The organism is Oceanicola sp. 502str15, assembly GCF_024105635.1.
In the GTDB taxonomy this organism is placed as follows: Bacteria; Pseudomonadota; Alphaproteobacteria; order Rhodobacterales; family Rhodobacteraceae; genus Vannielia.
Genome location: NZ_WYDQ01000002.1, coordinates 1 through 54189, shown reverse-complemented (window position 1 = coordinate 54189; position 54189 = coordinate 1). Strand labels below are relative to the sequence as shown.

The 54189-nt window shown below is 62.3% G+C and carries 61 protein-coding genes and 1 pseudogene (1 of these 62 only partly in view); 27 read left to right on the top strand and 35 right to left on the bottom strand.

What is annotated here, in order from left to right; all coding sequences use genetic code 11:
• The 6 genes from GTH22_RS21255 to GTH22_RS21230 all read right to left on the bottom strand — a co-directional run.
• Positions 1–312: the 5' portion of a hypothetical protein gene (locus tag GTH22_RS21255; RefSeq protein WP_089851992.1), read on the bottom strand. The gene continues 48 nt to the left of window position 1, outside the view; the window shows 312 of its 360 coding nt (coding positions 1–312); its start codon is at positions 310–312; the stop codon falls past the left edge of the window.
• Between the two features lie 221 nt (positions 313–533).
• Positions 534–896 (bottom strand): STAS/SEC14 domain-containing protein, encoded by a 363-nt coding sequence (locus tag GTH22_RS21250; protein ID WP_164193038.1) that lies wholly within the window; start codon positions 894–896, stop codon positions 534–536.
• Entirely contained in the window at positions 868–1833 is a 966-nt protein-coding gene (locus GTH22_RS21245; RefSeq protein ID WP_028095360.1) for a cation diffusion facilitator family transporter, read from the bottom strand. Before GTH22_RS21245 ends, GTH22_RS21250 begins: the two co-directional genes overlap by 29 nt.
• Entirely contained in the window at positions 1823–2578 is a 756-nt protein-coding gene (locus GTH22_RS21240) for a transglutaminase family protein (protein ID WP_252947863.1), read from the bottom strand. The genes GTH22_RS21245 and GTH22_RS21240 overlap by 11 nt, the downstream gene beginning before the upstream one ends.
• A 96-nt stretch (positions 2579–2674) precedes the next feature.
• On the bottom strand, positions 2675–3253 hold the full coding sequence (locus tag GTH22_RS21235) for a cation transporter (protein WP_252947736.1): 579 nt from the start codon (positions 3251–3253) through the stop codon (positions 2675–2677).
• 103 nt (positions 3254–3356) lie between these two features.
• Positions 3357–3785, bottom strand: a complete 429-nt coding sequence (locus GTH22_RS21230) for a helix-turn-helix domain-containing protein (protein WP_094037598.1) — start codon at positions 3783–3785, stop codon at positions 3357–3359.
• Between the two features lie 207 nt (positions 3786–3992).
• Here GTH22_RS21230 and GTH22_RS21225 point away from each other — a divergent pair, with 207 nt between their 5' ends.
• From GTH22_RS21225 to GTH22_RS21165, 13 genes are read left to right on the top strand one after another with little or no spacing between them, the layout of a single operon-like run.
• Entirely contained in the window at positions 3993–4559 is a 567-nt protein-coding gene (locus GTH22_RS21225; RefSeq protein ID WP_252947735.1) for an SCO family protein, read from the top strand.
• 5 nt (positions 4560–4564) lie between these two features.
• Positions 4565–4987, top strand: a complete 423-nt coding sequence (locus GTH22_RS21220; RefSeq protein WP_252947734.1) for a disulfide bond formation protein B — start codon at positions 4565–4567, stop codon at positions 4985–4987.
• Positions 4984–5643, top strand: a complete 660-nt coding sequence (locus GTH22_RS21215) for a thioredoxin domain-containing protein (protein ID WP_252947733.1) — start codon at positions 4984–4986, stop codon at positions 5641–5643. Before GTH22_RS21220 ends, GTH22_RS21215 begins: the two co-directional genes overlap by 4 nt.
• Positions 5644–5666: 23 nt before the next feature.
• Complete coding sequence (locus GTH22_RS21210) at positions 5667–6134, top strand: copper chaperone PCu(A)C (protein ID WP_252947732.1); 468 nt, start codon at positions 5667–5669, stop codon at positions 6132–6134.
• Positions 6134–6760: an SCO family protein gene (locus tag GTH22_RS21205; RefSeq protein ID WP_009815486.1), complete on the top strand. Its 627-nt coding sequence runs from the start codon at positions 6134–6136 to the stop codon at positions 6758–6760. Before GTH22_RS21210 ends, GTH22_RS21205 begins: the two co-directional genes overlap by 1 nt.
• Positions 6757–8130, top strand: coding sequence for a M23 family metallopeptidase (locus GTH22_RS21200; RefSeq protein WP_252947731.1), 1374 nt, complete (start codon positions 6757–6759; stop codon positions 8128–8130). Before GTH22_RS21205 ends, GTH22_RS21200 begins: the two co-directional genes overlap by 4 nt.
• A 3-nt stretch (positions 8131–8133) precedes the next feature.
• Complete coding sequence (locus GTH22_RS21195) at positions 8134–8589, top strand: DUF411 domain-containing protein (RefSeq protein ID WP_164193056.1); 456 nt, start codon at positions 8134–8136, stop codon at positions 8587–8589.
• Positions 8590–8601: 12 nt separating this feature from the next.
• The gene (locus tag GTH22_RS21190) at positions 8602–9384 is read left to right on the top strand and encodes a ZIP family metal transporter (protein WP_013959873.1); all 783 of its coding nucleotides are present in this window, start codon (positions 8602–8604) and stop codon (positions 9382–9384) included.
• A 28-nt stretch (positions 9385–9412) separates the two neighbouring features.
• Positions 9413–9871 carry a signal peptidase II gene (gene lspA, locus GTH22_RS21185; RefSeq protein ID WP_164193059.1) on the top strand — a complete coding sequence of 153 codons (459 nt, stop codon included), beginning with the start codon at positions 9413–9415 and terminating at the stop codon, positions 9869–9871.
• Positions 9838–11451, top strand: coding sequence for an apolipoprotein N-acyltransferase (gene lnt, locus GTH22_RS21180; RefSeq protein WP_252947730.1), 1614 nt, complete (start codon positions 9838–9840; stop codon positions 11449–11451). Before lspA ends, lnt begins: the two co-directional genes overlap by 34 nt.
• Positions 11442–11609 carry a hypothetical protein gene (locus GTH22_RS21175; protein WP_009503847.1) on the top strand — a complete coding sequence of 56 codons (168 nt, stop codon included), beginning with the start codon at positions 11442–11444 and terminating at the stop codon, positions 11607–11609. Before lnt ends, GTH22_RS21175 begins: the two co-directional genes overlap by 10 nt.
• A gap of 60 nt (positions 11610–11669) precedes the next feature.
• On the top strand, positions 11670–13571 hold the full coding sequence (locus GTH22_RS21170; protein ID WP_252947729.1) for a penicillin acylase family protein: 1902 nt from the start codon (positions 11670–11672) through the stop codon (positions 13569–13571).
• Complete coding sequence (locus GTH22_RS21165) at positions 13568–14569, top strand: cytochrome c oxidase assembly protein (protein ID WP_066010418.1); 1002 nt, start codon at positions 13568–13570, stop codon at positions 14567–14569. Before GTH22_RS21170 ends, GTH22_RS21165 begins: the two co-directional genes overlap by 4 nt.
• Before the next feature lie 219 nt (positions 14570–14788).
• Here the strand turns inward: GTH22_RS21165 and GTH22_RS21160 are convergent, their stop codons facing one another.
• The 3 genes from GTH22_RS21160 to GTH22_RS21150 form a co-directional block, all read right to left on the bottom strand.
• A complete protein-coding gene (locus tag GTH22_RS21160; RefSeq protein ID WP_035367119.1) occupies positions 14789–15301 on the bottom strand; it encodes a murein L,D-transpeptidase family protein in 513 nt (170 codons plus the stop codon).
• A gap of 182 nt (positions 15302–15483) precedes the next feature.
• Entirely contained in the window at positions 15484–15771 is a 288-nt protein-coding gene (locus tag GTH22_RS21155; protein WP_009503851.1) for a zf-TFIIB domain-containing protein, read from the bottom strand.
• 34 nt (positions 15772–15805) lie between these two features.
• The gene (locus tag GTH22_RS21150; RefSeq protein WP_089851968.1) at positions 15806–18160 is read right to left on the bottom strand and encodes a cation-translocating P-type ATPase; all 2355 of its coding nucleotides are present in this window, start codon (positions 18158–18160) and stop codon (positions 15806–15808) included.
• 182 nt (positions 18161–18342) lie between these two features.
• On the opposite strand from GTH22_RS21150, the gene GTH22_RS21145 reads away from it, so the two are divergent.
• The gene (locus tag GTH22_RS21145; protein ID WP_028095377.1) at positions 18343–18627 is read left to right on the top strand and encodes a hypothetical protein; all 285 of its coding nucleotides are present in this window, start codon (positions 18343–18345) and stop codon (positions 18625–18627) included.
• Between the two features lie 47 nt (positions 18628–18674).
• Here GTH22_RS21145 and GTH22_RS21140 read toward each other — a convergent pair whose 3' ends face one another.
• The 7 genes from GTH22_RS21140 to mntR form a co-directional block, all read right to left on the bottom strand.
• Positions 18675–19337 carry a L,D-transpeptidase gene (locus tag GTH22_RS21140; protein WP_009503854.1) on the bottom strand — a complete coding sequence of 221 codons (663 nt, stop codon included), beginning with the start codon at positions 19335–19337 and terminating at the stop codon, positions 18675–18677.
• A 291-nt stretch (positions 19338–19628) separates the two neighbouring features.
• Entirely contained in the window at positions 19629–20150 is a 522-nt protein-coding gene (locus tag GTH22_RS21135) for a c-type cytochrome (RefSeq protein ID WP_131821879.1), read from the bottom strand.
• Entirely contained in the window at positions 20143–20637 is a 495-nt protein-coding gene (locus GTH22_RS21130; RefSeq protein ID WP_089851965.1) for a DUF411 domain-containing protein, read from the bottom strand. Before GTH22_RS21130 ends, GTH22_RS21135 begins: the two co-directional genes overlap by 8 nt.
• A complete protein-coding gene (locus GTH22_RS21125) occupies positions 20637–21566 on the bottom strand; it encodes an exo-alpha-sialidase (protein ID WP_252947728.1) in 930 nt (309 codons plus the stop codon). Before GTH22_RS21125 ends, GTH22_RS21130 begins: the two co-directional genes overlap by 1 nt.
• A gap of 17 nt (positions 21567–21583) precedes the next feature.
• A complete protein-coding gene (locus GTH22_RS21120; protein WP_252947727.1) occupies positions 21584–22975 on the bottom strand; it encodes a multicopper oxidase family protein in 1392 nt (463 codons plus the stop codon).
• A gap of 190 nt (positions 22976–23165) precedes the next feature.
• Complete coding sequence (locus tag GTH22_RS21115) at positions 23166–23510, bottom strand: hypothetical protein (protein ID WP_164193071.1); 345 nt, start codon at positions 23508–23510, stop codon at positions 23166–23168.
• 106 nt (positions 23511–23616) lie between these two features.
• The gene (gene mntR / locus GTH22_RS21110) at positions 23617–24087 is read right to left on the bottom strand and encodes a manganese-binding transcriptional regulator MntR (RefSeq protein ID WP_164193074.1); all 471 of its coding nucleotides are present in this window, start codon (positions 24085–24087) and stop codon (positions 23617–23619) included.
• A 116-nt stretch (positions 24088–24203) separates the two neighbouring features.
• Here mntR and GTH22_RS21105 point away from each other — a divergent pair, with 116 nt between their 5' ends.
• Both GTH22_RS21105 and GTH22_RS21100 read left to right on the top strand, forming a co-directional pair.
• Positions 24204–25412 (top strand): multicopper oxidase domain-containing protein, encoded by a 1209-nt coding sequence (locus tag GTH22_RS21105; protein WP_252947726.1) that lies wholly within the window; start codon positions 24204–24206, stop codon positions 25410–25412.
• Positions 25409–26590, top strand: a complete 1182-nt coding sequence (locus GTH22_RS21100) for a metal transporter (protein WP_164193077.1) — start codon at positions 25409–25411, stop codon at positions 26588–26590. The genes GTH22_RS21105 and GTH22_RS21100 overlap by 4 nt, the downstream gene beginning before the upstream one ends.
• A gap of 123 nt (positions 26591–26713) precedes the next feature.
• Here the strand turns inward: GTH22_RS21100 and GTH22_RS21095 are convergent, their stop codons facing one another.
• The 3 genes from GTH22_RS21095 to GTH22_RS21085 form a co-directional block, all read right to left on the bottom strand.
• Complete coding sequence (locus GTH22_RS21095) at positions 26714–27424, bottom strand: IS6 family transposase (RefSeq protein WP_252947725.1); 711 nt, start codon at positions 27422–27424, stop codon at positions 26714–26716.
• 272 nt (positions 27425–27696) lie between these two features.
• On the bottom strand, positions 27697–28785 hold the full coding sequence (locus tag GTH22_RS21090) for a ParB N-terminal domain-containing protein (RefSeq protein ID WP_252947724.1): 1089 nt from the start codon (positions 28783–28785) through the stop codon (positions 27697–27699).
• Positions 28782–30125, bottom strand: coding sequence for an AAA family ATPase (locus GTH22_RS21085; RefSeq protein ID WP_252947723.1), 1344 nt, complete (start codon positions 30123–30125; stop codon positions 28782–28784). The genes GTH22_RS21090 and GTH22_RS21085 overlap by 4 nt, the downstream gene beginning before the upstream one ends.
• A 485-nt stretch (positions 30126–30610) precedes the next feature.
• Between GTH22_RS21085 and GTH22_RS22310 the strand changes: the two genes are divergently transcribed.
• Complete coding sequence (locus tag GTH22_RS22310) at positions 30611–31339, top strand: DnaA N-terminal domain-containing protein (RefSeq protein WP_252947722.1); 729 nt, start codon at positions 30611–30613, stop codon at positions 31337–31339.
• Between the two features lie 53 nt (positions 31340–31392).
• Here the strand turns inward: GTH22_RS22310 and GTH22_RS21075 are convergent, their stop codons facing one another.
• Entirely contained in the window at positions 31393–32433 is a 1041-nt protein-coding gene (locus GTH22_RS21075; RefSeq protein WP_252947721.1) for a tyrosine-type recombinase/integrase, read from the bottom strand.
• Between the two features lie 40 nt (positions 32434–32473).
• On the opposite strand from GTH22_RS21075, the gene GTH22_RS21070 reads away from it, so the two are divergent.
• The 4 genes from GTH22_RS21070 to GTH22_RS21055 all read left to right on the top strand — a co-directional run bounded on the left by GTH22_RS21070 (position 32474) and on the right by GTH22_RS21055 (position 34700).
• Complete coding sequence (locus tag GTH22_RS21070; RefSeq protein WP_252947720.1) at positions 32474–32695, top strand: type II toxin-antitoxin system CcdA family antitoxin; 222 nt, start codon at positions 32474–32476, stop codon at positions 32693–32695.
• 12 nt (positions 32696–32707) lie between these two features.
• Entirely contained in the window at positions 32708–33001 is a 294-nt protein-coding gene (locus tag GTH22_RS21065) for a CcdB family protein (RefSeq protein ID WP_252947719.1), read from the top strand.
• Between the two features lie 203 nt (positions 33002–33204).
• Positions 33205–34095 (top strand): DUF1403 family protein, encoded by an 891-nt coding sequence (locus GTH22_RS21060; RefSeq protein WP_252947718.1) that lies wholly within the window; start codon positions 33205–33207, stop codon positions 34093–34095.
• Between the two features lie 2 nt (positions 34096–34097).
• Positions 34098–34700, top strand: coding sequence for an SMC-Scp complex subunit ScpB (locus tag GTH22_RS21055; protein ID WP_252947717.1), 603 nt, complete (start codon positions 34098–34100; stop codon positions 34698–34700).
• Positions 34701–34736: 36 nt separating this feature from the next.
• On the opposite strand, the gene GTH22_RS21050 is transcribed toward GTH22_RS21055, so the two are convergent.
• From GTH22_RS21050 to GTH22_RS21020, 7 genes are all read right to left on the bottom strand, one after another.
• Entirely contained in the window at positions 34737–35603 is an 867-nt protein-coding gene (locus GTH22_RS21050) for a nucleotidyl transferase AbiEii/AbiGii toxin family protein (protein ID WP_252947716.1), read from the bottom strand.
• A complete protein-coding gene (locus GTH22_RS21045; RefSeq protein WP_252947715.1) occupies positions 35596–36213 on the bottom strand; it encodes an AbiEi antitoxin N-terminal domain-containing protein in 618 nt (205 codons plus the stop codon). The genes GTH22_RS21050 and GTH22_RS21045 overlap by 8 nt, the downstream gene beginning before the upstream one ends.
• A 483-nt stretch (positions 36214–36696) precedes the next feature.
• Positions 36697–37299 (bottom strand): helix-turn-helix domain-containing protein, encoded by a 603-nt coding sequence (locus GTH22_RS21040; protein WP_256471813.1) that lies wholly within the window; start codon positions 37297–37299, stop codon positions 36697–36699.
• Between the two features lie 166 nt (positions 37300–37465).
• On the bottom strand, positions 37466–37822 hold the full coding sequence (locus GTH22_RS21035; protein WP_252947713.1) for a DUF6527 family protein: 357 nt from the start codon (positions 37820–37822) through the stop codon (positions 37466–37468).
• 8 nt (positions 37823–37830) lie between these two features.
• On the bottom strand, positions 37831–39240 hold the full coding sequence (locus tag GTH22_RS21030) for a ThiF family adenylyltransferase (RefSeq protein ID WP_252947712.1): 1410 nt from the start codon (positions 39238–39240) through the stop codon (positions 37831–37833).
• A complete protein-coding gene (locus GTH22_RS21025) occupies positions 39237–39617 on the bottom strand; it encodes an E2/UBC family protein (RefSeq protein ID WP_252947711.1) in 381 nt (126 codons plus the stop codon). The genes GTH22_RS21030 and GTH22_RS21025 overlap by 4 nt, the downstream gene beginning before the upstream one ends.
• Positions 39614–40153 carry a multiubiquitin domain-containing protein gene (locus tag GTH22_RS21020; protein WP_252947710.1) on the bottom strand — a complete coding sequence of 180 codons (540 nt, stop codon included), beginning with the start codon at positions 40151–40153 and terminating at the stop codon, positions 39614–39616. Before GTH22_RS21020 ends, GTH22_RS21025 begins: the two co-directional genes overlap by 4 nt.
• A 175-nt stretch (positions 40154–40328) precedes the next feature.
• On the opposite strand from GTH22_RS21020, the gene GTH22_RS21015 reads away from it, so the two are divergent.
• The 3 genes from GTH22_RS21015 to GTH22_RS21005 are packed head-to-tail and all read left to right on the top strand — an operon-like array spanning position 40329 to position 42092.
• Complete coding sequence (locus tag GTH22_RS21015) at positions 40329–40907, top strand: hypothetical protein (protein ID WP_252947709.1); 579 nt, start codon at positions 40329–40331, stop codon at positions 40905–40907.
• The gene (locus GTH22_RS21010; RefSeq protein ID WP_252947708.1) at positions 40894–41307 is read left to right on the top strand and encodes a hypothetical protein; all 414 of its coding nucleotides are present in this window, start codon (positions 40894–40896) and stop codon (positions 41305–41307) included. Before GTH22_RS21015 ends, GTH22_RS21010 begins: the two co-directional genes overlap by 14 nt.
• Positions 41304–42092, top strand: coding sequence for an ImmA/IrrE family metallo-endopeptidase (locus GTH22_RS21005; protein ID WP_252947707.1), 789 nt, complete (start codon positions 41304–41306; stop codon positions 42090–42092). The genes GTH22_RS21010 and GTH22_RS21005 overlap by 4 nt, the downstream gene beginning before the upstream one ends.
• 244 nt (positions 42093–42336) lie before the next feature.
• Here GTH22_RS21005 and GTH22_RS21000 read toward each other — a convergent pair whose 3' ends face one another.
• The 3 genes and pseudogenes from GTH22_RS21000 to GTH22_RS20990 all read right to left on the bottom strand — a co-directional run bounded on the left by GTH22_RS21000 (position 42337) and on the right by GTH22_RS20990 (position 44270).
• Complete coding sequence (locus tag GTH22_RS21000) at positions 42337–43149, bottom strand: phosphoribosyltransferase (protein WP_252947706.1); 813 nt, start codon at positions 43147–43149, stop codon at positions 42337–42339.
• Between the two features lie 261 nt (positions 43150–43410).
• Positions 43411–43635: pseudogene (locus GTH22_RS20995) on the bottom strand (transposase); the annotation flags it as partial.
• Between the two features lie 74 nt (positions 43636–43709).
• Positions 43710–44270 (bottom strand): hypothetical protein, encoded by a 561-nt coding sequence (locus tag GTH22_RS20990; protein ID WP_252947705.1) that lies wholly within the window; start codon positions 44268–44270, stop codon positions 43710–43712.
• 112 nt (positions 44271–44382) lie between these two features.
• On the opposite strand from GTH22_RS20990, the gene GTH22_RS20985 reads away from it, so the two are divergent.
• Positions 44383–45981, top strand: coding sequence for an adenylosuccinate synthetase (locus tag GTH22_RS20985; protein WP_252947704.1), 1599 nt, complete (start codon positions 44383–44385; stop codon positions 45979–45981).
• Complete coding sequence (locus GTH22_RS20980; protein WP_252947703.1) at positions 45978–46673, top strand: hypothetical protein; 696 nt, start codon at positions 45978–45980, stop codon at positions 46671–46673. The genes GTH22_RS20985 and GTH22_RS20980 overlap by 4 nt, the downstream gene beginning before the upstream one ends.
• A gap of 17 nt (positions 46674–46690) precedes the next feature.
• On the opposite strand, the gene GTH22_RS20975 is transcribed toward GTH22_RS20980, so the two are convergent.
• Together GTH22_RS20975 and GTH22_RS20970 are read right to left on the bottom strand one after the other, a co-directional pair.
• Positions 46691–48046 (bottom strand): hypothetical protein, encoded by a 1356-nt coding sequence (locus tag GTH22_RS20975; RefSeq protein ID WP_252947702.1) that lies wholly within the window; start codon positions 48044–48046, stop codon positions 46691–46693.
• Positions 48047–48279: 233 nt separating this feature from the next.
• The gene (locus GTH22_RS20970) at positions 48280–49218 is read right to left on the bottom strand and encodes a tyrosine-type recombinase/integrase (protein ID WP_252947701.1); all 939 of its coding nucleotides are present in this window, start codon (positions 49216–49218) and stop codon (positions 48280–48282) included.
• 292 nt (positions 49219–49510) lie between these two features.
• On the opposite strand from GTH22_RS20970, the gene mobQ reads away from it, so the two are divergent.
• Complete coding sequence (mobQ, locus tag GTH22_RS20965) at positions 49511–50812, top strand: MobQ family relaxase (protein ID WP_252947700.1); 1302 nt, start codon at positions 49511–49513, stop codon at positions 50810–50812.
• A 231-nt stretch (positions 50813–51043) separates the two neighbouring features.
• On the opposite strand, the gene hydA is transcribed toward mobQ, so the two are convergent.
• The 3 genes from hydA to GTH22_RS20950 all read right to left on the bottom strand — a co-directional run.
• On the bottom strand, positions 51044–52480 hold the full coding sequence (gene hydA, locus GTH22_RS20960) for a dihydropyrimidinase (RefSeq protein ID WP_252947699.1): 1437 nt from the start codon (positions 52478–52480) through the stop codon (positions 51044–51046).
• Positions 52481–52490: 10 nt separating this feature from the next.
• Positions 52491–53267: an SDR family NAD(P)-dependent oxidoreductase gene (locus GTH22_RS20955; RefSeq protein WP_252947698.1), complete on the bottom strand. Its 777-nt coding sequence runs from the start codon at positions 53265–53267 to the stop codon at positions 52491–52493.
• Positions 53264–54189, bottom strand: a 926-nt coding sequence (locus GTH22_RS20950) for an NAD(P)-dependent oxidoreductase (protein ID WP_252947697.1), incomplete at its 5' end; no start/stop codon positions are given. The genes GTH22_RS20950 and GTH22_RS20955, both read right to left, overlap by 4 nt.

Genomic DNA, 54189 nt, shown 5'->3' with positions numbered 1-54189 from the left:
CGCGCCGAGTGGGATCAAAGGTTCGGCACCCCGGACGGCAGTACCAAACGGCATCGCGAGCCGCGCTGACGGCATCTTGGCAAGGAGGCCAGCCGTACCGCTGGAGCCGCAGGGAACAGGACACCCACCTTCACAGGCAGTACCGTCAGCAAATCCGGCGGGATAGCAACCATTGCAGAGGCCATCGGCGCTTTCGGCGGTTTCCATCTGCGCCATCGCCGTGTCCGACATATTGGCCGACGACACATCCGGCGCAGTCACGGCACCGAAGGTCAGCATGAGAATCAAAACAAGGCGAAAAACGCGGAACATGAACAATTCTTAGAACCTTCCAGTAAGGGGAGGTCAAGCGATATTCTGTAACTTGGACGTGATGCCCCTGTAGCCTCACGATCTTGAGGCGGATCTCATTTCACTCGAATCGCACATCGGCACACAGTACCCGGTTAACGTCGCTACGTAGTAGGGCCGGATCCGCCAGAAGCATTATTCCATATTCAATTCAGTTAGTCCTTTTCTTGCAGAATCGTTGGCTACCCGTCACGCGCCCACGCAATTGCGGACTCGGTATCGCTGGATTCGAACCACTGCATCTCGGAGCCCGTCAGTAGGTTGACCACCCGTGCGCCCCATTTCATCCATCTGCGTTCTCCGACAACCGCTATGCGACGGAAATCGTTCACGTGGGCGGTGTCGATCTTCAGATCTTCCAGGATCGCCGAAGGCTCTTCGTAGCCCTCGAAACTTGTAAGGTCGAGAACCAGACCCGGATTATCGGTTGTTCCAAGACGTTCATGAAGCAGCGCGTGCATTTTCTTGAAGTCTGCCTCTGTCAACTTGCCTTCGCAGACGAGCCCGATGACATCATCATGCTCGGTCAGCGTTTCCTTGAACATTGGTCTTCTCCTTTTCACTTGCGTTGCCGTGACCGTAGAGATCGGCGTTCTGATGAGCGCGATCCTCATGCTCAAATTCGAGACTGGAATGGCTGATGCCGAACTCTTCCTTCAGCCGCTTCTTGATCGCGCTCTTGATCTCTTCGATCTTCGACCAGCCCTCGGCTGCCACGACGACATGGCAGTCGAGCGCAGCCTCGTGCTCTTGCATTTGCCAGAGATGGACGTAGTGGACGTCGGCGACGCCTTCGACTTTCCGCATCGCTTCGACGACGGCCTCGTTGTCGATGTCCGGCGGGCTCCCGAGCATCAGGGTTCGGATTGGGCCGCCTATTTCAGTGAAAGACAGATACAGGATGTAGATCGCGATGCCGATGGTGATGGCAGGATCGACCCAACGCATGTCGTAAAGGATGATCAGCGACCCACCGACGATAACCGCGACCGAAGCAAGCGCGTCCGACAGGTTATGCAGGAAAAGCGCGCGGATGTTCACGCTGCCCTTCTGCATCGAATAGGTCAGCATTGCGGTCAGCGTGTCGACCACAAGCGCAATTCCACCGAGAATGACGACGGTCCACCCCATGACTTCGGGTGGATCAATCATGCGCATGCCACCTTCGTAGATCAGATAGAAGCCGATCACGATGAGGGTGGTGTAGTTGATCAGGGCCGCCACGATCTCGACCCGGCCATAGCCGAAGGTCATGCGTTCATCGGCCGGGCGGCGCGCGATCTTGCGTGCGGCGAAGGCAATGACAAGCGAGGCCATATCGGAAAAGTTGTGCAGCGCATCGGCGATCAGTGCCAGACTGCCCGAGAATATGCCCCCGACGACTTGCGCAACGGTAAGTAGCCCGTTTGCCCAGATGGCGATGGCAACCCGCCGGTCCCCAGAATTCGGATCGATAGGCGCGTGCCCGTGGTCATGTGGCATTGGCAGGCTCCGCGTGCGCGTGTGTCGCGCGTCGGTCAGTCTTCAGGCGACCGCTGCGAAAACCACGTACGCGCACATTCATCCAGTGGCGGATGATATGACGGTAAAGGGCACCACGCAGCCATCCAAAGGATTGCTCATGGGACAAATAGAAGGCGTCCGGCGTATCAAACACGCCGAAATCTTGCACGATGCCGGATTTCTGAATGTAGGTATCTTCTCCGTTCCAGGTGACGGGAGGCGCGCCAAGGCAATCCGTGCCCGCGCCATAACCGCAGAGACTGTCCGTGTCCGAGAAAGACGTTTGCAGGACTGTCAGGAAAGCGTCATCCAGGATGAAGCCTTCGAGGTTGAACCAAGCACCTTGATATTCGATCTCAACCCATGAGTGGAGAATTTCTTGCGGAGCAAGCGGATACACCAACTCTGGGACAACACCGCGCTGCAAGCCTTTGTGGATCGTAAACCCATGCAACCGGCAACGAATGCCAACACCACGCAGCAACGCCATCAAGAGCGTCCCTTTGGTATTGCACTGCCCGCACCCGTCGGAAAGCACCTCGGAGGCGGGGATGTCGTCAGCTCGATTGTATCCGAACGCGATTTCATTCCGAACGAAATCATAGGCAGCTCCGATCCGATCGTATTCGGATAAGCCGCGCCAGCCGCGGGTCTCAATTAGATGCGCAAGAGGCGCGGCATCAAAATCCAGTAATTTGGTGGGTGCAAGTAGGGGGTCGGTCATCTGCAACGGAGTCGCTCCTCGAATCGTCTTGGAACAAGCCTAATTGCTATAGTCACTATAGCTTCAACCCTTTCTTTCAGAAAGAATCTCCCGCAACTATTTGCCCGTATGAACTGCTTTGTGGTGTTCGCCGTGTGCGTCGCGCAGAATGTCGATACCTCCCCAGGCCGCGATCCCGGCGACAATCACGCCGACGACGAGGTCCGGCCAGTTGGTTCCCAGCCAGGCGACGAGGCCGCCAGCCAAGACGATTCCGAGGTTCGCGGCGAAATCGTTGTAACTGAAGGTGTTGGCCGCGCGGATGTTGACGTCCGGATCTTTGAGCTTAGCGAGCAGCCAGACGCAGACTGCGTTGATCGCCGCCGCAAACAGGGCCATGGCGATCATGATCGTCCCGAGCGGATCTGACCCGCCGATGTAGCGGCGCCATGCATCGTAGAGGATACCAGCGGCGAAAAGGATCAGCAGCCCGCCGGAAACGTTCGCCGCCCCGCGTTTCCATTTGTCGGATCGGGACAAAGCGAAAAGGCTGATCGCGTAGACGAAGCTGTCGGAGAGGTTATCGAGCCCGTTGGCGATCAGGGCACTTGAGTCGCCGAAGGCGCCTGTTGCGAAAAAGGCCACGGCCAAACAGATATTGAGCGCCAGAACGATCCAAAGCGTCCGTCTCTCCATTGAATTTTGTCTAGCAGCCATTTTGTGGTTCCAGCCTGTGTTGTACGACACATTAACTTCTGCGGCTGATCTGCGTTCCAGCCGGAATGTCGGCTGAATTCCTTCAGGCCCCGATTTCCTCGTGCTCGGTCAGGCATTCCGAATGGTCCCGCAACACCTCAAGCACCTTGCAGTCTCCCGTCCGCCCGCCGCTGCATTCGTGAACCATGCGTTTCAGTTCGGTGCGCAGCGCCTTCAGGCGCGCCATGCGCTGCTCCACCTGTTTGAGCTGGCGACGCGCGATGGCATCGGCCTCGTGGCAGGGCCGGTTGGGATGGTCGCTGAGGTCGAGCAGCTCGCGGATCGCATCGAGCGAGAAACCGAGTTGTCGCGAGTGGCGGATGAAGGACAGTCGATCGAGCTGTGCATTGTCGTAGCGCCTCTGTCCGCCTTCGGTTCTGCCAGGTTCGGGCATGAGTCCGATCTGTTCGTAGTACCGGATGGTCTGCACTTTTGTGCCAGTCTTCTTTGACAGAGTACCGATCGTGAGCATTTTAGCCTCCATGAAGAAGATACAGTCTGTGTAGGTTTTGCCGTCGGAATAAACAAGTGTCGGATTCACAGGCGCGTGAGTTCAAGCTATACCATGATTTCGTGCTTGAACCTCTAGCGGCTAGAGGATGTATCCGCACATGCAATAAGAATCAAAAACAGGCGAACAGGATTGTCCCTTACATCGGCACAGAAGTTTCTTTGGGTTTTGGCAGGCGTGGCAGCGCTTGCCTTCGTATGGCTTTTGCTCTGGTCCGACTATCGTGCCGACCGCGCCCGAACCGACGCCGAACCGCCTTTTTTCGCTGAGTTCGAACTAACGGACCACCAGGGTATGGTTCGAACCGAGGAGGACTTTGCGGGGCGCTGGATGTTGGTATTTTTCGGCTTCACCAACTGTCCCGACGTCTGCCCGACGACCCTGTCAGAGGTCGCGGCGGTGATGGACGGTCTGGGCGACGATGCCGCCAAGGTCCAGCCGATTTTCATAACAATCGACCCCGAACGGGACACGCCCGCCGCACTCGCCGAATACGTCCCGCTGTTCGATGCGGGCATCATCGGGCTGACGGGCACGCCGGAACAGATCGCCGCCACATCCGAGACGTTTCCGATCTTCTTTGAACGCGTCGAAGAGGCCGCAGCGCCGGATGGGTACACCATGGGCCACACGTCGCATCTGTTCCTCTTCGATCCCGACGCGGGCTTTGCCGACTCCTGGCCCTACGGCACCCCGGCCGAAGAGATTCTCGCCGATCTGGAAGAGAGGATCTGATCGACATGAACCGCATATCCGGAGAAACAGCCCTCGGGCTGGCGTGGATCATCGCGCTCGTCGCCTCGCTTGCCGTGCTTTTCATCGGCGAGGTGCTGGGGCAGACGCCCTGTGTGCTGTGCTGGTTCCAGCGCGCCTTCATGTTCCCCTTGGCCATTGTCCTCGGGCTCGGCCTTTGGTGGCGGGACGGCCGCGTGGGGCGCTACGGCATCGCATTGGCGCTTGGCGGCGGCGCAATCGCCCTCTGGCACATGGGGCTGTACGTCGGTCTTGTTCCCGAACGCATCCAGCCCTGCTCGGCCACCGGCCCCTCTTGCACCGATGACAACCAACTGGTCTTCGGCATCCCGATCCCGCTGATGGCGCTCGCCGCCTTCGCGCTGATCGGGGCCCTGTCGGCCCTTTCATTGAAGGATACACGAACATGAACCGACGCGGCCTGATCCTGTCCGTTCTCGCCCTCGGCGTCGCCGGTTTCGGCGGAGCCACCTGGTTTGCAACCCGCCCCGGCCCGGTGGCCGAAGCGGAGCCTGTTGCGCCGGAACTCGCGGACGCGATGATCCGCCCCTACTCGCCCATCCTCGGGCCTGCGGAAGCGCCCGTCACGATCGTCGAATTCTTCGATCCGGCCTGCGAGGCCTGTCGCGCCTTTCATCCCATCGTGAAGGACATCATGGCCGAGCATGGGGATGCTGTCCGCGTCGTGATCCGCTACACGCCCTTCCACGGCGCGGCATCCGAGGAAGCGATCCGCGTGCTCGAGGCGGCGCGCATGCAGGACATTTACGAGCCGGTGCTTGAGGCCGTTCTGCGGGAGCAGCCGAGATGGGCGTCGCACGGTGCCCCGGAACCCGGCCTGATCCTTCAGATCGCCGCCACGGCCGGGCTCGATGCAGACGCCGCGCGCACGCAAATGCTGGCACCGGATGTCGTAGCAATTCTGAACCAGGATCGTGCCGACGTCGAGACCGTGGGAATTCGCCAGACGCCCACATTCTTCGTGAACGGCACGCCGCTCGATCCATTCGGAGAGGCAGAATTGCGTCGCCTAGTGGCCGCCGAAGTCGCTGCCGCGCAAAGCTGAATCGAAAGGGCAGGATCAAAACGATGAAAAAGTATATTTTGACCAGCACACTGGCGGCGCTTTTGACCCTTGGAGGGCTCTGGGTGCCCGCGCTGGCCGGACCCGAGGATGTTGTCGTCGAGAACGCGTGGTCCCGCGCCTCCATCGGGATGAACCGTCCCGGGGCCGCCTACATGACGATCCGCAACACTGGCGACGAGCCGGTGACGCTGATCGGTCTTACAACACCGCTTGCGATGATGCCCGAAATTCACGAGACGAAGACAAATGCCGAAGGTGTGAGTTCCATGAGCCCGGCGGGGGAGATCGCGATCGCCCCGGGCGAGAGCGTCGCGCTCGAACCGGGGGGCCTGCATGCAATGCTGATGCGGCTGCAAGAACCGATGACGGAAGGGGACACCTCTCCGCTGACCCTGCTCTTCGATGGCGGAGGCGAAGTGACGGTCGAGGTGCCGATCCTCGGCATCGCCGCGCGCGGGCCGCAGGACTGATGCGGCGACGGGCGATCCTGGGGTATGGTGCGGCTGGTGTCGGGGCGGTCGCCCTGATGCTCTTCGTCGGTTGGTGGCAGGTCGATGGACCCGGTGGACCCGAACCTGTCGGGCAGCGGCCTGTGGCCCTGACCGAGATGGATTTTCGTCTGACGGATCATGAGGGCAACGCGGTCGGGCGGGAAACCCTGATCGGGCGACCGACGATGGCGTTCTTCGGCTTCACCTACTGTCCCGATGTCTGCCCGACCACGCTCTCGGACATTTCGGGATGGCTCGACGATCTGGGAGACGAGGCCGACAAGATGAACGTGGTTTTCATCACGGTCGATCCTGAGCGCGATACCGTCGCGGCGATGGCCGAATATGTCAGCTACTTTCATCCGGCGATCCGCGGCTGGACGGGGCCGGAGGAGCAGATAGCGCGCGTCGCGGACGGCTTCCGCGCCACCTACGAGCAAGTACCGACGGAGAGCGGCGATTACACGATGAACCACACCGCGAGCGTCTTCCTGTTCGCAGCCTCTGGGCGGTTCGTCACCATGATCGACTATCACGAAGCCAGAGAATACGCGGTGCCGAAAATTCGCCGCGCGCTGGCAGAAGAAATGGAGGGGGCGACATGAGGCTCAGAACTTTGGCGGCTTGTGTCGCAATTGCGGGGACGGTTTCGGGAGCGGCTATCGCCATCTCTGATTTCATGTCGAAAGAACCCGTGCCGCCGGAACTTGCCCAGGCAGGTAGCTGGATGCCCCAAGGTCCTGAAGCCCCTAGAAACGTTGACATCCTCGTGACGCTGCCCGCGACGGCATGGGCAGAGGATGCACCCGACCGCGGCCCCCTGCCCCTTCTGCAGGTCGCGTTTTCCGACAGGCCGGTAAGGGCGATCGAGCCACCGCTGTCGACGTGGTCGCGCGACATTGCACTTGGCGAGACGCTCGATTTCTTGCTGTCCGAAGCCGGTCTTGCGGCACCTGAAAGAGCCGAAGTTGCCCTCGCGCTTGGCGCGGAATACGATCTGCGACGGCTGCGGCCGGGGCATTCGGTCACTGTTGTCTCGACCATGGACGGCAGCCCCCGCACCGTCTCGCTCGCCGTCGAGGACGGGGTTCGGATCGAGGTGCTTTTCGGCGAGCAGTTGTCCACCCAGGTCTTAGCTCCAGACCCGGAGATCGTAACCCTTGCCGGCGAAGCCGTGATCGACAGTTCGATCTTCGCGGCACTCGACGAAGCCGGCATACCCGCCCGTTTTTCCGTGGACCTTGCGCAGATGCTGGGTGGGACCGTGGATTTCCGCCGCGAGTTGGCCGGTGGCGAGACACTAAGGCTTCTCTGGCGTGAGGCGCGTGTGGGCGAGGACAGGATCGGACAACCCGATCTTGCCTTTGCCGCATTGGAGATCGGCGGTTCGCTTTACGAGATCGTATGGCCGGACGACGGCAGCGGTCAGGCGACGATCTACGTCGATGGCGAGGTGCTGCGCGTCTTCGCACAGCCGGTCGAGGGTGCGCGCCTCAGCTCGGTGTTCGGACGCCGCACGCATCCGGTCTTTGGCAACGTCCGGATGCACACCGGCGTCGATTTCGCAGCGGCACGTGGGACACAAGTTCAATCGACGGCACCGGGGCGGGTTAGCTTCATCGGCTGGCGCGGTGGCTATGGTCGCGTGGTCGAAATCTCGCACGGCTCCGACACCATGACGCGCTACGCGCATCTGAGCGCCGTGCCGGAAGACCTGGCACAAGGCCAACGCGTTGCGGCGGGAGATGTGATCGGCCGCGTCGGCGCGACCGGCACGGCGACAGGTCCGAACCTGCACTACGAAGTCCTCGTGGATGGGCGCCCGACTGACCCGCTCTCTGACGACCGGCTCGCCGAAGCAGCCGAGAGCGAAGCGGATGATACGGCCGCGCTCTCGCGTCTGGCCGAGGCGCGCGCGCTTCTGAATCAAAACCTCGGCAGCGAGATTGCCGAAACGACAACCGAAAGGCTCTGACCCATGAAACGCATGACCCAAGCTCTTGCCATCACGCTCGCCCTGTTCCCGGCGGCACAGGCCCTCGCAGAGGCAACGGCGATCGACGTGCGCAAGACGAACGGATGCGGCTGCTGCCTCTCGTGGATGAACCATCTCGAAGAGAACGGTTTTGCGCCGACCGGCCAGGACATGAACGGCGGGCTGCTGGTACGTTTCAAGCTCGACAACGGCGTGCCGCAGCGCATGGTCTCCTGCCACACCGCGCTCATTGATGGCTATGTGATCGAAGGCCATGTCCCGGCCGCTGACATCCGCCGCCTTCTCGAGGAGCGCCCGGACGCCGTCGGTCTCGCCGTGCCTGGGATGCCCTATGGCTCGCCCGGTATGGGGCCTGAAGATGACCGCGAGGCCTATGATGTCTTCCTCATCCGCGAGGACGGGTCGACGGAAGTCTTTTCGAGCTACGCCGAAGGATAATCTGGCCCGCCCATGGAAAATCTGTCCCCGATCATGCTCGGCTTTCTCGGAAGCCTCGCCGCCGGATCGCTTACGGCGGTCGGAGCAGCTCCCGTGCTGTTCGGGCGCATCCCGTCGCGGGCCACACGCGATCTGTCGCTCGGCTTCGCTGCCGGTGTCATGCTGTCAGCCTCGTTCTTTTCGCTGATCATCCCGGCATTAGATGCCGCAGAGCCGATGTTCGAGAACGGCGCGATGCCTGCGGCCATCGTATGCGTTTCGATCCTTCTGGGCATGGGGGCTGTCGCCCTGATGAACGAAAAGCTGCCGCACGAGCATTTCAAGACGGGACGCGAAGGGCCCGAAGCGGCGTCATTGCGGCGGGTCTGGCTGTTCATCATCGCGATCACGATCCACAACTTTCCCGAGGGTCTCGCGGTCGGGGTCGGGTTCGGTTCCGGTGGCATGGAAGGTGGCCTCCCACTCGCCATCGGCATCGGCTTGCAGAACGCGCCCGAAGGATTGGCCGTCGCGGTGTCGCTACTGGGCGAGGGATATCCGAAGCTGCGCGCCTGGGGCATTGCGGCGCTGACTGGCATGGTCGAGCCGATTGGCGGTCTGCTCGGGGCCGGCATCATCACACTGTCGGAACCGCTGCTTCCATGGGGTCTGGCCTTTGCCGCGGGCGCAATGCTCTACGTCATTAGCCACGAAATCATCCCCGAAACCCATCGCAGCGGCCATCAGAACAGGGCGACGCTCGGTCTCGCAGTCGGGCTCGTTCTGATGCTGTTCCTTGATGTCTGGTTGGGATGAGGCAATGTCACTAAACAAGGTATCTCCGATGATCGGCGTCTTCGCAGCGCTTGCTGCGTTCGCGATCGATCAGATCACCAAAGCCATTGTCGTTGCGAATGCCGTCACTTTAAGCGCCGGGATTTCCGTGTTTCCGGGATTCAACCTCGTCTTTTATCGTAATTACGGCGTGACTTTCGGGATGCTGGGCGGCGCTCCGTGGTGGAGCCTCATCGCTCTCGCTCTTGCCATCTGTGTTTGGCTGGGGGTTATGCTGTTTCGCGCCGAAAATGCGGTCGAAACACTTGCCTATGGCGCGATCATTGGCGGAGCCTTGGGCAATGTTATCGATCGTGTGCGGTATCGGGCTGTAACAGACTTTCTCGATTTCTACATTGGCACAACACATTGGCCTGCCTTCAACATGGCCGATATACTTGTTGTAAGTGGCGTGGGGCTCTTGCTCGCCGCGCCATGGATCAGCGCGCGGCGTTCGATCAAGTCGTGAAACCGAAAATTCTGAACCGCATCGCTCTACGCCACCGTTTGCTTTCGCGGATGACGCTTGGTTTCGCCGCCGGGGCGCTGACCGTTCTGACTTTCCCGCCTTTCTCGCTTCTCCTGCTCGTTCCCGTTGCCTATTCCGCGTTCTTTGTCGGTCTTTGCGATCTCTCCCTAGGGCGTGCTTTCCTCGTCGGCTGGGCGTTTGGTCTTGGCCAGTTCGGTTTCGGGATTTCGTGGATTGCAGAGAGTTTCTACGTCGAGGCCGAGCGGTTCGGGGCGATGGCGATCCCGGCTGTCGCGGGATTGTCCGCAGGTCTCGCAATTTTCCCAGCCATTGCCGCAGCGCTCTTCGCCGAAATCGCGCGGCGCGGAGCCCTGGGTAGTCTCCTCGCCTGCCTCCTGTTCACGACCTCCTGGACCGCGACCGAGTGGTTGCGTGGTCACGTTCTGACAGGGTTTCCCTGGAACCTCGCCGGCTACGCACTTGCCGACTACGCCGCCCTTCGCCAGACCGCCGCCTGGGTCGGAAGCTATGGGTTAAGCTTTCTCAGCGTGTTCGTCGCGGCACTTCCCGGCGCGGCTGTCATGACGTCCGGGCGGCAACGATTGACCGTTTCGCTCATGGCGCTGGCCGGCATCGCGACGATGTGGGCTGTCGGTACGCTTCGCCTCCAGTCGGATGCACAACAGCCACCCGGTGTCGACCTGCGCATCGTCCAGGGCAACATTCCACAAGAGGAGAAATGGGCGCCCGAGAACCGCGAGGCGACCTTCGCGCGCTATGTTGAGCTTTCAACCCAGCCCGGCGATTTCGACGTACTTCTTTGGCCGGAAACCGCCTTTCCGGGTTTCCTCGATGAGGATACGGAGGCGCGGGATCGCATTGCCGCAGCGCTACCAGACGGCAGCATGCTGCTCACCGGGGTGCCGGACCGTGTACCGAGCGAGGATGGCACCCGATATTTCAACACGGTCCAGGCTTTTGGCGAGACCGGCAGAATCCTGACCGGATACGCGAAACACCATCTCGTACCCTTCGGCGAATATGTGCCATTCCGTGGCTGGTTGCCCATCGAGCGACTCACGGCGGGTCTGGGCGATTTTACGCCCGGACCGGGCCCGCGAACGCTTGCGCTTCCGGGTGTGCCCCTGGTCGCCGTGGCGATCTGCTATGAGATCATCTTCCCAAGCCATGTGGTCGACGACCTGTTCAGGCCGGACTGGATTTTCAACGCGACAAACGACGCCTGGTTCGGCACCAGCATCGGACCCGAGCAGCATCTGGCTTCCGCACGGATGCGCGCCGTAGAGGAAGGCCTTCCTGTCATCCGAGCCGCGAATACGGGCATCTCCGCGGTCATCGACGCGAACGGTGACCTCGTCGCGCGGCTCGGCAACAGAGAAACCGGTATAATAGATGCGGCTCTGCCCTCTGCTCATCCGTCAACGCTATATGCGCGCTTCGGCGACTGGGCGCTGCTGGCTCTCATCTTCACTACTTGGGCCGTGGGACTGGCTGCAGGTCTGGTCGGCACACACCGGTGCAACAAGAGAACACGAACGGAGAAAAAGTCATGCTGGTAATCGCGGGCATTGTCGCGGGTGCGATCTGGGGTGGATATCTGGCGCGACGCCGAAAAGGAAACCGGCTGGATATCCTCCAGTATGCGGCGAGTTCGGCGATCGCCTTCGGTCTTCTCACCTATTTCGTTTCGGTGGTCCTCTTGCGCATCTTTGCATGAGAAGGGTTTCGAAACGGCACCGACGTGAGACGTCTTTTCAACATATTACTGTACGGGTTCTTGGCGATCTGTATCACGGCATCGGTTGGTTCCGGGTTGGTCTATTTTCTGCTGAGCGCATCCGTTCCCGACTACAACGAGGACTTCTCGGTAGCAGGCTTAGGTGGACCGGTCGATATTCTGCGAGATGCCTCGGCAATCCCGCACATTACCGCGAGTTCCGCCGCGGATGTCTATTTCGCGATCGGCTTCGTTCATGCGCAAGACCGACTCGGTCAGCTGTTAAGGGCAAGGCGAATGGCCGAAGCTTCTTGGCCATCCGATGAGACATTGTCCGTTGCGCCAGCGGTCTCAGACGCGCTCGAATCCTATGCCGCCGGCGTCAATGCGTGGCTCGAGCTGGTGTCGGCGGGAGGGCGCGGCAGAGGCTCGCCGGAACTGTTGATCGCAGACGAACGGTCGATCGATGCCTGGACACCTGGCGATAGCCTGAGGATTGCCCGGTCTTTTCTGAATGGCCTGCGACCGGAAAGCGCACGGAAAGGAACGCCGAGCTTATCAAGTGCAATTATACCGTCGGATCGACCAAAAGTGCTCGAACTATTTGCGACTGATCCGCAGCAGCGCCTCGATGCATGGGCGATAGACGGTGACCGAACCGCTGCCGGGACACCAATTCTCGCCGCCGATATCAGCGGTTCCCTGTCGCTGCCCTCGGAATGGTATCTCGCCGATCTTCAGTTTTCGACAGGGCCGGCCATAGGGGCCACGATGCCGGGCGTACCTTTCGTTATTGTCGGTCGCAATACGCGCGTCGCCTGGGCCTTCCGGTCACTTCCCGTGCCAGACGAGGAGGCACCAAGGGGGCCGTCACCCGTGCAGGCGGCAGGTTTCCTGACGATGCTGGAGCTGTTCACGCGTTCGGCCGACGCGACCGATGCCATCGGAGTTGCCGCAGACATGTTGCCGAAAGGCATGGAGGCATTGGCCATTGACCGAGAGACCGTTGCCCGATGGCCAAAAGAGGAAGCCGTACGAGCGTTGTCATTTCGCGACATTCGACTGGCGGAGCTTGAAGCGCGGCAATCGATCTTCTCGACTGAAGGCGCCATCGGTGTTCAAAGGGACACCGTAAGTACCGTGGCGCGAACCCTGCTGCCCCTGATGGCGAAGGAGCTTTGGTTCGTGCAGTCCAGAGACAGCATCGAAGGCACCGATGCGAACGACCTTCGTCGTGAACTACTGGACAGGCTTGCGTCGTGGAATGGCGACATGGATCGCTATTCACCGGAACCTCTGCTGTTCTGGACTTGGCTCCGGGCTTTGCAGCAGCGCATTTTGAAAGACGAATTTCCGGCAGCGCAGCAACTCTGGACCCGTCCGAACCCGAACTTTCTTTATGCGGTACTCAGCGATCGTCGCGGTAGCGCAATCTGGTGCGACATCCGCCTATCCTCACCTCGCGAGACATGCGAGGAGCAGGTTCGCGTGGCCCTGGATGATGCCCTTGGCTGGCTGGTCGATCGATATGGGCGCGATCCCTCGACGTGGACCTGGGGGGAGGAGCATAGATTGGACATGCAGTGGTCGCCGATCAGTTCACGTGGGTTGCTGACCGACCTGCTGTCCCTTCAAGCGCCGATTTCAGGCGATCCGTTTACGCAATTCTTGACATCATTTGGTGTTGAAGAAGACCGTCCATTCCTTGTGAGTGCCGGAAGCAATTTTCAGGCGGTCATGTCGATATCGGAAGCAGCGGGATCATACTACATCACGCCCGCCGGACAGTCGGGACATCCGCTATCTCGATTCTACGACAATCTCTTTCCCTCGTGGATACAAGACGAATACCTCGCCATGTCGACCGATCTGTCACTGGCCCGTGGCGGCGCTTCCGGGATCTCGCGGCTCACACCGGCTACCTCCGACAACCCTCGGATGAGCGAGGGCCAGAGCGAATGATCACAAACTTCTTCTTTCTTTACGACCCTTTCGGCTATGTGCTGTCACCGGTGTCGCTCATTGTTGTCGGTCTTACAGTATGGCTGTTTTTGCGTGGGCTCAAAATACACGCTCGCTGTCTCGGAAGGGTTTCTGGTTGGCGTCGAACCGCCTTCTTTGTCGGCCTCGCGGCCGTCCTCGTCGCGACGAATGGGCCGCTCGCGCCATTGGGGCACAGTCTGTTTTCGGTACATCAGGTCGAGCATCTTCTTCTGCGACTGGTAGGACCGCTTCTTATCGCGGTTTCTCAGCCCTGGCTTGGCCTTCAAGCCGGATTGAAAAGGGAATGGCGCCGACGCCTTGCCGCGATTGGGCGTGCGCGTATCCCGCGATTCTTGGCGTTTCCTGCATCTGCCACCTCCTTGTTGATTGGTGCGCTTTTCGTCTGGCAGATCCCGATGATCTACGCCCTTACACAACGTATTGCGGCGATGGAAGCGCTGGCACATCTGTCTATGGTGCTTGCTGGGCTTTGGTACTTTGCTATGCTGTTCGATCTGCGTGATCCGCCTGAAGGAGCGCGGCGCGGCGCTCGGCTGATGTCAGGGTTCGTGGTGATCGTTTCCAACATCTTTCTGGGCTCCCTGACAACGCTCAAGGAGGTGCCCCTCTATGGATCAGAAATCATCGCAGCGAGCGGTGGTCGACTTCGCGCCCTGGCTGACGAGACAATCGGTGGCTACGTAATCTGGGTCCCGTCGTCGATGGTTCTCATCGCGGCAATCATTCTGGTGCTGAACGGCTGGAACGCGGCGGAGGAACGGCGCTGGACGTCCCGCTACGACCTGATGCGCCAATCGAATGCGGCGGCGCTCGAGTTTCCGGAAACCGCGGAGGAACTGCGTCTGAAAGTAGAGAAGCCGAACCGGGACATGGGCCGTACGCTCGCCCTTGGCGCATTCTCCATGTTCATGGTTGTCATGATTACCGTCGTGACCATCGTCTATGCCCTCGGATAGATTGAATTCGACATGAGACCAGACGCATTCTTCTCCGCTAGGGCCAGCCTGTTTCGCCACTGCCACGGCTGGACACATATTGTAGTGTCCTTACGCGTACCGGGTGCTTGCGCTGGCCCCCGGCGGCGAGCGTCACTTTAGCCGTGATCGCCATCGAAGTGATCAACGTGGCCCTGTACCGACGATTTTCCTGATCTGACGGAAGATCATCTCCTCCCATCAGGCGTAGATGTCGATCGGTGTTCCGTCTTTCACCATTGCATAGATGTCCTCGATCTGCCGATCTGTGACCGCGATGCAGCCAGCTGTCCAGTCGCGGACATCCGTTGGGTCGATCCCTGGGCGTGGACCACCATGGATGAAGATGTCGCCGCCGGGGGAAAGGCCCTGCGCTTCAGCGAAGGCTATGTCGGCCTCATTCGGATAGGAGATGCCAACCGAAAGATGATACGTACTGTCGGGGTTGCGCTTATCGACTACGTAAGCGCCCTCAGGGGTCCGGCCGTCTCCCTCGAATTGCTTGTGACCCTCAGGAGCGAAACCCAGCCCGACCGGATAGGTTTGCAATACGCGATCGGCTCCGTCCAGAACAAGCAAACGCTGCCCCTTGTAAAGCCGAACACGGGTCACCTCGGGTCCGCCATAGCTGCGGAACTTGCTGGCACAGCCAGACAAAAACGCTGCCAACCCGCCCAACAGGACGGCGCGGCGGGGAAATCGGATGGTTTTCACTGCTCGATGCCTCTTTCGTGAGGTCTGATATGGACATTACGTTACCTTGCAAATGCTGCGTGATCAATGTCCGTGGGCAAGCGCGGCCTTTGCGATCTCTGGACCAACCTGCTCACCGCTGAATGCCTTGAGGGCCTACCGCAGCGCCTTAAGGGCGACCGGCAGGGAGGCCACGGCAAGCCTTAATCGAACAACTCGTGAAGCCAGGATTTGCGCCGATAGCCGTGCTTGCCGTCGCCGCCGCCGTGCTTTCCGCGCCGGTAGCCGCGATCATCGTCGTAGCCGCGCGGCTCAGGCACCCGCTGAGGCGCCACATCGGGTGCCGAACGCTCGATGATCTTGTCCAGTTCGCCCCGGTCGAGCCAGACACCCCGGCAATCGGGACAGAAGTCGATCTCGATCCCCTGGCGGTCGGTCATGCTCAAGGGCACCTCGCAAACCGGACACATCATCCTGCCCTTCACGCTCATGTCTCGTCTCGGCTCCTTTCCGGGTTCTCCCAGTTCAATGACCATGTGCCAGCGCCCCTTTGGCCAAGCCTTCGCCAACCTGTTCACCGCCGGACGGCGGCGCCTTGGCCTCTTGGCTGTTAAGCAGGCGCAGGGCGTTGGCCACCACCAGCAATGACACTCCTACGTCGGCTGCAATAGCGCCCCACATCGATGCCAGTCCGAACGCGGTAGCGACAACGAAAACGCCCTTGGTCGCCAAGGAAATACCGATGTTCTGATGGATAATCGACATTGTCCGGCGCGAATGACCGATCAGCCAAGGCACCTTGCCGAGGTCGTCGGTCATCAGGGCAATATCCGCCGTCTCGATTGCCGCGTCCGAACCAACAGCGCCCATCGCGATGGCGTAATGCGCGCGCGCCATGGCGGGGGCGTCGTTCACCCCGTCGCCGATCATGGCCACCATGTCATGCGTTTCGACCAGTTCTTCGATGGCTGTCACCTTGTCTTCGGGCAAAAGCTCGGCACGGACCTCGTCGATGCCGACCTCGGCTGCAACGGCGCGCGCTGTCCGCTCGTTGTCGCCCGTCAACATGACGATGGTCTTCACGCCTTGCGCGTGGAGCTGTGCCACGATGCCCTTGGCGTCGGGGCGGATACGGTCGCGCAATTCCAGGATGCCGGTCACGCCGGTGTCGTCGCCCACGGCAACAAGGGTGCTGCCAGCCCCTTCGATGCGGTCGCGCAGATCCTTCGGAATGGCGTCGCCGAAACCCTTCTCCTCGGCAAACCGGTCGGACCCTAGCCAGATCGACCGGCCGTCTGTGCGTCCTTCAAGTCCCCTACCGGGAACGGTTCGGGTGTCTTCCGCGGCGGACACATTGATGCCGTCGGCTTCTGCCCGCGCGAGAATGGCACGCGCCAAGGGATGCGAGGAACGTGCCTCCAGCCCAGCGGCGAGGGTCATCAGATCTTGCGCCGATGCTTTGCCCAGCGGATGCACCGCCGCCACCTCGGGCTCGCCCATGGTGATCGTGCCGGTCTTGTCCATGGCCAATGCAGTGGTCTTGCCCGGTGCCTCAACATATGCACCGCCCTTGATCAGCACCCCCGCCCGCGCAGAGGCGGTGAGTGCAGCGACGATGGAGACCGGTGTCGAGATGACCAGAGCACACGGGCAGGCGATCACCAGCAGCACGAGTGCATTGTAGAACCAATAATCCCAGGCCCCACCGAAAATGAGCGGCGGCAACAGGGCAATTGCGATGGCGAGAGCCATGACGATAGGCGTGTAGATGCGGGCAAATTTCGCCACCCACTGCTCCACCGGCGCGCGGCGGGCATGGGCGTCGCCGACCATGCGGATAATCTTGGCCAACACGGTGTCCGAGGCGGCCTTCGTGGCGCGCACCGTCAGTGTGCCTTCGCCGTTGATCGTACCGGCATAGACATCGTCGCCCCGTTCCTTTGGGACCAGCGCACTCTCTCCGGTGATTGGCGCCTGATCGACGGCCCCTGCCCCATCGACAACCTCACCATCCAATGGGATGCGGTCTCCGCCGCGCACGACGAAACGTGCGTTGATAGCAACCGCGGAAGCCGGTACGTCCGCTTCCGAACCGTCATCATAAAGAATTCTTGCCGTCGGCGGCGCCAGGTCCAGCAGAGCTGAAACCGCATTCCTCGCACGCCCGACGCTCCAGCTTTCGAGGAAAAGCGAGAGCGAGAAGAAGAACGCAACCGTCGCCGCCTCGAAAAATTCGCCGAGGCCAATTGCACCCGCGACTGCGACTACCATGAGCAGGTTCATGTCGGGCGACAGCCGCCGTGCGGACGACCATGCCTTGGGCGCCACGAGCCAAACACCGAACAGGATCGCAACCGCGAATAGCCCTGCCTCGACCAGTGGCATCGGCGCTTCGCCGTGCCCTGCGAAGAGGCCGAGTGCCCCCCCCATGCCGGTCTCGATGATGTGCCACAGAAATCCCGCGGCCCAGAAGCCGCCACTGAGCGCCGTAAACAGCCGCTGGCGTGCAAGATGGGCCGCCTGGTCGACCGACGCGTTTTCGGCATCCCAGGGCTTGGCGGTCATGCCGGTGCTTGCGACCAGCTCTGCAACTTCGCCGTCCGATACACTCTTGGCGCTGTCGAGAATAGTCATCCGTCCATTGATGATGTCGAACGCGAGATGCTCGGCCCCGCCGATCTTCGGGCCGACCACCTTGTTCAGGATTGCTACCTCCTCGGCGCAATCGAGGCCGGACACCTGAAAACTGCGCCCGCCCGCTGGCGCGGGCGTCGTCGGAACGATGTCGCCGCACGTTCCGGCGCTCCCGCAGCAGCTGCCGCCGCTTGTCTGGGCATCTTCGGCGTGATCGTGGTCGTGACGATGGGTGTCGGACGGCATGAATGGACCTCTGGATTCGGGTGCTTTACCATGACATAGCCCCTACAGTAGCTAGAGCTTCAAGAGCAGAATACGGTGGTATTTCAGTTTGTTTTATTGCTAGAGGATGCGGCGACCGGCTCCATCACGCCTTGAGGCATGAACAGCCGCTGCAAAGAAAAACAGTCACGAAAGGAAGCTTGATGCGGGTTTTGATGCTGAAGCAAAAAATGATGGTTGCAGTGGTGCTGTCGCTTACGGCCGGATGCGCAGTCCAGCCGACTGGGCCAGGCGACGCGGCAGACCAGCGGGGCAACGTTCCCGAAGCCGTGATTGCAATGGCTGCCCCGGATCAGGATGTTGCAACCGCGCGCTTGGTGCCCGAGGACGGGTGCTACTGGTACGAACACAGCGGCCCCGTTGAAACGACCTTGCTGCCGCTGCGCACGGCGAACGGCAACCCTATCTGCGTCGCGCGGGAAGTGTGACGACGACCCGCACGTCACATCAATGCGCTGAGAGCTACTTACCTCATTCAACTTCTCGCGGTAACGCTGTCCTCAGCCGAATAAAGATGTGCTGTCGATCCGATCTCGACGTTCGGATAAAGCTCGTTGATGTGTGCCATAACCATCCGCACGCAACCCGAACTCGCACGACCGCCGATGCTTCTCGGATAGGGTGTGCCGTGTATCCGAAGATAGGTGTCGCGATCACCGACATAGAGATAGAGCGCCCGCGATCCCAAGGCGTTTTGAGGCCCGGGTTCCATTCCGTCGGCCCATCTTGCGTTTTCGGGATCCCGCTCGATCATATTCTGTGTCGGCGTCCAGTGCGGCCACCTGACCTTGCGCTTGATGTTATAAACACCTGGCTCGTAGAGGTTGCCCCGCGCGATCGCCACGCCGTAGCGCATCGCGGTTCCACCCTCCTCAATGTGGTAGAGATACCGCGCGACCGCATCGACATGGATGTCTCCCGGCACGAGGCCGTCCTTCGCGTCCACACGCTGAGGCAAGAAACGTGGGTGTAGTCCCCAAGGGTTTGACGTGGCCGGATCGAAGCCGGGCGGGCTGACTTGCGCGTCCCATTCAGCCTTCTGCGCCTCGGTGGGCCAGCTATCGGCAAACACAGGGTTGGCCACAGTCGCCGAAAAGAGCGCTGTTGTCGTTTGAATGAAGTGTCGTCTTGTCAGCATGTCGTACCCTTTCGGTTCCCACCGGCGATCAATGGCAAGAACGATATACATTCTCGTCGACTAGATAGGACTTCTAGTGGCTAGAGGTTCAAGGGCAAATTTTCGTGAACGCATGCACGCGACTCTGGTAGCACATGCTTGCCTTGCGGTCGGGTTAACGGCCAACCAGGTCAGGTCCGAATTAGCGTGGTAAAGCGGGAGTCGGGGGGCGGAATAGGACAGATTTGCCGAATTGGTCCCCCGGTGGATCGGCTTTGGTCGAAAGATACTATCCTGACACCCTGTCGATCTTCACCCGCCCGTGTCATTGGCCGAAACTTCGGCTTGGAACTCACGTTGTCGCTCAGGCCAGGTGCTCTTGATGTAGACGAGGATAGCCGCGATCTCTGCGTCTGTCAGATCCTCTCCGAAGGCCGGCATGTCGCTCTCGTATCCCGGCACGACGGCCCCGACCCCGCCTTTAGTGATCTGAAAAAGCATGCGGTCTGAATGGTGCCAGGTGTGGCCTGTGTCATCATGCGGCGGGGCCGGCATTCTTCCCGTGTCAAGACGACGACGCCAATCGGGCTGGCCTTCGAGGTTCGCACCATGGCAACTGGCGCAGTTGTCCGCATAAAGCCGTTGCCCTGCCGTGACCTCGGCTGCAAGCACGGGCTCTCCCAAAAACGTCAGTCCCTCGACACGCGGGTCCACCGGTTCCGATTGGGCCAGCACCACGAGGCCGGTGGCCGCGAGCGTGGACACTAGGGCAGCGAGGTGCACTGACCGCCTGACCGTACCCTTCGCCAGTCGGTTCTTTGGCCCCTTATTCATCGGCATAGATTGAGATTCCTTCCGGGCCAAAGGCGTAGGTCCTTAGCGTGCCTGACTTGACCGCAGCCATCCCGGGTGCATTCGCGGGCATTCCCGGCAAGGTGATACCCGTTATCGCCGGACGGGTTTCCAGCAGCCGCTCGATGATGTCGACGGGGACGAGACCGCTGACATAGTAGCCGTCGATCTCGGCCAAGTGGCAGCCGATGCCCTGGGCGGGCACACCGACTTCGACCGAGCGTTTGTCGAAGTCGCGGTCATCCACACGCGTTACGGTAAAGCCGTGTTCTTCGAGATAATCCCCATAGGCATCACAGCAGCCGCAGCCCGGATCGCGCCAGATGGTGATCTGCCTTTCGCTGCCCGCCAGACCGGGTGCCACATCGTCTGTCGCTTGCGCCCAGGCCGATGTGGTCAGGCCCACCATTCCGACAATGCCGCTGCCAATCAGACCAAGCGCGTTTCTTCTCTGCACCCTATTTTCCATCATCGTTCTCCAGTTTCGATCCAGGTTGCGCCGCCGTCACGGCTGATTTTCAAGATGCCGCCCAACAGGGCAGCGATGTAGGTCTCGTTTCTTGAATGAACCGCAACAGTGGTCGCAGCATTGCTGGCCCGCTTTTGCCAGATGACTCCGCCGTCCTGCGATGCCCAGAGGCCCGAAGGCAGCGCGGCATACATCACTTCCGGCGCCGAGGGGGCGCTGGCCAGCGACAGGATCGGTTCACCGCCTGGCAATGGCGCTTCGGACGGTGGGGCTTCACCCGCAACCAATGAGTCCATCGCGTTGCCTGGCCGCACGTCCTGCCAGCGACAAAAGCAATCGGGCACCCGCGCAAGGCCAACCTCGGTGCCCGCATAGATCCAGATACCGCCCATGCCGGTCTCAAGCTCGACCGAAGCCAGAGCAAGAGGATCGCGCTCTGCGTCGTCGAGCCAAGGGCGGTCCATGGCGAGCGACCAGGTTGCACCGGCGTCCTCGCTCTTCCACAACCCGTCGCCGCGAACCGAGGCATAGATCATGTCCGGGTTCCGCGAGGCGATGGCAACGGCATTGATCTCTCCGTCAGGCAGCCCAGCGTCGCTGACGCGCCACGAAGCGCCCCCATCTTCGGAAATGCTGACACCGCCCTTGGCCAACCCTGCGACCACACGGCCGGGCCGGTCGCGATGGGTCGCCAGCGACAGCACGTTCCCCGGTGTTTCTGTCGCGGTCCAAGTCCGGCCGCCATTATCACTGACGAACAGCCCTCCTCTCGCCAGCAGGATGGTATCGCCATCAAAGGCAAGAGCCGCTGGATCACCATCGCTCGCCGCGAGTGCGAACCCCGGCAACATCGAAGCGACGCCGATACTGAGTGCCGCGGTGAGTACCTTGCGCCGGTTTGGCCGACATCCAATCTCAATCGACTTCAATCTGCATGCTCCTCTGCTCATGCGACGCGGATCACGCCCATCATCCCGGCCGCCTGGTGCTCGAGGATGTGGCAATGGAACATCCAGTCTCCGGGATTGTCGGCGACCAGGGCGATTTCCAGCTGCTCGCGCGGCGCGATCAGCACGGTATCTTGCCATTCGCGGAAATCGGTCGGCACCCCATCGCGGCTGATGACTCGGAAGGAGTGGCCGTGCAGGTGGATCGGATGGTCGAAGGCAGTGGCGTTCGTCATTTGGAGGATATGGCTCGCGTCGCGCTCCAATGTCAGGAAGGGGTCGAGCATGTGCCCTTCGGCGGCGACGCCATTGACGAACCACATGCCGCCACCCACAACGCCACCCATCATTCCGCCCATCATGCTGCCGGACTGGCTCAGGCCCATCTGGCGCTCGACCATGGCGCCCATCATGCCCCCGGTGAACAGGATTTCATGACGACGGGCTGCGTTCAGATCAGGTTCGATCAGTGGATTGGCTGGAAGGGCAATTTCCCATTCCGGCGGCGTGGCACGCAGGGGCGTTTCGTCAAAGACGACATCCAGCAGGTTGAATTCATTGTCACGATAGGCGCGGTCGACGATTTGCAGCCTGGTTCCGGGGTCGGCAGGGCAATCGAGCATGATGTCCGCACGCATCGCCGGGCCAAGAACCACGACACCGTCAGGCGCAGCGTGCGGGGTGACCGGCTGGCCGTCGAGTGCAATGATGCGCGCGGAAAGGTCGCCGAAGTCGAGCGCGAAGATGCGGGCGTTCGCGGCATTGATCAGCCGCAACCGGATACGTTCGCCTTGCCGCACCGCGAAGACATCGGGAACACGCCCATTTATCGTGACAGTATTGCCCAGACGGCCCGCATGGCTCATGTCCATGGCTGCGCCGAAGTCATCCGCGATCGATGCGTCCTGCGTCAGCCGCCAATCGTCCAGCATCCAGGTGACATCGCGGTCGACCTGCGGCGGGTTGGGTTCGTCGATGATGAGCGGTCCGGCCAGCCCACGTCCGACCTGCTCGAAACTGCGCTGGTGGGGGTGATACCAGAAGGTTCCGGCATCGATCGCGTCGAACTCGTAGGTGAAGGTTTCTCCGGGTGCGATCGGCTTCTGCGTCAGGTGTGGAACCCCATCCATCGCGTTCGACAGACGAAGTCCGTGCCAATGGACGGTGGTTTCCTCGTCCAGACCGTTTGTGACGGCGATGCGCAGCCGATCGCCTTGCCGAGCCCGTAGCTCCGGGCCGGGAACCTGGCCGTTGAAGCCCCAAACGGGGGTTGCGGGATAAGGTTCTGGGACCAACCTTGCCTGTCCCGGCGCGGGGCGCAGCGAAAAGCTGCGGATTTGCGGCTCGGCGCGCAGAGGCTTTCCGAAAGCCGTGGCGCCGATACCCGCCAAGGACGTTGCAAGAAAAGATCGGCGACTGAAACGGGAACTGATTTGGGAGGACATGGATGAACACTCTCTGATTTCACTGTAAGCCGCCAAAGCAATTGCGCGGCGATGTTCATGGCCCCGCGCAAACGCCCATTTGAGGGCGTCCGGCACGGAGAAACACACGAAGCGCAATCAGCCGCCGTGTGTCAGATCAGAGGTAGAATCGAGGAGGTTGCTGGGCCGGGGGGCCGGATATTCCGTGCGGAACGTCCACGAGCTGGATTTCATGGGCTGCGGTGGCAGCGATCGGGCTGGTACCAGCCGGGATCGAAAGAAGAGCGGCCATTCCCGCAGCATTGCACACAAAATCACAGACGGAACCCATCTTACCGTCTTCCAAGCTGCCGCAGGCGTCGCAATCGTCCATCGCCATCATGCCGCCATCCGTGGAGACCATTGACGAGGCCATGGCAATTGAGCCAGCAGACTGCGCGACCGCGCCGATGGCAAAAGCCACCAGCGAGAGGATACAGATAAGGCGTGCCCAACGTCTCATGATCTTGATCTACTACCCGCGCGATCCGAATGAAAGCGGCACAATATCACGTTTCTTGGAACATCCGAAGGTTGGCTTGTTCAAGTCCTCGGCAAAACGACTTGTTTCAGCGGCAACCACCCGCCCATGACCGCTTGGAAAAGGCCGCGAACAGGGCAAGCGTCCGTTCGCTGACATGGTGCTCGACGCCTTCGGCATCGCGTTCCGCGGTCTCGGGATCGAGCCCGAGGCTCAGGAGAAACCGCAAGACGATCTCGTGGCGATGTCTGCATTCCTTGGCAAGCGTCCGACCTTCCTCAGTCAGGAAGACCGAGCGGTATTTCGCGCGAGTGATCAGGCCGTCCCGCGCCAGACGGCCAAGCGTCTTGGCGACTGTTGGCGCGGTCACGCCCATGCGTGTCGCAATATCGACCGGCCGGGCCTCGCCGTTCTCGTGGATGAGTTCGGCGATCAGTTCGACATAATCTTCCGCCACTTCACTGCGCCGCGCTTCGCGCACACCGATGAAGGCCTCGGCGCGGGATTCGACCGCACGTGCCTCTGCCTCGTTTGAGTCAAGGTTATCATCATCCGTCATGCCGTCACCCTCGCACGATCGGGATTGACTCGTAAAGCCTAAGCGATGATTGTTAGCCGAAGCTAACTTTTTGCGCCGGGACTTTGGCCTGCGTGTCATCTGAGGGGACATCGTCCATGCCTGTCGATACCAGCAAGCGAGGGCGCGATGTGTCGTCCGCCGTGGAGACATCTCGGCCCACAGCGCCACCTGCGATGGTCACGGAGCCAGTATCGGCGTCGCGACGCGCGTTGTTGGTCAGCGGTCTGGTGGCTGCCGGCGGAGCGGCCGTGGCCGCGAGCCGCGCGCAATCCCAGGCAACGCCCGACCCGATGGCGGGGCATGCGATGTCCGGCGGGGCGGTCGATCCGTATTCGGCCCATGACAGTGGCATGGCGCATGGCAACATGACGATGGTCGGCCAAGTCGACCACGCCCGGAACGGGTTCGACCCGACGGCCATGCTGACCGACTGGGAGACCGGTCGCACCGAAGTCCTGCCGGATGGGCGCACGTTGCGAACGTTCGAGGTGGACGCCATCGACGTGGAGATCGAGATCGCTCCCGGCGTTTTCTTTCCCGCCTGGACGTTCAACGGCCGCGTGCCAGGCCCCGCCCTGCGAGCGAAGGAGGGCGAACGACTGAGGATCGTCTTTCGCAACCTCGGGTCACACCCGCATTCCATGCATTTTCACGGCATTCACTCGGCGCGGATGGACGGCGTTCAAGGCGCCGGGCTGATCGATCCGGGCGAGGAGTTCGTTTACGAATTCGATGCCAAGCCCTTCGGCTGCCACCTCTACCATTGCCATACCCTGCCACTGAAACGGCACATGCACAAGGGCATGTACGGCCTTTTCGTGGTCGATCCGGATCCGGCGCGCCACCCCGAATTTGCGGCCGTTGCGGCGTCGCGTGTGCTGGGCAGCCCGGAAAACGCCGAATGGCAGGAACTGGCGATGGTGATGAACGGCTTTGACACCAATTTCGATGGTGAGAACGAGGTCTATGCCGTAAACACGGTCGGCCAAGCTTACATGAAGGCGCCGATCCGGATCGACAAGTCGCGCCCGGTGCGCATCTACCTCATGAACGCGACCGAGTTCGATCCGATCAACTCGTTCCACCTGCATGGGAATTTCTTCGACTATTACGACACCGGCACCCAGCTCACGCCGACCCTACGCACGGTCGATGTGATCATGCAGTGTCAGGCGCAGCGCGGCATCCTCGAGTTCAGCTTCGCCGATCACGAGGACGGGATGTATATGTTCCATGCGCACCAGGCCGAGTTCACCGAACTTGGCTGGATGGGCTTTTTCGACGTGCGAGAGGCCGGAGCATGACCGATCATATCCAACGCAGCCGCCCGCCAATGACCCGCCTGCTTCTCGTCCTCGTGCCGCTGGCCGTCATGCTGGGCGCCTTTGTCTGGATCGCCTCGCTCGATCCCTTGCGCGGCTTCAACAACGGCGCCCCCCCGGTCGAGGCGCTGACCGTCGAACGGACGATCCTCGATAGGTCGGGGATATCGCTCAGGGTGCGCGCCGGCGGATCGGAAGCGATGGTGGTCGCGCAGGTTGCCGTGGATGATGCATACTGGACCTTCACGCAGGAACCGGCGGGGCCGATTGCCCGCGGCGATGCGGTCTGGCTGCGCATTCCCTATCCGTGGGTCCTTGGCGAGGCCCATCATATCAATCTGCTGACGAACACAGGCGCGACCTTTGGGCACGAGATCGCGGTGGCAGTTTCGACGCCAAGTCCCACCTGGGGGCAACTTCGGCTCCAGGCGGTGATCGGGGCGATCGTCGGCCTTTTGCCGGTAGCGCTTGGCCTGATGTTCTATCCGGCCATGAAGGGCGTCGGGCAAAGGGGGATGAACTTTCTGCTGGCGCTGACGGTCGGGTTGCTGGCCTTCCTGCTGATCGACACCATATCCGAGGCACTGGAGCTATCGGCAGAAGCGGCCGCGATATTCCAAGGTTCTGCCATGGTCTGGCTGGCGGCGCTTACAAGCTTTCTTCTATTGATGGCTATCGGGCGCTGGCGCGGCAATCCGGAAGGCATCGCGCTTGCGTTCTACATTGCCCTCGGGATCGGGCTTCACAACTTCGGCGAAGGGCTGGCAATCGGCGGCGCATTCGCCGCCGGGTCGGCGGGGCTTGGAACTTTCCTCGTCCTAGGCTTTGCCTTGCACAATGTCACCGAGGGCATAGGCATCGCCGCCCCGATGCTTCGTGCCCGGCCAACGCTTTGGACGTTTGCCGCTCTGACCCTGCTCGCCGGTGGCCCGGCCATCCTCGGAATGTGGGCGGGCAGCCTTGCCTATGCGCCGCAATGGTCGGCACTGGCACTCGCCGTCGGAGCGGGTGCGATCCTGCAAGTCATGGTCGAGGTCAGCGCCTACCTTGTACGTCAAAACGCCGACAGGCAGGCGGCGCTGATGTCACCAGCCGTACTGGTCGGGTTTCTGGGCGGCATCGCCTTCATGTACGCGACGGCGGCATTGATCAAGATCTGAGCGGTGATCGGCTGTTTCGGCTTCATGGGGCGGTCGCCCAGCTCTATAAACTGACCCCGTCTGTCCACGGGGGACTGTTGCATTGTTTCTCGTGGTGCACGGTAGCCCAGCAGGACGCCAGGGTCATGCAGCGTTCTCAAACAGCCCGCGGATGAATTCGATCTCGCCCTTGACGCCTGGCTTCTTGCGATGGATGTGCCCGCGTTTGATTGTGCGGATTGTCTCGATGCCGCTGAGGGTCGCCTTGGCCGATCGCAAGGATCGAAAGCTCTGCCGGTATCCGAGTAGCCGTTTCATCGCCGCGTGATCGCTCTCGATCAGATTGTTGCGCCACTTCCGATCGATATGCCGGATGCTGTCAAAGTGAGGATCATACTGGTGATTGAGCTCTCGAATGACGCGCCGATAGCTGTGCGCCTTGTCCGTCACGATTGTAGCTGGCCGGTGCAGCCGAACACGCTCGATGGCCTTTTTTAGGAAGGCCCTCGCCGCCTTGGCGTCGCGTCGCGCGGTGAGGCGGAAGTCGACCATCTGGCCGTTGGCATCGATGGCGCGCCAGAGATAGCGCCACTTGCCACCGACGCGGATGTAGGTTTCGTCGACATGCCAGTCTATACTCGCACGGCGCAGGTGTTTCTCGGTGCGCCGGGTCAATTCGGGGCCGAACTTCTGAACCCAGCGACAGATGGTCGACCGATCAACGGTGACATCGCGCTCTGCCAGGAGATCGACCACATCCTGATAGGATAGTGGATAACGCAGGTACCAACGAACAGCACACAAGATGATCTCACGCGGAAAGCGATGATGCTTGAACGGGGATTTTCGCGGCATGTCCAACCTCAAAAGCGCAAAAGTGGCCAAACCAACCGATTAATGCAACAGTCCCGTCAGGTGCGAGTTGCGCAACAGCGCCGCATGGGTTGTGCGCTACTCTACCATAATACCCCACAAATGAAGATCATGCGATAACCCACTGAAAAACAATGTCTTTCTAAGGGTTCGTGCAGGCCTTCCGCAGCAGCGTAGCATCTCGGCCCCACCACCCCACTTTGCCGGACGGGCCTTGGAAACAACGCCCGTGCCGCCCTTACCCGCGGATAAGTTCAGCCCAGCCCGTCGATCAACGACGCCACCGCCCGCTCCAATCTCGCCCGGTCGATCGAGGAAAAATCCCTGTCCACCTTGATCTCTAGCCGTCCCGGCCCCGCGGTGCACTTCACCTGCCCGGCGCTGCTGCCAATGTGGAAGGTGGTCTTGGTCTTGCTCGCCTCCCCCTCGGCCCGCGCCCTGCCCTTCCGGCTTGGCGCCCGCACCGCCTCCGCCTCCGGCGAAAGCGCCCGCCGCAGCACCGCCTGCTCCGCCTCCGCGTCACCCTCTTCCAGCGCCGTCAGCTCGCCACGCAGCCGCGCCACCAGCTCCGGCCGCTCCTTGATCTCCCGCGCCAGCGACACCCCGAGCGCCCGCGGAATCTCCGTCGGAAACCGGAGCGCATCGCCCATCTCGTCGAGCAGGAAGGCAAAGGAGCGGATGTAGCTGCGCTTGGAATAGGGCGAGGACTGGAACAGCGCCGCCACCGCCGAGGTGAGGTCGTCCACGTCCGTCTGCGGGTCCGCCGCATAGTTCTGAGCCGCCCGCGCCATCTCGGCAAAGGAGAGGTCCTTGCGCACCACGTTCTCGTCGACCATCCGCCGGTAGAGCCCGGCAATGTCGGCCTCCCCGCCCATAATCAGCGCCGGGATCCGCGCCCAGGCCCCCTCCCCCGTCTCGTCCCGCAGCCGCGTGTAGGCCAGCAGCCGCCGCTGCCCCTGCACCAACTCGTAGCCGCCGCCATCCGGGCGCGGCAGCACCCGGATCGGGTTCGACAGGCCCAGCTCGCGGATCGAGGTCACAAGGTCGTCCAGCTCCAGGTCCTCCCCCGGCATCCGGTCGCGCAGCAGCAGCCGCGTGTGGACCTCCTCCAGCGGCACATCCTGCACCACGTGCCCGGCTTCCCGCAGCGCCACATACTCATGCGCCAGGGCGTCGTTCTCCTCCCGGATCGCTTCCGCCGCCGTGCGCCGCGCCTTCAGCGCATCCGCGTTCTCCACGATCGCCGAGGCCATCGGTCCGCGCCGTCCGGTCGCCGATTTCACTTCCGGCGCCGCCTGCTCCTCCGGCATCTCGATATCGAATACCCGCCGCTTCTTGCTCATGCCTCAGCTCCCTCGATCTCGGTCTTATCCGCGGGTAAGCCCGCCTCTCCCATCGCCCGCCAATGCGGCAGCATCACCCCCTCGAACTCATCGAACGCCCGGTCGAAGCTCGCCCGCGCGCGCCGCCATGTCTCCCGCGTCATCTCGCGGTAATCCATCTCGTAGATCGAATTGAGGAAGCGCCCCGATTGCTCCACGGCCCGCGTCATCTCGATCGGGTGCTCCGCCAGCCGGTCCCCGAAGACCTTCCCGAACGCGTCGAACATCGCCCGGTGCAGATCGTTCCCCGGCTCGTAGCGGGTCAGCAGAAAGCGCACGTCATGGAACGCCTTGGGCAGCTTCACCTTATCTGCCGATAAGGTATCGTCAAACCCGTCCGCGAGATCGCCAAGCGCCTCCGAAAGCTGGCCGATGAAGGAGGTGGTGCTGTCATACTCCCAGTAGCCGGGGCCAGAGGGAATATAGAGCATGTCCGCCGCAAAGACCGCATTCATCGACTGGTAGCCGATGGCCGGCGGGCAATCGAAGAACACCAGGTCCCACTGGTCCTCCGGCAGCTGGTCGAGGAAGCGGTTCACCGCCGCGAAGAACGACCATTCCGGGTTCAGGTGCCGATACTGGGCCGAGGCAAACTCGACGAAGGCCGCGTTGGCACAAGAGGGGATCAGGTCGATCGTCGGCCAGTTGGTTGGCTGGATGAAGTCCGCGATCCGCAGATCCTGCAGCCCCAGGTCGGTGATACTGCTCGGAATCCCGCGCTGGGGCAGGGCGGCCCCGCTCGCCGCGCCGCTCGGCGCGTTGTTCTGGGCCTCCGTCTCGCGCACCAGGTCCCGCGCCATGATCCCCCAGACGGTGCGCTCCTCGCTCACGTCCGTCAGCCCCATCGAGTGGCTTAGCGTCGCCTGCGGATCGAAATCCACGCAGAGCACCCGGTGGCCCTTCAATGCCGCCGCATGGGCGAAGTGCAGTGCCACCGTCGATTTCCCGGCACCGCCCTTGAAGTTGGCAATCGCGGTGCGGAAGGCGCGCCCCGCAGGCCGCTCCGGCATCAGCGACTTGCCCCGCGGTTTCAGCTTGCGCCGCAGCGTGTTCACCTCTTCCAGCGTGAACCACCGCTGCCGCCCATCCGGCTCCACCCGCCCGGCGGGCAGCGAAGGGTCCGCCGCCATCTTGCCGCGAAAGGTCGACTGGTTGAGCCCGAAGACCAGCTCCGAAACCTCCCAGGAGGAGAACCGTCGCAGCGTCTTCTCATTCTCCGGAGAGAAGGTCTGCTGCCGGATCCATCCCTGCATCTTGAGCGATTTCGTCTGGAGTTCTCTCAGATCATTATGTGTAAGCATGCTGCCTCGGACGTAGATTTCTGCCTGAGCGCAATTTACGCTGAATTTGCATTTCTTGTCGAGATTCATAAAATGAAAAGGGCAGGGCGGCTTATCCGGCGATAAGCCCCTGCGTCCAAGGGCTTCGAAGCGCCACCCGATTCGATTCGCCTACCCCCGTCCGGGGCCACTTCACCAGGGTCGGCCCGCCAGAATTGGGGTGACACAGAGACGACCCCCGCCACATCTTGGGGGGACATCGGGCCGCGATAGGGGGACATCCTGAACGTCCCCTAATACCAAGAACATACCAATTTCATTCTCATTTGAGATTCAAGATCAGGGCCCTCGAACGGGAATCCTTGACAACGCCCCCCAATCCAACGCTAATCGCTCCAAGATCGGGAAAAGCGTTGGAACACGGCGCTCAGGTCAGCCTCTCGTCAGATAGAGGCATCCATCCCGGTGAGGCAGAAACGGCGCTAGACCGGTCGAGGAGCAATGACGTGACGGGGTACATCAGGCCAACAGCACAGTTACGCCGGATCACCGGCCCGGGCGCATCGTCCGTCAAATACGATATTCTCACCGCCCTCCTTGTCACCGCCGCCCGCGGCGATCCCGTCGACTCCCGCCTGGCGCTCCGCCTCTCCCTGGTGATCACCGCCCGGTTCAACTGGCGCACCGGCACCTTCGCCGTCGGCCAAAAGGAAATCGCCCGGATGTGGGGCGTGACCGAGCGCACCGCCAAGCGCGAGATGGCCGAGTTGCGTCGCCGCGGCTGGATCACCGTCAGCGTGCCCGCCGCTCGGGGCCGGGTCACCCAGCACGCCATTCAGCTTCCCGCCGTCCTTCGCGCCACCATGCCGCACTGGAGCGCGGTCGGCCCGGATTTCTTCGCCCGGATGAGCGATGCGCCGGAGCCGGAGCGGGAAGGGGAGGGGGCCGCCAACGTCGTGCCGCTCCACCGCGATCCGCTGCCCCTGCCCGCCGAGGACGGCACCGGCTGGTCCCTCGCCGCCGAGCGCCTGCGCGCCCAGGATCCTGCCACCTACAATGCTTGGTTCGCCCCGCTTCAGCCGGTGGACCTCGAAAGCGGCATCCTCACCCTGATGGCGCCAAACCGGTTTCAGGCCGATTACGTCCGCACCCACTACCACACCCGCCTCCTGGCCGCCGTCGTCACCGAAAACCACAGCATCCGAGAGGTGCAGATCACCGTCGCTGCGCCCTGAGAGGGCAGGGGGGGGGGCGCATCTTCGTCGAAATCCGCTGTATCAGAGCCGTTTCACAGCCCCGCGGCCTTTGTCAGGTTCACCCGGAACCTGTCCCGCCGGCGCTGGTAGCGCCGCGTCATCTCCGCCGAGGCATGCCCAAGCTGCTTCTGCACATAACGCTCATCCACCTCCGCCGAACTGGCCAGCCCGGCCCGCAAAGAATGCCCCGAGAACAGCGCCAGCCGCTCTCTTTCCGGCAGCTCCCCCCGGATCCCGGCGTCCATCACCGTCTTCTTCACCAGCCGCGCCACATGCCTATCATTCAGCCGCGCCTCCAGCGCCCGTTTGCCATCCCGTGAGGTGCGCACGAAGACCGGCCCGAAGTCGATCCGCGCGAAGTGCAGCCATTGCTCCAGCGCATGCACCGGGCAGCTCTGTTCCGAAGAGCCGCGCCCGACTTCCACCTCGCGCCAGCCGGTCTTGGCGTTCAGCACCAGCAGAGCGCCTTTCTCCACGATCTCGATCCAGCCGCCGGAGTCGGGCGTGTCGTCCTTGTGTACGTCGAGGCACACGATCTCCGAGCGCCGCAAGCCCCCCGCATAGCCCAGGAGCAGGATCGCCCGGTCCCGCAGTCCCCGTAGGTCGTGGGGCAGGGTGGCCACCATCGCCAGAATATCCTCCGGCAGGATCGCCTCCTTCTGCACCGGCGGGCGCGCATGCTTGCGCCGGATGCCGGCCAGAACGCTGGAAATATGCCTGTCACGGCGGTCGAGGCTGAAGCCCCGCTGCGTGTAGTTCCACGACAGCCCCGAAAGGCGGCGCTCGATCGAGCTCACCGAGAGGGCAGGGGAGGGGCCTGCGGGCGCCGCGAGATCTGCCATGTAGAGGCCGATCAGCTCCGGCGAAGGGGGCAGGGGGTCCGCGCCCGTCATCCGGCACCAACGGGCAAAATGCGCCCAGTCCTTCGCATAGGCCTTCAGCGTGTTCTCCGAAGCCGCCTGCGCGGCGTAGGTGCGCGCGGTCTCCACCAGCCTGTCGAGCGCGCCGGAGCCGGGCACCTCGGCGGGCAGGGCGATCGCCCCGGCCTTGTCTTGCTCGGGAGGTAAGCTCATATTATACTCCTGTGAAATACGCATGACTCGGGAGGCTCGGATGGGCCGCGTCAAAGTGAACCTCACGCTGGAAGCCGATGTCGCCGAGAGTGCCCGCACCCTCGGCCTCAACATGTCGCGCCTCGCCGAGGCCGCCATCGTCGAGGCCACTAGGCTCGAGCGCAATCGTCTCTGGCGGGCGGAAAACAAGGCCGCGATCAATGCCTATGCCGAGGAGGTCGCCGCAGAGGGCCTGCCGCTCGCGCCCTTCCGCAGCTTCTGAGCCGCGGCCCGCATGGCGCAGTTTGATCTCTACCGCCTCACCGGGGGCCAGCTGGTCGTGGACCTGCAGACGGATCTCATCGGCATCGACGCCTCCCGCATCGTCGCCCCCCTGCGAGAAGCCGGCCTCTACGCCGCCTTCCCCGGCCTCACCCCCACCGTCACCCTCGACGGGGCGCAATGGATCGTCCGCACACAGGAACTCGCCGCCATCCCCGGCGCCGAACTCAAGGAGCCCGTCGGATCCCTGGCTCACCACCACGACACCCTGAAACGCGCCCTCGACATCCTGATCGACGGCATCTGACCCGCCACCCTCGCCATACTCCCTGCAAGCAACGCCCAAACACGTTCCTGACCGCCAGTTCTCGGTATTTTGTCCTATCGCGACCTGCATATCTTTATACGGTCGATAATGCAAACTTATTGGACATTACGGGCGCCGGTAGGGTGGGGCGGTTTGCACAGCATATTGTGGACGAAAGCGCCGCGAGAGATTAGGCTTGTGGCATGACATACCAGCCCGCCACGATCTCCGACGACCAGAACACCCTACCGCAGCTACCGGGCTGGGTCATGTCCAAGCGGGCCGAAACCCTTGAGGATGTGGCGTTTTTGTCCGGCGCGGCGCTGGCCCATCTCAATCTTGTGCAGAGCCGGGACGACGTGCCCCAGAGCTTGCTCCGGGCGCGGATGTCGCTGCGGGCCGCGGAGGCTTGCGTGGCGCAGTCGGGACGCCCGGAACGGGCGAGAGAGCTGCGGGATGCGGTGGCGTTTCTGCAACCCGGCGACAATCCGGGTCCCGCTGGCGAGGTCTACCAATGCTGGCGGCGCGCGGTAGAGCGACCGGTGTCTGTCAAGGCGCTGCATCGGGCCTTGCCTGAGATTGAGGCGGAGCAGATCGCGGCCTGGCTGGACGCGGGGCAGGGGGCGCCGGTCCGGCGGGCCGCGGCCGCGCTGCAGGCGGTTCTGGAGGATCGATCGCGGGATCTCGCCACGGCAGTGATCCTGGCTGATGCGGCTTTGGGGCAAGGGCTCGGATGGTCTTATGTCCTGCCGCTTCTGGCGCTCGGTCTGAGCCGTGCCGATCTGCGGAAGAGCAGCGCAGACCTGCAACTGGCCTGTCATCGGGCAATTGGGACGGCAGCGCTCGAGTCAACGCGGGAGGCGGCCGACCTGGCCCGCCGCGCGGCGCGCCTGAAGGCCGTGGCCCCAAAGTTGCGGGCCAGGGGAGCCGAGGAGGCTGTGGCGTTGTTCCTGACGCAGGATGCCGTCGCGCCCACGTCGCTGACTTCGCTGCGGTCCGACCGCGCTGCGCGCCGGTTCTGCGACCGGTTGGTAGAGCTAGGCGCCGTGCGCGAGCTGACCGGGCGCGACACATTCCGGCTTTACGGGGTGTGATGATGGCCAAGGACAACCCCGAACCCGATCTGGACCGCGAGCTGGAGAACCTGCCGGCCGAGCTTCGGTGGCGCGAATGGATTCGCCGGATTGAGGCGGTGCTGTTTGCCAGCGCCTCGCCGGTGCCGCGCGAGGACCTCGGCCGGGTGGTGGGGCAGGGCGCTTCGGTCGACCTCCTGATTGAAGACCTTATCGCCGATCTCGAGGGACGGTCGTTCGAGGTGGCCCGGGTTGCCGGCGGCTGGATGCTGCGCACCCGGCCGGTCTATGCGGCGGCGATCCGGGCGGCTGCGGATGTGGGCGAGCAGGACCTCGACCTGCGCGAGTACGATATCGCGGTCCTGGCCGCCATCGCCTATCATCAGCCGATCACTCGGGACGGGCTGAGGGACATCTTCGGCAAGGAGATCAGCCGAGATCTGATCGGCCGGCTGCATGCTCGCGGCCTGATCGGCACGGGCCCACGGTCGCCGCGGCGCGGGGCGCCCTATACCTACGTGACGACGGATCAGTTCCTGATCGCCTTCGATTTGGAGTCGCTGCAAGACCTGCCGGATCGGGAGCAGCTGGAAGATGCGGGCGTGTTGTCCGAGACTGGGACATGAGCCTGTGGTGTGAACAGAAACCGACGGCGGCCTCCACTATTTCGCGGTGCCGGCGCGCGCGCAGATTGGTTCAAGCGTGGTCCATATGTCATCGACGACCTGCGCAAGGCTCATGCCTTCGATCTCGGTGGCCTCGGAATAGGCGTGCCACTGTGCGGACTTTGTTGGGTCGGTGGCGAACTCCTGGGAAATACCTGGCGGTCGCTCTTTCGGGACTTCCGTCTTACGACGCTCAAAGGTCTTCTCGATGCTGGCCAGCAAGTCCTCCAGATCGAGATCGATGGCCTTTGGCAGCGCCCATAGGTCGTAGTAGTCCTTCATCCGACCATTGATGACACCGAGCGCGACGACCGCCTGGAACTTCTCCGCAATGACCGTCTCTGGGGAGTAGGCGCGGGCCGATGCCGAGGGAAAGTCGAGCAGAGAACCGTAGTCGAGCATGTAGTCGGGGTTTCCAAGTGCGTCTCCGAATCCGACATCGATCGTGATCGGGATCCGCGTTTTCTCGAGATACGCGGTCGTCTTCAGGCGCAAGCCGCCGTAGACCTGATCTTCCCTGATCGGGGCCGCGGTAAGACTGGCGTCGTCAAAGATCAGCCCGTCATCTGCGTCGATTGAGAGAATCTCCGCGATGGTCTTTTTCAGGGTTGCCTCGTCCTCGGCGCCGAACGACAGGAAGTCGATGTCTCGGGTAAACCGGCCCCTGTCCTTGGTCCAGAGAGTCACGAGCATGCCGCCCTTCAGAACGAACCGATCGCGGTGTGCCGACACCGACAGGCGGTAGATGAGCCGTTCCAGTCCGAATGCGACCAACACCACGTCGAAGGCCTGTCCCTCCGCGCGTGCGAGGTTCAGCAGTCTCTGACGCACCGACGCAGCGATGTTCCTGGGATTGTCAGCCATTCGACATCACTGCCTCGAGGTAGGGACGCATTTGGTTCCAAGCCCCGTAATTCTTCGCTGCCTCGACAATGGCTGAAGGAGTCGCCTTCCGTTGTTCAATCGCCGCCTTGAGCGCCTCGATGGCGACCGATCGATCGACGAGGCGCTGGTTCCGGAATGCGTCGGCGAGCGTCTTCGATATCGTGTACATCCTTATTGTCGCCTCGCCCAGCTGGTGCTCCTCGACGCCGCCGGAGAAATAGGGTTCACGAAACCGGACAGTTCGGACCTTCGGGTATGTGATCTTCGGCTCCCAATCCTTGGCGCCGATGGCGATCCAGACACGGCGCGGCAGTTGATCGGTGAGGTCGTGGAACGCCAGTGCCGATGTGAGGCAGATGACGGCTTTCGGTGCGCGCTTGGCGATTTCGATCAGGTTTTCATGCGTATCGGGGGCGCTGTCGGGCAGGCCGTAAAGCCCCCGGCCAAGCCGGAGGATCTCTCCGGACCGCACCGCGCGAGAGATCGCTGCCGCTGAGACACCGGCATCCTCGAGCTCCCGTGCGCGCGCCGGCGCATGGGTTTTCAGGTGTTCGAGGAGGCGCTGCCTCTGTGTCAGTTCGCGTGGCATTGATGGATAACCTCGGACAATTTCGCATGCCGTCCGAGGTTTTCTAACACGACTTCCTTTTAAGTGCCAAGATCGCCGCCAGACGAACACCTTCGATGACGGAGTTGATGAGCAAACAGCAGTGGGATACCGGGAGATTCCCAAGGCATCGTTCAATGACCTCGTTAACCGCTGTCTTCACCGCTGGGGCCTGATCAATGTCATCAACCCCATCAGGAGCAGGAGATCTGCGCTCCGGCCTGCATGAACGCCATCGGCCATGAGTGCCAGTGTTCCTGCATGAGGGCCAACCACGGCCAAGGCGACGATGGCGGCTGGTTCTCGACGAGCGAGGCCTTCGCGGCTCGATGGGGTGACCGTCAGCTCGCCTGTCGTCTCATGACGGTCAGCTCAGAAAAGTAGGGGCCCGGCCGATACGGCCAGGCCCTGCGAAAGGTGCGCGGATGATGCTCTCGGTCAGATAGAAGGCCGGTCGCGGACAAGTCACATCTTGGGGCGATCCCGTTCCGGAACCTCCCACGGGTCTTCCAGGGTGACGATGCCGTAGCGGTCGCCGTCGTGGCCGGCCTTCGGGAGAAAGGTGATCATCCCGATATCCAAGATCATCCCCTTGTCGTGCATATGCTGCTGCCGAAAGTGACCGAAGTGCGTGAGATACCCGAGGCCTTCCAGCTCGAGGCACAGCGCGGAGATCGCTGCCGAATACTCGAGCCTCTGGCCGGCGCTGCTCATATCCCAGATCCCGTCAAGATCGGTCATCCAGTCCGAGATCGCGGCAGTCAGTTCGAGGGCATCGCCTGCCTCCACCGCGCCCGCGTTGATCAGGAGCCCGTGCCATTCGCGGTTACGGGAATAGAAATCGTTGGGCTTCCTGATGGGGAACGTGGGCACGAGCACCGTCTTTTTCAGGGCGCGCTCCATTTCCTCCTGCTGGCGCTTCTCCTGCTCGGGTGTCGGCTTGGAGAAGACCGTGATGTCGAATCCGAGGCCGCGCGCAAGGCTTCGCAACGTCTGCACCTCGGGCACGTGCCGACCGCTTTCCACCTTCTGGATCGTGCGGACCGTCAACCCGGAGGCGTCCGCCAGGTTCTCCTAGGTTAGAGAGAACATCTTGCGGATATACTTGCACTGGCTCGCGATATACTCGGCGTCTCGTTCCATCGTCTCCATCAGATCACTCCATGTTGCTGACAGGAATAGCATGGCACGCCGGCTCCTTGGGCGTCCCCGAACGCAACCCGAACGCTGGCGGTCATCCCGACCCCGGGCCGCTGTCCTTGCACCAGTCAATCCGCCCCTGCCGGATCCAGAAGTGACACCGGCATTCGTTCGTCTGGCGGACCGACGGCGAGATGGTGGGGCGCCTCAGCCAGTCTGACATGGCCGTCCACCTGGGTCTCCGGTTCTTGCTGAGGGACAGCTTGATGGTTTCGCCGCACCCACCGGGGCAGTGGAAGCAGGCCCATTTGTCGACGCCATCGCGCACGATGGTCATCTCCCCCGGCACGATCTGATCCGGCGTCGGGTGTGTGGGTGTTACCCTGGCAAGCAGGTCACTTCGTGGAATGAGGCGGAAGAGCTCGAGGCTCTTCCGCAGAATGTCGATCATCATCCCGCTCACCCGATGCGATCCAGGAACGGCTCGATGTCGCCGAGGCCCCAGTATTCCTCGCTGCCGCAGACCGGGCAGTCGGACCGGGGCTGCGCCGCCTGCGAACGCTCGAAGCCTTTGTCGAGCTTGCGATAGCGTTGCCATGTCCATCCGCCGCCGCCGCGGAAGTCGACGAGACCGGCAAGAAGTTCGTTCACTGCCATGGTGGCGGCCTCGGAGGTGAAGGTCACGACGGCCGGCGCGGGATTACCAGCGCCGCGAACATAGGCCTCGGTCTTCTGCCGTTCATATTCGGCGGGGTCCGATCGCTGGAGGTCCTCCTCGCGAGCCCTGACGCGATCGACTGTGCCGCGGCAGCCGTGGCACGCCGACGTGGGAAACAGCACGCTGACCCGCGCGGCCATCTCGAGGAGGCCGGGCTCACCATCGTCACGGGGCATGAGGACCAGCCCGACATCGATGACCGGGATCAGGTAGAAGTGCGCCACGCGGTTCAGGTAGAGGCGCCCGGCGTGATCGTCCGTGCATCCGAAGATGACGTCGCAGGATTTCAGCGCGTCACGGATATGCGGCGCATCCACCCAGCCGTTCATCGACCGGATGTCGACGTCGAGGCCCATCATCGTCACCTCGCGCGCCATGACGTCGACCTTGGGCACCGCGTTGTCAGCATCCTTCCGGGTCGCGCCATACAGGCGGTTCAGGTTGGAATGCTCGACCACGTCATCGTCGATGACCACGATGCGCCCCACGCCGAGGCGGGCGAGGAGCTGGACCACCGGGCTGCCGGTGCCGCCGCAGCCGACCACGGCAACGGAGAGCTGCTTGAGGAGGCCGTTGACCTCCGGCCCGAAGGCCAGTGCCTGCCGGGCCAAGGCTTCCGACGGGGTCGGTACGTCGGTCGACTGGATCTCGAGCCGAGTGCCGATGACGGTCACGCGGTGACAGGGCAGGGGTGTCATGTCGTCTTCCCAGATCCGTGCCCGGTAGAGGCTGTCACCGACCTGCACGACGCTCACCAGGCGCGTCCCCTCGCCGTTACGGTTCCGGGCCATGGTGAAGAGGTCGCGCTCGTTGCGATCGTCCTGGTCCGAGAAACCGTCGAAGCCTCCCGGGTGACTATGAACGATCGCCGGCACCAAGCCTTCCTCCTTGGCCCGGCGACAGAGCTGGGCGAAGGAGTTGGTATTCCAGGTGACGTGCTTGTCGCTGGCATCGACGCGGTCCTCCTGCGGGATCGCGATGACCTCGTAGGAGGTGTAACGGGTCCGCGGCTCGAGGTCCCAGGGGTCCTGCGCGATCTCGCTTTTGCCGAGCAACATGTAGGCGGCGCCCTCGTGCCCACGGGGGTGCGCGAGCAGCGCCTGCAGCTTGTCGCGATGACGGGCGTGGAGGGTGATGTCGCTGCGCTTCATGCCGCCACCTCCAGGGCCTCTTCGACCCGCTTCAGCATGGTCCAGATGCCATCCGTGCCGGGACGCCACTGGTTGTTATGGCGAGACCAGCGCTGCCAGTTCTGGCCATCAAAGGCCTGGCGTGCCTGCGTGCAGCGGGGCTCACGCTGGCCGGCAAGGAGCTTCAGATGCGGCACGGCGTAGAACATGTCGGGGGCGACCTCGGGATAAGAGGGCGGCAGCAGGATCAGGATATCCGCCCGGGCGACCTGATACTTGCCTTCCGGCAGCGTGATCCCGGTGAGGATCACGCCCTTCTTTCCGCCTTCGATGACCTCGCGAACGGTGATGCCGCGACCCTCGAGGTAGCGGCGATCCTGACGGGGGAGGAGGCTCATGCCGCACCCCCTTCCGTGGTCTGTGGCACGCCGGTGAAGAAGTGCTCCAGGCCAGCATCCGCGAGGCAGATCAGATCGGTGTCGCCGACCAGGATGTCATCCTTGCCGGGGATCACCTGCCAGACGGCGAACTTGGCGGGATCGACCCCGGCCAGCTTCTTGAGCACGCGCCCGCTGATGACCTTGTGGCCCCACTCGAGGCGCTTGCCATCGATGTCGAAGCGGAAGGATTCCGCGCTCGGGAACACCAGGAAGCGCTCGACCTGGCCGGGGCGCAGGTCCGTGGTTTCCTCGAGGCGAAGTTCCTCGAGTTCACCATTGCGCAGCGACTGGAACACGAGGTGTTCCTCGGCCTTGCGGAAGCCGGCCCCCTCGATGATCTGGCGGCCGGTGGGCGTCGGATCGTCGATGACGGCGTCGGTGAACTGGAGGTCGTGGTCGCCGACCTGGACCTTGTAGGGACCGTGGTCGCGGGGCTTGCGGCCGGCCTTCAGGGCGGCCAGGAGATCTTCGATTTCGATCGGTTCGGTAGTCATGGCAGTGATCCTCTTATTGCCTGCTCGACGCCCGCAGCAGGCGCCTTCAAAGGTGCATGCGCGGCACAAGAGGGTTCGCGTTCGCAGCCTTCACATTTTTTTTCGGATTTTCTTGACCGCGGTAGCTCGCTGCGTGCGCATATACATTTGAAGAGCAGCGAATACGGCGATTGGCATGGCGAAAGACACACCCCAGGAGTTCCATACTCTCAAGGAGTTCACTGACGAACTGGACCTTCTCTTCCGCGATGATGTCGCACTCAGGAAGCTCCTTCAGAAGGCGCGGAACTGGTGCATCCGGAACAACCGGGCCGGCGACGAGGAGGAGGTCCTTCAAGAGGCCGTCATGAGGGTGATGAAGAGCGAGATCACCGGGACGCGCCAATGGCCCAAAGGCGTTGCTCTTATCGACTTTCTCTCCGGTGTGATGAGGAGCATTGCATCGGAGCGCCCCCGGATCGGGTTTCGCAAGAACACCGACAAGGACATGGAGGCCGCGAAGGACATCGCCTCGTCGTGCAACCAGGAAGGGCAGCTCTTCGAGAAAGAGTTCATGGCCCGCTTCATGGCGCTCTTCGAGGGTGATGACGATGCACAGCTATACCTCCTGGCTCTGGAGGAAGGGCAATCGAAGTCCGAGATCATGACGGACCTCGACTGGAATGAAAGGGAATACAACACGGTGGTGCAGCGGGTCAAAAGGACACGCAACGCCCACCCGGAAATGAAAGAGATGCTCGATGGCGAAGGATAAGAAGACTTTTCAAGATCGCCTGGCGGAGGAAATCGACGAAGCTATCACGAATGGTTCCGACGAGGATGTTCGGAAAGAGGCTGATGAGGCCGGAGAGGACATTGCTGCTTTCGGTGATCGCATGAGGGCTTGGCTGGAGACCGCGAAAGACGAGGTCGCCGAAATGGCAATGAAGGAAGCCAAGGCTGCGGCTGAGAAGGATCGTGCGACGCGCGAACAGAATGTTGTTTCCATGCCCCAGCGTAGGCCAGGGAGCCGCCCCGACAGCTTCATGCCGGACACCGTGGCCGCGCGCCATGGAAAGAAGCTGTCCGAGAGAGACAGAAAAGGCATCGAGAAGGACCTGGAAGACCTGTTCGACGATGACGCTTGGCCCGACAAAAAGGGCGAAGACGAATGACCCATTCTCCGCGTCGTGCTGAGGAGATCCTCCAGGCCTTGCGCCTGAAGCGACCGGAAGACATCAACCTTGAAGCCATTGCCTGGCTTCAAGGTGCCAAGGTCGACTACCGGGAAATGGACGGATGTGAGGCGTGCATCCATGGTCGAGCCGACGTCGGCCGCGCGATAATCGCCGTGAATGACGCGCATGGAAATCTACGGCGCCAGAGGTTCTCCCTCGCACACGAACTGGGGCACTGGGAATGGCACAGGGGAGAACATCTGTTTTGTGCCAAAGAGGATATCGGGGGTAGCAAGGGGCGCGAACGAGGATTATCCCGTGAGAAGGGCGCCAACCGGTTCGCCTCAGAGCTGTTGATGCCGGAGTTCATGCTCAAGAGCGCACTGAATGACTTCAGGAAATTCGACATGCGCACCGTCCGGCTTCTTTCGGACACCTTTTCTGTCAGCAAGACGGCCATGGCGTATCGCTTGGTGGATCTGGATTTCGAGCCGAGTCTCCTGGCCTCCTACAGCCGCGGCGGCCTCAACTGGTTCAAGAGATCGAAGAGCGTCGGGGAGCGATGGTTTCTGCGTCGAACACTCGACCCCCAGAGCAACGCTCACGATATCCTGCACAAGGGAGCCCGGGACGACATCTCGCTGTCTCTTATGGACGCAGACACCTGGTTCGACACAGAGGGCGCCGATCGCTATGAGCTTGCTGAGCAATCGTTCCGTGTGGGTGACGATGAGGTCATGACCTTGCTGGTCCTGAAGAGCGAATACATGATGGCGCGATGAAGTTGGCAGCTGCCAACCCCCTAACGCAAAAGCGGGGAGATGATTGTCTCATCTCCCCGCTTCCGTATTTTTCCCGCCGATCCCTGGGAAGAACGATATCCCCGCTTACCGGGAGGCCTCGTTCAACGGCGCGGCTCGGACCCACTTGACGTGCCCTAAAGCACTCCAAGCTTTATCTTTAGAGACCGCAGGGCGTATGTGCGGTCTGTGATTGACAGGTAGTTAGCAAAAGGGCCACTTCAAGTCAAGGTTTTCGACCTCTGCGCCTCTTGCGGCGCGCTCCTTTCGGCTTCTTGGCAAGTTCCCGGTCAAGAGGGCTGAACAAGCTCATCCCGCCGACTACAGAGTGCCCGTTCTCAACCAGGCACTTGGCACAAGTCGAGAGCGAAGCACCACTCCCGATGAGATCGTCGACCAGAAGAAGATCGTGGCCGATGAAGTCCTTGGCCTCCTCAGACACCCGCCATGGATGGAAGTATTGCCTGACACGCACATCGATCTCCTTCATCTGGAAGGTCTTCCCCGGCGGCGCTGTCGAGAGGCGGCCGAGCTGGCTCTTGAAGGCCTTTAGGTCGCTCTCTGGCACGGCACTGCTGTCCTTCAGGGGCTCGGCTTCCTCCAGAACCTCAGCGACGGTTCTCTTGTGGACCAAGGGCACCGGGACGTGTTCCACCTCCAGAAAGGCTGCGATCCTGGAGGCCAGGTCGACGCTCACAGAATGCCTGGAAGGGATGGCGGCGATGCGGGTTGGCTTCCACGGACATGTCCAAGCTCGGAAGATTTCGCCAGCCGTCTCCCACATGAGTCCCTTGCCAGCTTCATCAATCGCATATCCCTTCAGGTCCTTGAGGGCATAGATCAGGGGGTTCCCATCCGCTTCGGTGGTTGAGAGTCGGCGTCTCCGAAAAAGAGAAAAGACCTGCAGGTCGTCGACAGCCATTACGGTCGGATTCCCGGATAGGGACATATCCACCCCGTCATTGTGCCTCAGGTCGATGCTGACATCGAGAACGGTATCTTCGCCTTCTTCGGTCCTCTCGGTAACTACAATTCCCACGTAACTATGACTTTCTGTTCCTCAGCGACTTCTCGATAAATGATATAGCGGTAGCTATGAATGCCTGGATTCACAGCCTGCTCCAGACCTCCCGAAACAGCGCCTTGATCTCTGTGACTGCCTTCGAACTCGGCCGGTCGAACTCGGTGATTGCCTGGCCCGAAATCAGCGCCTGAATGAACGCCTTTCGCTGGCCTAGCAGGGCCTAGGCCACCGGCACGTCCGGGTAGAACTCCTGCAGCACCGCAGCGATGTCGTCGCCCTCGGGCCCGAGACCCGCGCCTGTTCCTTCTTCAGACGCCGGATCTCGGCGTCCTTCTCCGCCTCTCCCGATGACGCCTTTGCGAACTTCTTCTTCCGGGCATAGAGCGAATACGCGCTGACCCCTAAGCGCTCCGACACTTCCCTGACCGGGCTGCCCCGCTTGGTGATCCGCGCGACCGCGTCCCGCTAGAACTCATCGCTGAGCTTCTTGCTGCTCATCATGGCCTCCTTGCCTCAAAGTTCGCGAAGAAGGCGTCCACGATACACGGGGCTATTCACCGTCCCCTATCCCGTCTTCATATAGGGCGGAGCTCCTCGTAGCGTCGCAGAAAGGCGGCTCTTGCATCGTTCGGGGAAAGACCGCGCACAGTGACCGGTGCCGGTAGAATTCCCGCCTCGCTCGACCAGTCTGCGCAGCCCAGTGCCATGACTTGCTGTTGCTCGGCCGCGAGGACACGCAGGTCAGCCTCTTTGATCGTCGCCTTGGCCGCACGGTCTAGACCGAAGCGCTCGGCCACCGCGTCCTCGATCCGCTCCTCGATTTCGCGGTAGTCGGGAAGCAGCTTCTTGAGCGGTCTGGTGATGTCGCCGATGAACGCTTCAGCTGAGTCGTGGAGGAGCGCCTCAAAGGCGTATCGGCTCACCGTCTGGCTGACCAGAAGGGAGTGTTCGGCCACGGAATAGAACCCGCGGCACTGGCCGGCGTATCGGCAGACGTTAGCGAGCCCGTGGGCAATGTCGTCTATGCCAAATGTGCTCGACGACGGGTCGAGCAGGTCGAAGCGCCTCCCACTGGCCAGCATGATAGTCGGACCCTTAGCATGGTGGATCGCAAGGTTCGGGGCGAAGATGTTCATCGTCAGTGGATTGTCCTTTTGCGATGCGCTTGCCAGAAATAAGGTTGGACCGCAACCGGTCGTTCGTCGCGTAGATGGGGACTAAGCAGAGGGTAACAGGGAGCAGCTTCGCATGGAAATATTGTTCGTGATGTCGGGGCCAATTGGCTCGGGCAAAACCCGTTTCGCCGAGGCACTCGCCACGTATGGCGCGCGCCCGGTGAGCACCCGGTCATACATTCGCGAACGCAAGGGCTGCGGCGAGGGTCGCGCCGAACTTCAAGCCGCCGGAAGCGCGCTGGACGAGGAGACCGGGGGCCTCTGGGTTGTCGATGCCGTGGTCGGAGCTGACACGGCAGGCACAGAGCTGCTTCTTCTCGACTCCGCCCGGATCGCCCCGCAGGTGGAAGGATTGCGCGAGCACTTTCCCGGAAAGGTGGTTCACGTTCATCTCGAGGCATCGCCGGACGTGCTGGAGAAGCGCTACGTTTCCCGCCCCACCGCTACGCGTGAATACGCGACCTATGCGGAGGCCGCGGCGCATGGAACCGAGCAGCAGGTGGGTACTCTCGCCGAAATCGCCGACCTCGTGTTCGACACTGAGGACACGGATCCGTATGATCTAGCTGTAGCGACCATGGCGTTTGTGGGAAGGCTTCAGGAAACCCGTCCTGCCGTCGACGTGATCGTGGGCGCGCAGTACGGCAGTGAGGGCAAGGGCAACGTCTGCGCGAAAATCGCCTCGCGATACGATGGCCTGGTGCGCATCGGCGGTCCCAATGCGGGTCATCGCGTTGCAGATCCCATCTACAAGTATGTGCAGCTGCCGTCGGGTTCGATGTCGAACGAGGAGGCGCAGATCATTCTCGCCGCCGGGTCCACGATTTCGCTGCCACAGCTCATGCTTGAGATCATGGATCACAAGCTGACGGCCAATCGGCTTACGATCGATCCGCAGGTGATGGTGATTGACGATGAAGATCGCCGGATCGAAGAGGGCCGAGGTGAAGGCGATGCCCTGGACGCGATTGCGTCCACTAAACAAGGGGTGGGCGCTGCCGCGGCGCGGAAAATTCTGAACCGAGGCAAGCCCCTGTTCGGCCCATCGGTGAAGCTTGCGCGGGACGTTGGACAACTCGCGCAGTTCGTGCGCCCGGCGCGCACGGTGGTCGATCGGCTACTCCGAGAGGGCAAATCGGTATTGCTTGAGGGCACCCAAGGCACGGAGCTTTCCATCCACCACGGTCGCTACCCTTACGTAACTTCCCGCGAGACCACCAGTTCCGGTTGTATCTCTGATGCCGGAATTGCTCCTGGCGCGGTCCGCGAAGTGATTATGGTCCTTCGCACCTATCCCATTCGTGTCGGGGGCACTTCGGGACCAATGGGTCGTGTGATCGACTTCGCTACGGTCTCGGAGCGCAGCGGAGTGCCCGTCGACGAGATCGCTCGAACTGAGCGTGGAACCGTGTCCAACCGTGAACGCCGGATTGCAGAGTTCGACTGGGGTCGACTGCGCCGCGAGGCGGAACTTAACGGAGCCACCTGCATAGCCCTCACCTTCGCCGACTACATCGACATCGCCAACCGCGACGCTACCTCCTTCGGCACGCTCACGACCGAGACCCAAGAGTTCATTCGTAAGATTGAGCGCGTCTCCGGCGTTCCCGTGACGCTTGTCTCGAAGGCGTTCGCGAAGGATGGTGTGCTTGAGCGCGGTGACTGGTCGTGAGGACCGAGCAGCTTGTTGAAACCTACCCGCGCCTCTGGCACATGGCGCACGATGGCGCCTGGCCGGCGATCCGGGACCATGGCCTTATGAGCGCTCAGGCGCTCGTCGAAACCTATGGCGTTGATGCGGCAGACCGTGATCGGCTGCTCGGAACTCGTCGGCCCGCCAACCAGGCTCTGGCCGCGCCCGGTCTTCCTGGCGCGGTCGTCCGTGATCAGAAACCCATGACGGACAAGGCTCTCCTCAAGTGCCTGCAGGGTGACATGACGCCGGCGGATTGGTACCGTCTGCTGAACGGACGGACGTTCTTCTGGCTCGCGGCGGAACGCGTACGCGGTCTGACCAAAGCGCGCGCGTACAGGAACGAGCCGCAGACCGTCATCACGCTAAGAACGGCATCGCTGGTCGCAGCGCACGAGAACGACATTTGGTTGAGCCCCCTGAATAGTGGCGCGACGCTGTACGTCCCGCAGCCACGGGGTCCTGACACTTTCAAACGCATCCCGGACTTCCCTTTCGATGAGCGGGAGAAAGCAAAGAGGAAGCCGTCGAATAATGTCGTCGAACTACTCGTGGACCACTCGGTTCCGAACATCGCCGACTATGTTTTGGGCGTGCACCGCATGCGGGCCGGCGAGATTCTCGAAGAGCTCTGGCGCTCGCCGGAAGCTACGGAAGCGGATCATCCATAAGGCGCGAGCGCAAGCGGTCACCGGGTGAACGCAGCCTTTCGCGAAATCCTGGATGCGATCCCTGCCTTTCGCAGAAGATCTGCGACGTGGCTTGTGAGTCCTACGTCGCCCTTCACCAAAATGCCCTGACCGTCGCCCATGCGAGCAATCAGTTCACGCAAGGCTGAGAGCCCGTTGCTGGCGTCGAACTCCGTCCAGTCGAGTACGTCTCCCGGGACGAGGACATCTCCGTCGCTGACGCTTGTGCCCACGTGAAGTTGCACGCACCAGGCGCGGGCACCGTCGTGTACCCATTCGAACCTAACCGGTCCAAGCGCACTCCGCAGCCTTCGGTTCAGCGCCTTCACGTCCCGCAGCACGGCTTCAGGAAGCGATCCGCCAGCCCTCTCGCCGAGCATGAATCGGTCTCCCTCTCCGTTTACGCCTTCAATTACGATGTCGCCGCCGGCCGATGTGATCGCGGCTCCCGAGTGGGCCGCACGGATGGCGCTCTGTACGATCACCGAGGCTATGCGATCACCGTCGGGATCCTCGAGCGCGAGGAGGGCGTAGGGATCGGTCCAGCCCTTCACAGTCGTGAAAAGGCCGGGCTGCTGCTCGGTGGGGCAGGTCCGCGTCCATATCTCGCAGTCGCCGGTGGGCTTCCCGAAGCGGAACGGCGCGACCTTCCTCGAGATCACGAGCGTTTCAGGGACGGGCGCGCCGGTGAGCGAAGCGACGAGCAGCCCGAACGCCTTGTCCCCGATGTGCCGACTGAAGCGGTTGGGCCAGCGCGGTTCAGCACTTACTTCCTGATCCGGAGCGTTCTCATGCTCCCACAACAAAGTGTGACTTCCTTTCCACCCGCGAGGACGCGGGTGGATGCTGAATTCGGTTCTCTCGCCCGCGACGGCCTCGATGTCCGGCCGGAACCCGTAGACCGCCTCGAGCAGGCTCATCCCGAGTTCGAAGGACATAGAGGCAACTCCCGGCTTCTCCACGCAGCGGGGTGTGTCGTCGGGAGCGAACTCGAGGATCCTCCCTTGTAAAACGCCGGAGACACCTCCGTCGGAGATGTCGACGGTCTCGTTAGCGATTGTATGCAGTCCCTCACCCGTCAGTCGGAGTAGTGTCGCCAGCGCCTCGCTGGCGTCGGTCAGGCCGTATACGAACTCTCGGCTACGAGGATCGCTGGGCAGGTAGCTGCGGATGTTTATCATTCTATCGGCGCTCGAGGCGAGCAGGGTCTCCAGTGCCTCGAGTGTACTGAGGAACCGTTCGTTCGGCTCGTGTCCGCGAATGCGGGAGTAGCTCTGCTTGGGCTCGCCGCCGTCTGGGCGGAACCCCACAAACTGAGCGACGTTGCCTCGCGTGGCCAACTGATCGAGAATCATGTCTTTGTGATGCATCAGTTCCCCCTTTGCGTATTGTCACCGGTGAAGCAACGACCGTTTTCTTAGATCGCGCGGCATATTGCTGACCAGAGGTTCGTCGGCAACGTCGCAAACATCCGGATAGTCTCGCTCAGGTGCGTCGGAAACCGTGCTCCGTCAACGTCTTCTTTTGCTTCCGATCGGCCCCATTCCGGTCGTTTGATTGAAGCGGAGCAATAGTCGGTTCTCCGCCCCTAGTTTCTGAGGACATCCAGAATATCCGCTCGCTCCAACGCTCGTCGTAGCGCATGGTTCGAAACCCTCACATAGATCTCGGTGGTCCTGAGGCTGGCGTGCCCGAGCAAGGCCTGGACCATCCGGATATCGATACCTTCCTCGATCAGCAGCGTTGCGGCTGAGTGCCGGAACCGGTGTGGGGTCAGGTGCGGCTCGATCCCGAGGCGCCTGGATAGCGCCCGCAGCCGCTTGCGGAACGTGGCCGAGCGGAGCCGGCGACCTCCCGTGTTCAGAAACAAAGGTGCGGAAGAACCACTCTGCGCATAGCGAGCCTCGAGGAAGTGCCTGAGCTCTTCCTGTAACTTGTGGTTCGGCACGAAGACGATGCGCTCCCTGTTTCCCTTGCCATTCACGAGAATTTGGCTTCCGTCATGCGAGACGTCGCGGACCTTTACATTGGTCAGCTCGCTGATCCGGAGGCCGGTCACGATGAGCAGCTTGATGATCAGGATCGTGACATCGTTTTGCGAGGCTGCAATAGCGTCGTCTGCGCCCGATTTTGACCGCACAGCGAATGTGTCTTCACCCTCGTGGAGAACTGCTCTGAGGGTGTCTCGGTCGATGGGGCGCGGCAGGCGGCGCGGGATCCGTACGGAGATACGGACATCGGCAAATGGGGAGGGCAGGGCGCTGTTCCGATCTTCGCGCCAGGCGAAGTATGACTTGAGGGTCACGAGTCGCCGCTCGATGGTCGCCGGCTTGGCACCCAACGCGTCGCGCAGGTGGCGGTGGTAGGCGAGGATGTCGTCTTTCGACAGCGGGTCGCTGAGACGGTGGGCCTCGGTGAAGCGGGCAAACGTTCGCAGATCTTGGGCATAGGCCCGAAGCGTGTGATGTCCGACACCGCGCTCATCGCGGCAGTCGTTGACGAAGGCTCTGTGATCGAGGTGGGGCATGCTGAACTCCAATGTTGGGGTTCAGCCAGTTCAACACAGGCGGTTCAGCGCTCCAAAATCAACCGCTTCGGCGGTAACGATGATGGGGCGCCCTATCGCTGTCCCAGAATCTCGGCGCCCCTAAGGGCGCACTTATGCAAAGCCGCCACCTGCGGTGTCGAGATTTGCCCGAATTGACCCAGAAGCTCGACCGCTGAAAAGACGGCTGACCCGGTGGTCTATGGCGGGGCATGGGCCGGGGTCAGCAGCGGCGCGCGTCGGGATCGTCTGCGTCACGGACGAGGATAGGTGGATGGCCAGCTACCACCTCTCCGTGAAGACGATCAAACGCAGCGCCGGGCGCTCCGCCACGGCGGCCGCCGCCTACCGTGTCGGGGAGCGCATCGAGTGCCAGCGTGAAGGCCGTATCCACGATTACACCCGCAAGCAGGGCATCGAGGAGACCTTCATCCTGACCCCGAAGGATGCCCCGGATTGGGCCACGGACCGCTCCCGCCTCTGGAACGAGGTCGAGGCTTCCGAGACCCGCCGCAACTCTGTCACCGCCCGCGAATGGGAGCTGGCGCTCCCGTCCGAGATCAGCGCCGAGGACCGCTCGCAGATCACCCGCGACTTCGCGCAGGAGCTGGTCAGCCGCTACGGCGTGGCCGTCGATGTGGCGATCCACGCGCCGCACCGCGAGGGCGATCAGCGCAACCACCATGCGCACGTTCTGACCTCCACCCGCAAGCTGGAACCGGAGGGGTTCACCGCCAAGACGCGCGTGCTCGATTCCGCGAAGACCGGCAGCGTCGAGATCGAGCAGATGCGCGGATTCTGGGCCGATCTACAGAACCGCGCCCTGGAGCGGGCAGGGGAGGTCGAGCGCGTCGATCACCGGTCGCTCGAAGCGCAGCGAGAGGCAGCGCTGAAGCGGGGTGACACGCTGTCGGCCGAGGAGCTGGACCGTGACCCGGAGCTGAAGCTGGGGCCAGCGGCCAATTCCATGGAGCGTCGGGCGAAGGCGATGGCCGAGCGCCAGGGCCGGGAATATGTCCCGGTCACCGAACGTGGCGCTGTCGTCCATGCTGCGCGTCAGGCCCGTGCCGCGTTCCGCGAGCTGCGCGCGCGGCTGGACATCGCGCGGGAGGCCTACGGGGCCGAGCGGGACGCGGGGCAGGGGCGTGTCTCGGCCGGTCTGGCTGCGCTCAGGGCGGCGGCGGCGAAGGAGCGCGGCGCACGGGCCGGACCGGAGGATATGAAAGAACGTCTGGCGCGGGTCGTCGGGCGGTCAGAAGACCAGGACGACACGCCGAAGCCTGAACGCCTAACATATGCGCAGAAGCGGTTGAAGGAGATCATGGAGAAGGATGCCGGGCGCGACGGGCAAGCAGCGGTTCACAAGCTGGATGGTCATAGCGATCCTGAGCTTGGCCAGGAGGCTGGCCCCGAGGAACGCAAACCATCAGTGAACGAGCGCCTAAAGGACGTGCTGAACAAGCCGCGCGAGAAGCTGGAGATCGAGGACGAGCCGGAGCAGGAAAAGGATCAGGAGGTCGAGAAGGATCGCGAGATTGATCGGGACATCGACCGTGATCCGGGCCTCAGTCACTGACCCGCTTGATCCAAAAGAGAAGGGGGAGGGCGCGGCCCTCCCCCCTCGGGCAACCCCATTCGACGGCACCGGGTCCTCGCGCTCGCGCGCTGCGGGCCGCACCACTGCCATCGAATATCCTGAACGGCCAGGGACCGCATGAGCGCCACGTTGTTCATGCGGAAGCGACTGTGCGCCGTCAGTTCGTAGGTTCGGGTTCAGTAACACCAGAGGTGCGGGACGCCTGCCATGTCAGGCGGCGACGGGGCCTCCATGCATGCGACGGGCTTCACTGGAGAGCTCTCGCGGGAGGAAGGCGCCCATCGCCTTCGTCTCCAGAACCTCACCATCGCGCATCACCACCCGTCCCCGCAGAATCGTCATGGCGGGCCAACCGGTCACCTCCACGCCCTCCCACGGGGTATAATCCGACCCGTGTTCCATGAGCGACTGCGTGATGGTTACCTTGCGCTTATGATCCCAGAGCGTGATGTCGGCATCATAGCCCGGCGCGATTGAGCCCTTGTTGCCGAGGCCGTAGATGCGGGCGTGGTTGCTCGAGGTGAGAGCCACGAACTCATTCGCGGAAATCCGGCCTTTCTCTACCCCTTCCGACCAAAGTAGCGGCATGCGCACGGCCACACCGGGAATGCCGTTCGGCACCCAGCGGAACCCGGTGCGCGCCTTCGGGCTCGTCTTGCCGTACTCTCCCTCGAAGTAGAACGGGCAATGATCTGAGGAGAAGGTCTGGAACACGCCGGTCTGGATGCCACTCCAGATCGCTGCCCAGCTTTCGGGATCGCGGGGGGGAGGAGAACAGACATACTTGCTGCCCGAGTCGTCCATATTAAGCCCCTTGAGGTCATCGGCGGTGAGCGAAATGTACTGGGTGCAGGTCTCGCCCATGATCTTCAGTCCCCGGTTGCGGGCCCAGCGAATCTGCTCCATGGCCTCGCGCCCGGAGACATGCACGATCATGATCGGTACGCCGGTTAGTTCGGCATGGCTGATGGCCCGATGGGCGGCTTCGCGCTCCACCGACTCCGGGCGGGAGACGGCGTGGTAGTAGGGCGCGATCTTGTCCGCTTTCTCCAGCTTCTCGGTCATGTAGCGGATGGCGTCGTAGCCCTCGCAGTGCACCATGACGAGTGCGCCACACTCTCCGGCCGCGTCGAACACCTCGAGCAGTTCACGATCGTTCAGCACCATGTCGTCATAGGTCATGAAGACCTTGACCGACGTGTAGCCCTTGGCCACCAGCGCGGGCAGTTCCTGGCCCAGCACCGAGGGCGTCGGATCGGTCAGGATCATGTGAAAGCCGTAGTCGCAATAGGACTGCCCGTCGGCCTTGGCGTGATACTCGGCCACCGCATCGCGCAGCGAGCTGCCGCGCGCCTGGAGTGCAAAGGGAATGACGGTGGTGTTTCCACCGACGATGGCCGAGCGCGTGCCGGTCTCGAACCCGTCGGCCATTATCGCGCCATCGCCGGACGGCTGGTCGAGATGCACGTGGCTGTCGATGCCACCGGGCATCACAAGGAGGCCGGTCGCATCGATCTCCTCTTTCCCGCGCGGCAGGTCGATCCCCACAGCGACGATCTTTCCATTCCGCACAGCCACGTCCGCATGCGCGCGGTCGGAGGCGGTAACAACTTCACCGCCGCGGATCACCAAATCCAGATTGCTCATAACGATCTCCTTAAATCATGACATCGCCGCCATTGGGCGACAGGGTTTGTCCGCAGTAAAAAGCTCCGCCGGTCTCAGAGGCGAGCAGCAGGGCCGTTGGCGCGATCTCGTCGGGCTGGCCGAAGCGGCCGAGCGGAAGCTGGCCCTTCTTCATGTCGAGCCACGCCTCGCTGTGGGCGAACAGGAGCGGGGTTTCGACAGGGCCGGGTGCGATGCCGTTGACCATCACGTTGTGGGGGGCGCCCTCGTAGGAGAGCGCGCGCGTGAAGCCGACCACGCCGGACTTGGCCGCGACATAGGCCGTCAGGCCCGGCGCACCTTTGTAGGCAAGCTGAGAGGCGATGTTGACGATCCGGCCGTAGCCTCGATTGACCATGCCTGGAAAGAACGTCCGGCTAACGAGGAAAACCCCGCGCAGGTTGACGCCAATCATCCTGTCCCACTCTTCGACCGAGACGTCGCCGATAGGCTTGTCGCGCCCGCCGATACCGGCGCAGTTCACGAGGATATCGATGTTGCCGAGCGTCTCGGCCGCCCAGTCGGCGAGGGCCGTCACCTCGGCCTCCTGCGCCACGTCGCATTCGCGCGCATGCAGGGTTTGCCCGCGTTCGGCGAGGGCCGCCGCCAGTGCGCTGGCATGCTCGTCGTCCCCGTGGTGGCAGATGGCCACGTCGGCGCTGGCTTCTGCGAAGAGCGTGGCGATGGCCGCGCCGATACCACGGCTACCGCCTGTCACGAGCGCCTTGCGCCCTGCGAGGGAAAAGGGAAGGTCGGGGGCTTTTATCATGATGCGCCTCTTTCTGCCTTGAGCCAGTCGAAGTAGCCGCCGATCCCGTCGGCCAGGGGTATCTGCGGGCGGTAGCCAAGGTCGCGCTCGGCGGCGGATATGTCGAACAAGGCCTGGTGCATGTCGCCGGGATCATCGCCAGGGGCCACGGTGATCCCGGCGCCGGGGACCACTTGCATTACGAGCTCGGCCACCTCGCCAATCGTATGCTGGCGGCCGCCGGTGATGTTATAGCTCTGGCGTGGCAGCCTTGGCGTATCGAGCGCGAGCAACATCGCGCGGGCCACATCGTCGATGTGCACGAACTGGCGGGGAAACTCCCGTCCGTAGGGTAAAGCGTAGGGTCGGCCTGCGAGGGTTTCTTCGAGCATCGTCCGGATCACGCAAGCGGTGCGGCGGCGCGGGCCGTAGACCCAGCCAATGCGCAGGCTCACCGTGTCGACCCCGAATTGCAGCCGATAAGCGTCGAGCAAGTGTTCCGCCGAGGCTTTCGACGCGCCGTAGACACTGTCGGGCCGGAGGATCGTGTCTTCTGGAACCGGACCCGGCGGTGTCGTTCCATAGGCGGTTGCAGTCGAGGCGAAAACCACCCGCGCCCCGCCCATGTTGCGGGCCAGTTCGGCGATGTTGGCGACGCCGACGATATTAACCTGGACCATCTGGATCGGATGGTCGGCGGCAACCATCGGCCCGGAGAAGGCACCGCAATGCACGATGTGGGTAAAGGTGTAAGCGCGGGCGAGGGCGTAGAGGCCGTGAATGTCTGTCACGTCGCACTCGCGCACATCGTAGCCGTCGATCCTGCCCGCAACCCGGTCTATCGCGATCACCCTGTCGCCGCGTGCTTCCAGACGCTGGCGCACGGCATTGCCGATGAGGCCGAGGGCGCCGGTGACCAGAACGGTTTTTCCTGCCATGGCAG

Bases quoted from the DNA above. Each gene is read 5' to 3' on its own strand.
- GTH22_RS21240 (WP_252947863.1), bottom strand. From the start codon at position 2,578: ATGACCGACCCCCTACTTGCACCCACCAAATTACTGGATTTTGATGCC.
- GTH22_RS21215 (WP_252947733.1), top strand. From the start codon at position 4,984: ATGAACCGACGCGGCCTGATCCTGTCCGTTCTCGCCCTCGGCGTCGCC.
- GTH22_RS21060 (WP_252947718.1), top strand. From the start codon at position 33,205: ATGACATACCAGCCCGCCACGATCTCCGACGACCAGAACACCCTACCG.
- GTH22_RS21005 (WP_252947707.1), top strand. From the start codon at position 41,304: ATGACCCATTCTCCGCGTCGTGCTGAGGAGATCCTCCAGGCCTTGCGC.
- GTH22_RS21130 (WP_089851965.1), bottom strand. From the start codon at position 20,637: ATGGAAAATAGGGTGCAGAGAAGAAACGCGCTTGGTCTGATTGGCAGC.
- GTH22_RS21010 (WP_252947708.1), top strand. From the start codon at position 40,894: ATGGCGAAGGATAAGAAGACTTTTCAAGATCGCCTGGCGGAGGAAATC.
- GTH22_RS20970 (WP_252947701.1), bottom strand. From the start codon at position 49,218: ATGCCCCACCTCGATCACAGAGCCTTCGTCAACGACTGCCGCGATGAG.
- GTH22_RS21235 (WP_252947736.1), bottom strand. From the start codon at position 3,253: ATGGAGAGACGGACGCTTTGGATCGTTCTGGCGCTCAATATCTGTTTG.
- hydA (WP_252947699.1), bottom strand. From the start codon at position 52,480: ATGAGCAATCTGGATTTGGTGATCCGCGGCGGTGAAGTTGTTACCGCC.
- GTH22_RS21085 (WP_252947723.1), bottom strand. From the start codon at position 30,125: ATGCTTACACATAATGATCTGAGAGAACTCCAGACGAAATCGCTCAAG.
- GTH22_RS21155 (WP_009503851.1), bottom strand. From the start codon at position 15,771: ATGAGCGTGAAGGGCAGGATGATGTGTCCGGTTTGCGAGGTGCCCTTG.
- GTH22_RS21095 (WP_252947725.1), bottom strand. From the start codon at position 27,424: ATGCCGCGAAAATCCCCGTTCAAGCATCATCGCTTTCCGCGTGAGATC.
- GTH22_RS21195 (WP_164193056.1), top strand. From the start codon at position 8,134: ATGAAACGCATGACCCAAGCTCTTGCCATCACGCTCGCCCTGTTCCCG.
- GTH22_RS21075 (WP_252947721.1), bottom strand. From the start codon at position 32,433: ATGAGCTTACCTCCCGAGCAAGACAAGGCCGGGGCGATCGCCCTGCCC.
- GTH22_RS21210 (WP_252947732.1), top strand. From the start codon at position 5,667: ATGAAAAAGTATATTTTGACCAGCACACTGGCGGCGCTTTTGACCCTT.
- GTH22_RS21135 (WP_131821879.1), bottom strand. From the start codon at position 20,150: ATGAATAAGGGGCCAAAGAACCGACTGGCGAAGGGTACGGTCAGGCGG.
- mobQ (WP_252947700.1), top strand. From the start codon at position 49,511: ATGGCCAGCTACCACCTCTCCGTGAAGACGATCAAACGCAGCGCCGGG.
- GTH22_RS21175 (WP_009503847.1), top strand. From the start codon at position 11,442: ATGCTGGTAATCGCGGGCATTGTCGCGGGTGCGATCTGGGGTGGATAT.
- mntR (WP_164193074.1), bottom strand. From the start codon at position 24,087: ATGACGGATGATGATAACCTTGACTCAAACGAGGCAGAGGCACGTGCG.
- GTH22_RS21150 (WP_089851968.1), bottom strand. From the start codon at position 18,160: ATGCCGTCCGACACCCATCGTCACGACCACGATCACGCCGAAGATGCC.
- GTH22_RS20975 (WP_252947702.1), bottom strand. From the start codon at position 48,046: ATGATTCTCGATCAGTTGGCCACGCGAGGCAACGTCGCTCAGTTTGTG.
- GTH22_RS20985 (WP_252947704.1), top strand. From the start codon at position 44,383: ATGGAAATATTGTTCGTGATGTCGGGGCCAATTGGCTCGGGCAAAACC.
- GTH22_RS21200 (WP_252947731.1), top strand. From the start codon at position 6,757: ATGAGGCTCAGAACTTTGGCGGCTTGTGTCGCAATTGCGGGGACGGTT.
- GTH22_RS21030 (WP_252947712.1), bottom strand. From the start codon at position 39,240: ATGAAGCGCAGCGACATCACCCTCCACGCCCGTCATCGCGACAAGCTG.
- lnt (WP_252947730.1), top strand. From the start codon at position 9,838: ATGGATCAGCGCGCGGCGTTCGATCAAGTCGTGAAACCGAAAATTCTG.
- lspA (WP_164193059.1), top strand. From the start codon at position 9,413: ATGATCGGCGTCTTCGCAGCGCTTGCTGCGTTCGCGATCGATCAGATC.
- GTH22_RS21220 (WP_252947734.1), top strand. From the start codon at position 4,565: ATGAACCGCATATCCGGAGAAACAGCCCTCGGGCTGGCGTGGATCATC.
- GTH22_RS21050 (WP_252947716.1), bottom strand. From the start codon at position 35,603: ATGGCTGACAATCCCAGGAACATCGCTGCGTCGGTGCGTCAGAGACTG.
- GTH22_RS21070 (WP_252947720.1), top strand. From the start codon at position 32,474: ATGGGCCGCGTCAAAGTGAACCTCACGCTGGAAGCCGATGTCGCCGAG.
- GTH22_RS21020 (WP_252947710.1), bottom strand. From the start codon at position 40,153: ATGACTACCGAACCGATCGAAATCGAAGATCTCCTGGCCGCCCTGAAG.
- GTH22_RS21190 (WP_013959873.1), top strand. From the start codon at position 8,602: ATGGAAAATCTGTCCCCGATCATGCTCGGCTTTCTCGGAAGCCTCGCC.
- GTH22_RS21145 (WP_028095377.1), top strand. From the start codon at position 18,343: ATGCGGGTTTTGATGCTGAAGCAAAAAATGATGGTTGCAGTGGTGCTG.
- GTH22_RS21035 (WP_252947713.1), bottom strand. From the start codon at position 37,822: ATGATCGACATTCTGCGGAAGAGCCTCGAGCTCTTCCGCCTCATTCCA.
- GTH22_RS21015 (WP_252947709.1), top strand. From the start codon at position 40,329: ATGGCGAAAGACACACCCCAGGAGTTCCATACTCTCAAGGAGTTCACT.
- GTH22_RS21090 (WP_252947724.1), bottom strand. From the start codon at position 28,785: ATGAGCAAGAAGCGGCGGGTATTCGATATCGAGATGCCGGAGGAGCAG.
- GTH22_RS20955 (WP_252947698.1), bottom strand. From the start codon at position 53,267: ATGATAAAAGCCCCCGACCTTCCCTTTTCCCTCGCAGGGCGCAAGGCG.
- GTH22_RS21205 (WP_009815486.1), top strand. From the start codon at position 6,134: ATGCGGCGACGGGCGATCCTGGGGTATGGTGCGGCTGGTGTCGGGGCG.
- GTH22_RS21045 (WP_252947715.1), bottom strand. From the start codon at position 36,213: ATGCCACGCGAACTGACACAGAGGCAGCGCCTCCTCGAACACCTGAAA.
- GTH22_RS21100 (WP_164193077.1), top strand. From the start codon at position 25,409: ATGACCGATCATATCCAACGCAGCCGCCCGCCAATGACCCGCCTGCTT.
- GTH22_RS20990 (WP_252947705.1), bottom strand. From the start codon at position 44,270: ATGAACATCTTCGCCCCGAACCTTGCGATCCACCATGCTAAGGGTCCG.
- GTH22_RS21165 (WP_066010418.1), top strand. From the start codon at position 13,568: ATGATCACAAACTTCTTCTTTCTTTACGACCCTTTCGGCTATGTGCTG.
- GTH22_RS21025 (WP_252947711.1), bottom strand. From the start codon at position 39,617: ATGAGCCTCCTCCCCCGTCAGGATCGCCGCTACCTCGAGGGTCGCGGC.
- GTH22_RS21230 (WP_094037598.1), bottom strand. From the start codon at position 3,785: ATGCTCACGATCGGTACTCTGTCAAAGAAGACTGGCACAAAAGTGCAG.
- GTH22_RS21065 (WP_252947719.1), top strand. From the start codon at position 32,708: ATGGCGCAGTTTGATCTCTACCGCCTCACCGGGGGCCAGCTGGTCGTG.
- GTH22_RS21245 (WP_028095360.1), bottom strand. From the start codon at position 1,833: ATGCCACATGACCACGGGCACGCGCCTATCGATCCGAATTCTGGGGAC.
- GTH22_RS21250 (WP_164193038.1), bottom strand. From the start codon at position 896: ATGTTCAAGGAAACGCTGACCGAGCATGATGATGTCATCGGGCTCGTC.
- GTH22_RS21055 (WP_252947717.1), top strand. From the start codon at position 34,098: ATGGCCAAGGACAACCCCGAACCCGATCTGGACCGCGAGCTGGAGAAC.
- GTH22_RS21105 (WP_252947726.1), top strand. From the start codon at position 24,204: ATGCCTGTCGATACCAGCAAGCGAGGGCGCGATGTGTCGTCCGCCGTG.
- GTH22_RS21115 (WP_164193071.1), bottom strand. From the start codon at position 23,510: ATGAGACGTTGGGCACGCCTTATCTGTATCCTCTCGCTGGTGGCTTTT.
- GTH22_RS21140 (WP_009503854.1), bottom strand. From the start codon at position 19,337: ATGCTGACAAGACGACACTTCATTCAAACGACAACAGCGCTCTTTTCG.